This is a genomic window from Streptomyces sp. NPDC102258 (genome assembly GCF_055584685.1).
This window is the reverse complement of the sequence record NZ_JBVJLO010000009.1, coordinates 54,121-109,217: the sequence shown is the minus strand read 5'-3', so window position 1 is coordinate 109,217 and position 55,097 is coordinate 54,121. Positions and strand designations below refer to the sequence as shown.

Genomic DNA, 55,097 nt, shown 5'->3' with positions numbered 1-55,097 from the left:
CCGGTCGTGTCGGGTGTGCCTGACCGGCTCCCGTCCTCCGCCGGAACAGCCGAACCAGACCCGCCCCCGCCCCCCGCCGCGACGGGCGAGCCGGAGCGAACCGGTGCCCCGGTCGTGTCGGGTGTGCCTGACCGGCTCCCGTCCTCCGCCGGAACAGCCGAACCGGGCCGGACCTCTCCCCCGGCCGGGACAACCGGACCGGGCCGGCTCCCGTCCCCCGCGCGGCCGGCCGGACCGGACCGGCCCCCACCCCCCGCCTGGGCGGGCAGGCCCGGACCAGCCGACGCCGCCGCCCCCCGACCCCTCATCGGCCGCGGCCGGGTCGGGGGGCGGGTGGCCGCGAGGAGGGCGTAGTTCTCCGCCACGAACACGCGGCCCGGGCCGCCCGTCGGCGCCGGGACCCGTTGCCCCGTCAGGTCCAGGTACATGGCCCGGACCACGTCCAGCCCGCCGTCGTCGGTGAACAGCCGGAACTGCGCCCCGGGCCGCGGGTTGAAGTCCACCAGCCGGAACGTGCCCCGCTCGTCGCGGCGGAAGTCGAGGTCCAGGATCCCCTGGTAGCCCAGCCGCGCCGCGAGCCGCAGCCCCGCCTCCTCCACCGCCGCGTCCGGCACCCACCGCCCCACCGCCGTCAGCCCCGTCCGCACCGGCCAGGACAGCTCCTTGCGGCCCGACCCGGCGAGCAGCGGACGGCCGCCCGGCCCGAACGCCCCGTGGAAGAACCAGTCGGTGTCCGGCCCGGCGGGCAGGAACCGCTGGAGCAGCAGCCGGCTCCCCGCCTCGGCGGAGCGTTCGTACAGCCGCCGCGCCTCGGCGGCGGTGTGTACGAGCGTGGTGCTGCGCAGCCCCGCGCCGGCCGGCAGCAGCCACGGCCGGCTCCACTTCGCCACCACCGGCAGGCCCAGCCGGCGGGCCGCCTGCGCCGCCTCGGCGCCGCCCGCCGGGATCGCGGTCTCCGGGTGCGGGATGTCCCAGCGCGCGCACAGCCGCGACAGTTCCGCCTTGTCGGCCACCCGCGCGGGCAGGTCGTCCGGCTGATGGGGAATCCGGAAACGGTCCGTCAGCAGCGGGGCCGCGCGCGACACCGCGATGGCGCTGAGGTCGTCCATGGCGATGAGCACGGCCGGCCGCCCGATCCGCTCGGACACCCGGGCCAGGCACGTCCCCAGCACCTCGGGCGCCTCGGGGTCGAGCCCTCCCGCCGGCCCGGGGTGCACGGCCCGCAGGTACCGCGAACGCCGCACGGGACCCCCGCCCGCCTCGACGACGGCATGGACCTCCACGCCGCCCCGCCCAAGGGATCTGACGGCGCCGAGGGTTCCGTGGTGGAACGGATTGCGGTCGAGTCTCAGCAGGACGGCGGGCACATGGCTGGCGAACGCGTGCATCGAAACGGTGTCTTTCACCTAGTCGGACCAAGCGGGGATGATGCGCAGCTGCGAATGGCCTACGCAAAGGCCATCGGGCAGGCCATTAGTCAGATGTGATGTCTAACGTCGTTGGCAAGCACACCGGTTCAGGAAAGCTCGGGAGACGCCATGCCCAGACCAAGCCGCCGACTGGCGAGCACCTGCATCGGTACGGTCACGGCCGGGCTGCTCGCCTCCGGCGCCGCCCTCGCGGCACCGCAGGAGGAACCCAAGGGCTCCGACATCGCCATGGGTGCCTATCTCGACTACGGGCCTTCCGGGGTCGCCCGGATCTCTTCCCTGTCGCGCTGGCTGGGCGGCAGGGAGATCCGGGTCGGGCACACGTATCTGCCCGGTGACCAGTGGGCCGGCATCGAGGGGAACGTGTCGTTCCTCAGGGACTGGGCGCGGTGGCGCCAGGAGCGGCCGGACCGGATGTTCGTCCTCAACGTGCCCATGCAGGCCCGTAACGAGGACCGGCTGCCGGACCGTGAGGTGGCCCGGCTGATCAGGGCGGGCGCGCGCGGCGAGTACGACGAGCACTTCACGCGGCTGGCCGAGCGGCTGGTGTCGCTGGGCGTGCCGGACACGGTGGTCGTACTGGGCTGGGAGATGAACGGCACCACGTACACGCACCGCTGCGGGCCCGACCCGGCGAACTGGAAGGCGTACTGGAAGCGCGCCGTCGCGGCGATGCGGTCGGTGCCCGGGCAGCGGTTCAGCTTCGACTTCGCCCCGAACCGGGGGACCGACGCGATCGGCTGGACCGAGTGCTACCCGGGTGACGACGTCGTCGACGTCATCGGCATGGACTCGTACGACCAGGGCCCGGGCCGGACCTTCGATGACCAGGTCACCCAGCCGTACGGGCTCCGGCAGCATGTCGACTTCGCGAAGGCACACGGCAAGCGGGTCTCGTACCCGGAGTGGGGGCTGTTCCGCAACGGGGACAACCCGGAGTACGTGCGGCGCATGCTGGCGTGGATCGAGCAGCACAGGCCGCTCTACCACACCATCACCGACTACTGTCCGCACGGCGTCTGGCAGTGCAAGCAGAACCCGCGGTCCTCGAAGGTCTTCCGCGACGCGCTGACCCCGCCGCGGGTGCCGGTCGAGCCGACTCCCCCCGTGGCCCCTACCCCGGTGATCCCGACGCCGGTCGTGCCGACCCCGGTGATCCCCACGCCGGTCGTACCCACCCCGGTCGCCCCCACCCCCCAGGTCACGCCCACCCCGCAGGTCACGCCGAGCCCCGAGGCGCCGAGCCCCGAGGCCCCGGCGCCCAGCCCCACCCCCACGCCGACGCCCGAGGTCTCCGAGCCCCCGGTCACACCGACGCCGAAGCCCACCCCCACGCCCGTGCCCACGCCGACCCCCTCCCCCGTCCCCGGCATCACCATCCCGCCGGTGTTCCCGCCGGCCCCGTCCCCCGAGGTCACGGTCCCCGCGCCGGCCAGCCCCGTCGCCCCCACGCCGCTGCCCTCGCCCGTGCCGACGCCCGTGCCGACGCCCCCCGCGCCCCGGCCGCCGAACAACATCAAGCAGTGGTGCGTACCGCTCACCTTCGGCGAGTGGCTCTCCAAGCTCGTCGGCAACCAGGCGGTCTGCATCACGCTCGACTGGGGCAAGAACGGTTTCTGGCCCTTCTAGCTCCGGACGGGTCATCGCACCCGCAGCTCGTTGAGCCGCGCCCGCCAGTCCCGGGCGGCCGGCAGCGCCTCGCGCAGCGCGTCCACCGCCCGCTCGCGCCCCGTGACCTGCGACTCGTACAGCCGCAGCAGGGGCGCGAGCGCGCTGGTGGCCAGCAGGAAACGCTGGTTGACGACCGTCTCGGGCCGCCAGTGGTTCTTGTACGGTTCGCTGCCGCGCAGGAAGCTCACCACCGGCCGGCCCTCGGCGAGCGCCCGCCGGGCCTCGTGGCGCAGCAGCAGCGTCGCCACGTCCACCTTGCGCTCGCGCAGTTCGGGATCGGCGCCGTACAGGTAGCCGCCACTCAGCCCGGCGCAGAGCAGGGTGACGTTGGCGGCGACCACCTTCCCCTCCAGCCGGAACTCCGTCAGCCGGCCCTCCCCCGCGCGCACCATGCGCCGGGTGGCCCGGGTCAGGTGCTCGGCGAAGCGCGGCCGCAGGTGTTCGGGGGTGACCCCGCGGCCGCGCCACTGCTTCTCGTGCAGCCGCAGCAGGGTGCGCACGGCCTGCGGCACCTCGTCCTCGGTGACGTCGTGCTCCTCGATCCCGGCGGCGTCGGTCTTGCGCAGCTTGGCCCGTACCCGCTGGGCGCCGGAGGCGGGCATCCGTTTCACGAGCTCGTCGAAGGGCAGCGCGGGCAGCTCCATGCAGGTGGAGTCCGTCAGCCTGCTGGACACGCCCGGCCAGGCCTCGTACAGGGCCTCGGCGGCCGCGCCCGGCCGGACCTCGCGCAGGTCGACGACGGCGCCGCGGGCGGCCCGGTGCAGTCCGCGGGCCAGGGCGGGCACGACCTCGTCGGCGTGTCCGTCGGCGACGAGCACGTCGAAGTAGTCGGTGATCGGCCCGCCGAGCGGTACCAGCCGCGGCAGCGGCCGGTGTACGAGCATCAGCGCGGCGGCGCCGACCAGTTCCCCGGCGCGCCGCACCAGCAGGAGGCGCAGCCGGCGGTCCTTCCCGTACGACAGCCACCACGAGTGCAGCCAGGCGTGGCTCTGGAAGGGAGTGGCGGTGGGGCAGGCGCGGACGAGCCGGTTCCAGGGCTCCTCCAGCGCGGCGAACTGCCGGGGGTCGCGGCACATCGTCACCGTCAGGGCCCCGGTGGAGCCCTGTGTCATCGCACGGACTCCTTCTCCTTGGTCTCGGTCCCGGCGGCCTCGCCCTGGGCGGGCAGCGACGGGTACTCCTCGACGGCCGGCCGGGACCCGGCCTCCGGCTCGCCCGGCTCGCCCTGCTCCTGGGGGCGGCGCCGGCCGGGCCGGGCCAGCAGCCACAGCCCGCCGAGCAGACCGCCCGCGCACAGTCCGACGGCGCCGCTGACGGGGGCCGAGGGGGAGGCCGGTTCGGTGGGCGCGACGGCCTGGTTGAACAGGAGCAGCTGGACGCCGGTGTTCTTGGCGGCGTGGTTGCTGCTGAGGGAGAGCGCGTCGGCGACGGCGTTGGCGATGTCGGCGGCCTCGGTGGGGCTCTTGGACGTCCCGGTGATGGCGATCATCGGGGAATCGGGGGAGGTCTCGGTACGGACCTGGGTGCGCAGCCGGCCGGCGTCGACGCCGGCCCGGGGCTGGGCGTAGGCGAGGGTGGAGCTGCTGGTGGCGATCCGGCCGTAGGCCTGGGCGAAGCCGAGGGCGGTGGCGGGCTCGGTGGATTCGTTGGGGACGGCGACGACGTAGCTGGTGGCGGCGTACTCGGGGGCCTTGAGGACCCCGTACGCCGTGCCCGCGGCGAGCCCGAGGAGCGCGCAGGCGGGCAGCGGCCACCACGCGGGGGGCGGCAGCAGGCGGCGCCTGCGGCCCGAGCGGTGGGCGGACTTCTTCTGGTCGGCGGTGTCGGCCATGTGCGGTGCTCACTTCCTGGGTGGGGGGGGTCGTCCACCCCCGGCCGTTCCCCGGGCCGGGGGTGCGGGTGCGTAGCGGTGTGGGTGCTCAGCCGTCGGCCGGGGCCGGGGCAGCGACCGGGGCCAGGCCCGGACCGAGGTCGGCGGCCAGGCCTTGGCCCGGGCCGGCGGCCGGGTCGAGGCTCGGGCCGGTTTCGGCTGCCAGGCCGGGGCCCGGCTCCGGGTCGGCGGCCGGCTCCGGGGCCGGGACGGGGGCGGCGGCCCTCTCCGGGCCGACGGCCAGGCCCGAGGCCGGGTCGGCGGGCAGGTCGAGGCCCGGGCTCGGACTCGGACTCGGACTCGGGCCTGGGCCGGCGGCCGCATCCGGGCCCGGGTCGCCGACCGGATCCGGGACCGGGCCGGCGGCCGGGAGTCGCATGCCCGTCGCCCCCGCCGCGGGCAGCGCGAGGGCGTAGACGTCGAGGAGTTGGCGGGCCGTGCGGGTGATGTCGTAGCGGCGTACCACCGGTGGCGGCGGCAGGCGGCGCGCGCCCGCCTCCATCTGCCCGCGCAGGGCGGCGACCAGTTCCTCCGTGCCGGGCCCGATCCGCCGCGCCCCCGGCGCCTGCGCGGCGGGGAGGTCGTCGATGGCGGGGCAGGTCACGTGCAGGACGGGCAGTCCGGCGGCCAGCGCCTCGACGACGGCGAGCCCGAACGCCTCCTCCGTCGAGGGGGACACGAAGACGTCCATGGCGGCCAGCAGGGCGGGGATCCCGGGGGTGCGCCCGTCGGCGCTGTCGCCCAGCGGGTCGCGCTCCCCCAGCAGGTGGATCCGGCCCTGCGCGCCCAGTTCGGCGCCGAGCGCCCGCAGCGCGGCCCGCTCGGGGCCGTCGCCGGCCAGCAGCAGGTGGGCGCCGGGCAGCGCCGCGACGGCCCGCAGGAGTACGTCGAACCGCTTGCCCGGGACCAGGCGCCCGACCCCGCCCACCACGAAGGCCCGTTCGGGCACCCCGGTCCGGGCCCGGGCCGCGCGGCGTACGCCTTCCTCGAAGCGGAACCGGGCGGCCTCGATCCCGTTCGGCACCACGTGCACCCGGGCGGCGGGCACGCCCCAGCCCTCCAGGCGGGCGGCCACGGTGTCGGACACGGCGACGGTGGCCGCGCCGAGCCGTTCGCCGGCCAGGTAGAGGGCCCGCACCCCGCCGGTCAGCGGCCGGCCCTCGATCTCGGCGGCGCCGAGGGAGTGCTCGGTGGCGACGACGGCCCGCACGCCCGCGATCCGGGCCGCGAGGCGCCCGTAGAGGCAGGCCCGGTAGAGGTGGGTGTGGACCAGGTCGTAGCGGCCGCCGCGGATGAACCGCACCAGCTTCGGCAGCGTCCCGAGGTCGCGGTTGCCCCGCATGCCCAGGTGCACGACGCGGACCCCGTCGGCCCGCAGCCCCTCGGCGACCGGCCCGGGGTTGGTCAGGGTCAGCACGTCGCAGGACATCGGCAGGTGCCGCAGCAGCAGCCGCAGTTGCTGCTCGGCGCCGCCGACGCCGAGCCCGGTGATGATGTGCAGGGCCTTCACGGCAGGATCACCCGCCGCAGCTCGCGCAGCCGGTGGCGGAGCCGCTTGATCCGCAGCCGGGCGCCGCCGTCGGCCTGGCTGACGTGCGTGCGCGGCAGGGCGTGCGGGCCGGTGAGCCGGCCGGGGGCGATGGCGCAGGCGTACGCGTAGCCGGCGGCCCGGGTGGCGTCGACGACCCGGGCGTCGAGGTGCCCGTACGGGTAGCAGAAGCCCCGGGGCGGGGTGCCGGTGAGTTCGCGCAGCAGGTCGCGGCTGCCGCGCAGCTCTTGCGCCAGGACGTCGTCGGGGGCGGCGGTGAGGTCCTGGTGCAGCAGTCCGTGCGAGCCGATCTCCTGTCCGGCGGCGGCGGCTTCGCGGATGCCTTCGGCGCTCAGGAGGGGTTTGCGCGGCCCGAGCGGGTCCCACCCGTTGTCGGCGCCGAGCCGGCCGGGCAGCACGAACAGGGTGGCCGTGCAGTCGTGGCGGCGCAGCAGCGGCAGGGCGCGGGTCAGGAAGTCGGTGTAGCCGTCGTCGAAGGTGAGTCCGACGAGTCCGCGGCCGCGCCCGGCGGCGCGCTCCCGCAGCAGTTCGCCGACGGACACCCCGCGCAGCCCGCGGGCGTGCAGCCACAGCAGCTGGGCTTCCAGGGCGGCGGGGGTGACGGTGATCCCGTACGGGTCCTCGGCGGGGTCGGTGAACTCGGCGACCGAGTGGTACATCAGCACCCACGGTGATGCGGACCGGCGGGCGGGGCCCTCCACGGCGGCGGACGCCGTGTCGGTGTCAGCGGACATTGCGGAACCTCTGGGTGAGCCGGGTCAGCCGGTTGGTGAGCTGAGCGGTGAGCTGGGCGGTGAGCTGGGCGGTCTGGGCGGGCAGCGCGGTGACTTCGATGGCCCGCATGGCCATGCCGGTGGCGCCGAACATGGCGGGGACGAGCAGGCAGCCGAGGGCGGCGCTGAGCGTCGGGTCGGGGATCATCGGCCCGGCGAGCCAGCCGGTGGCGCAGGCGGCGACGGCGGCGACGGCGAGCCGGCCGATGCTGACGGCGACCCGGCGGACCTGGATGGCGATGATGCGGGAGCCGAGTCCGGTGAGCAGGAGCACGGCGGTGGTGGTGATGGCGGCGGCGTTGGCGGCGGCGATGCCGTAGATGCCCCACCAGCCGACGGCGAGGGCTCCGGCCACGATGTTGACGAGCAGCCCGGCGCCCATCGCGAGCGCCGGGAACCAGGTGGGCCGGGCGGTCGAGAAGAAGGGCCGGGAGAGCGCCCCGACGAGGCAGTGGCCGAGGAGTCCGAGTCCGTACACGCGCATGACGTCGGCGGTGGCGAGGGTGTCGCGGTGGGTGAAGGCGCCGCGTTCGAAGAGGACCTCGATGATCTGGGGCGCGTAGCCGATGACGAGGGCGCTGCCCAGCAGCACGGCGAGCGAGGCGAGCGCCAGGTCCTGTTCCACGCGCCGGCGGGCCTTCTCGCGTTCTCCGCCGGCCATGGCCTGGGCGACGACGGGGAAGGTGACGGTGCAGATCATCAGGGACAGCACCATCGGCATCTGCGCGACCTTCTGCGCGTAGTTGAGGTGCGAGATGGCGCCGGGGGGCAGGGAGGCGGCGAGGAAGCGTTCGACGAGGACCTGTGACTGGCGGAAGACGGCGAAGAAGACGACGGGGGCGATCAGCCCGAAGGCGATGAGCGTGGGCCGGTCGCGGTCGCGCTGGCTGCGGGGGGCGCCCTTGGCGCGGGCGGGTCCGAAGCCGACGTTGCGGACGAAGGCGGGGAGCTGGACGAGCACCATCAGCAGTCCGCCGGCGGCGACTCCGGCGGCGGCGGCACGTACGCCCCACAGGCCGTGGAGGGCGACCATCACCGTGATGATCCCGACGTTGTACGAGACGTAGATCGCGGCGGGCGGCAGGAAGGAGCGGTGGGCGCGCAGGGCGGCGCTGAAGTATCCGGCGACGCCGAAGGTGAGCACGGTGAGGGCGGTCAGCCGGGTGCACTGAACGGCCAGTTCGGGGTCGGGCAGGCCGGGTGCGAGGACGCCGACGACGAGCGGGGCGGCGACGATCAGTACGGAGGCGACGGCGGCGAGGAGCACGGCGAGGCGCGGCAGGGTCGCCGCCACGAGCAGGCGTACGGGATCGGCGGCGCGGGCCTCCTTGCGGGTGAGCCCGGCCCGGCTGGCGGCCCGGCGGGCGAGGGCCTGGCTGAAGGCGGGCACCATCAGCAGGGCCATGGCGTCCTCGATGAGCAGCGTCGAGGCCATTTCGGGGACGGTCCAGGCGATGAGGAAGGCGTCGCTGTCGTGGCCGGCGCCGAAGAGGTGCGCGATGGTCTGGTCCCGGACGAGGCCGAAGACGGCTCCGGCGGCGGTGAGTCCGGCGGTGACGGCGGCGGCCTTGGCGAGGAACCGCCCGAGCGGCGCCGGCGCCCCACCCCCACCACCCCGAGCCCTCCCCCGCACCCCACCGACACGGGGCCGCCCCACCCGGGCCCCGTCCCCACCCGACGCGGAACCCCGCCCCCCGACCGCAACCCCACCGGCACCCACCCCACCCGAGGCGGAAGCCCGCACACCGGCCGGAACCCCACCGGCACCAACCCCACCCGACGCGGAGGCCCGCCCCCCGGCCGGAACCCCACCGGCGCCGGTCCCACCCGACGCGGAGCCCCGCACACCAGCCGGAACCCCACCGGCGCCGACCCCACCCGAGGCGGAGCCCCGCACACCGGCCCGGGCCCCACCCTCGACGGCCCCGCCGTCTCGGGCCCCACCCACGGCGGCCCCGTCAACTCGGGCCCCACCAACTCCGGCTCCGCCCACGGCGGCCCCACCCACGCCGGACCCGTCCGACCCGGAACCCCGCGCCCCCGCACGAACCCCGCCAACACCGTTACCGCCCACGCCAGTCCCCCCTGATCCCGCCATTCCGGACCCCCGCACCCCCGCCCGGGCCCCGCCGGTGCGTGGTCCGGCGACACCAGCCCCGCCGACACCGGCCCTGCCAACACCGGCCCCACCGGCTACGGACCCACCGGCACCGGCACCACCGACCCCAGACCCCCCGGACCCCGCCTCGGGGCCCCGCCCCGCCGGAACCGGGCGTGCGCCCCGGGCTGCCGGTCCGCCGGAGCCGCCGGAATCCGCCCCGTCGGGGACCCGCCCGCCCGCCCGCGTACCCGGCGTCTCGCCGTGCTCGGGCCCCGACGCCCCGGCGCCGGCACCGGCGGCCGGCTCCGGCTCCGACTCCGGGTGCGGCGGACGGCCCGCGGGCGCGGCGACCTCGGTCGCCGCGGCCGCGGGCCGTCGCCAGGGACTCGTATCGGTCACCGCGCGGCCGGCCCGTCGAGGGCCCGGCGCCCCGGCGCCGCGCCCTCGGGCGAGGGCGAGGGCGAGGGCAGCGCCCACCAGGCGGCCAGTCCGATGATCACCCCGGTGAGCACGGTGGACGGCCCGCCGATGTCCGCGTAAAGGAAGTCGGTCAGCTGCCACACGAACAGCCCGATCCCGATCAGCCCGCAGTCCCGGATCCCCCGCGCGGAGCGGTCGGCGGCGTACCGGCGCAGGCCCGCGACGAGCAGCACCGCCCATCCTCCGGCCAGCGCGAGCAGCCCGACGAGCCCCTGCTCGCCGAGGATGAGGAGGTACATGTTGTGCGGGGACAGCAGGGGCTGCTTGATGAACGCCTGGCCCGCCCCGGCGGTGTCGCTGCCGGAGGACAGCCCCAGCGAGGAGTGCCCGTCCCGGTGCGCCGGGAAGCCCTTGAGCCCCACCCCCACCGCGGGCCGCTCCCGCCACATCGACTCGGCGGCGGCCCACATCGTGTACCGGTCGGTCACGGACTGGTCGGGGGCGCTGGAGACCTGGGTGATCGAGGTCAGCCGCTCGGCGACCATCTCGGAGCCGACGCCGAACCCGCCCACCAGCACCACACCGCCCGCGACCAGCGCCACCAGCACCGTGAGGGCCCGCCGGATCCCGGCCATCCCCATCACCAGCAGCGCGGCGCCGACGGTGGCGATCCAGGCGCCCCGGCTGAAGGACAGCACCAGCGGCACCACCAGCGCCAGCGCGCAGCCCCCGGCGATCCGCCGGACCCGGGCCGGCAGACCGGGCGCGAGCGCGGCGGCGGTCGCGACGATCAGTCCGTACGCGACGACGGTGGCCATGCCCATCACGTCACCGGGCCCGAAGGTGCCCACGGCGCGGATGTCGGCGCCCTGGTACGAGGCCCCCGTATGGGTAACGAACTGCCCGACCCCCACCGCGCCCTGCACCAGCGCCAGTACCACGAAGCACCCGCCGGCCAGCCGGAACTCGCGGGCGTCGCGCACCAGCAGCACCACGGCCGCCGGGACGAGCACGAAGACCTGGAGGTAGCGCACGAAGCCGGGAAGCGCCGCGTACGGGTCCCCGGCGGTCACGGTGGCGACGGCCAGCCCGGCGGCGGGCGCCCCGAGGACGCACACGCCGAGCGGGGTCAGCGCCCGCACCCGCCCCCGCAGCGCCTGGACCGCGCAGACGAGGGCGAGCAGCAGCGACGCCGCGTCGGCGGGCCCGACCTTCCCGGAGGCGGCCGCGTCGCCGGCCGGAAGGGGGGCGAGGAGGAACAGGACGGTCGCGGCGAGCGGCAGCAGCGGCCAGTGGCGGCGCAGCGCGCCGGTCAGGTCGGGGAAGCGGGCGGCGGGCCCGGCGGCGGCGAGGCTGGTCATGGGTCAGCTGCCTCCCAGCCGGAAGCGGAAGAAGGAGGCCGCGGTCCGCGCCAGGATCCACAGGTCCTGCCACAGCGACCAGGTGTCGATGTAGTGGTTGTCGAAGCGGGCCCGGTCCTCGATGGAGGTGTCCCCGCGCAGCCCGTTGATCTGGGCGAGGCCGGTGATCCCGACGGGCATCCGGTGGCGGGCCTCGTAGCCGGGGTGGACGCTGCTGAACTTGGCGACGAAGAAGGGCCGTTCCGGCCGGGGTCCGACCAGGCTCATGTCACCCCGTACGACGTTCCACAGCTGGGGCAGCTCGTCCAGCGAGGACTTGCGCAGGAAGGAGCCGACCGGGCTCATCCTGCGGTCGCCGGCCACCGTCCAGCGGGTGGCGGACTCGTGCGCGTCGGCGCGCAGGGTGCGGAACTTCAGCAGGGTGAAGGGGCGCCCGTACAGGCCGACCCGTTCCTGACGGAAGATCACTCCGGGTCCGTCGGAGAGCCGTACGGCGAGTGCGCAGGCGCCCATGACGGGCGCGGCGGCGAGCAGTGCGAGGGCGGCGAGCAGCCCGTCGAGGGCCCGCTTCGCGCCCCGTTCCACCGGCCGGGCGGGCCGTGGCAGCAGCGGCTGTACGGCGTACCCCCACAGCTGGTCGGCGGGGTGCGCCATCCGCATGCCGGTGACCTTGGCCGTCCCGGCGGGGTCGGCGAGCCAGAGCCGGCAGCCGTGGTCGTGGAAGAGCCGCACCAGGGAGGCGGTGCGCTCGTCGGCCTCGGGGGGCCGGGTGAAGACGGCGTGCCGGACGGAGTTCTGGATGACGGCGCGCCGGATGTCCTCGTGGGTGGCCAGTACGGGGAGCTGCCCGCGTTCCGCGTCGGCGGGGGCGGCGGTGTCGGCGATGCCGACGGGCCGCAGCCCGTACTCGGGGCGCCCGTGGAGCGCGGCGGCGACCGCGCTCGCGCCGCCGCCGGGGCCGACGACGAGTGCGGAGACGGGCCGGCGGACGGCGTGGCGGCGGCGCAGCCGGTGGACGGCTCCGCGTCCGGCGCAGACCAGGGCGCTCTGCAGGCAGACGGCGCCGAGGAGGCTGCTCCAGCCGAGGGCGTGCTCGGGCCGGGCGGCGCCGAGCACGGCGGCGGCCCCGCACCACAGCACGGCGGAGCGCCCGGCGAGCGCGGGCAGTTCGTACAGGGCGGAGGGGCTGAGCCGGGGCCGGTAGAGGCCGCCCTGTGCGTGCAGGGCGACGAGCAGCAGGAGCAGCAGGACGACGCAGGGACCGGCGGCCTGCGGCGGCAGGACGGCCGCGGGCAGGGTGGCCGCGGTGACGACGGCGGCCAGCGCGTCGGCGGCGAGCAGCGGGCCGACGCCGTCGCGGCGGCGGACCCGCTGCGGCCGGACGGCGGTCCTGGCGCGCTCGGCGCGCGGCCCGCGCGGGGGGTGGATCGCGGTGACGGCCCGGCGGGGTTCCCCGGGGGCCGCGGGTGCGAAGGCGCTGCCGCCGGCGGGCCCGGTGCCGCCCTGCCCGGTGTGCCGGGCGGGTGCGCTGTCCATCGTCATCGGCTGATGCGCTCCTGGTTCAAGGGCCGGGGCCTGCCCAGCAGTTCGTGGTACAGGCCGGTGACCGCGTCCGTGGTCCGCCGCACGTCGAACTCGGTCCGGGCGTGCTGCCGGGCCTGCTCCCCCAGTTCGGCGAGCAGCCGCGGTTCGGCGAGCAGCCGGGCCAGGGCCTTGGCCAGGGCCGTCGGATCCTCCGGCGGCACCAGGCACAGCCGTCCCTGGCCGGGGGGCAGGCTCTCCCGGGCCCCGCTGACGTCGCAGACCAGGACCGGGCGGCCGCAGGCCATGGCTTCGAGCGGGGCGAGCGCCATGCCTTCCCACCGCGACGGCAGTACAACGAGATCGGCGGCTCGAAGCCACGGTCGGATGTCGTCGGCGGCGCCCGCGAAGAGCACTCCGGGCGGTGCGGCGCGGCGCAGCCGTTCGGTGTCGGGGCCGTCGCCGACGAGGGCGAGGCGGGCGCCGGGGACGGCGGCCAGCAGTTCCGGCCAGGCGCGCAGCAGGATGTCCTGGCCCTTCTGGGGGCAGAGCCGGCCGACGCAGACGGCGAGCGGTCCGGCCGGTGTGTCTTGGAAGCCGGCGGGCAGCGGGAGCGTGGCCCGGGCCTCGGCGCGGTCGCGGCCGGGGTCGGGGTGGCCGGGGTGGAAGCGGGTGAGGTCGACGCCGTTGCGGATGACGGACCAGCGGGCGGTGATGCCCTCGGCCTGTCCGGCGCGGCGTTCGGATTCGCTGACGCAGAGCACCCGGTCGGCCCAGCGGGCTCCGGCCCGCTCCCAGCGCAGCGCGAGGGCGGCCGTGGCCCCGCCGACGGCGTCGAAGGACCAGGCGTGGGGCTGGAACACGGTCGGTACGGAGCCCCGTACGGCGATCCGCCCGGCCAGCCCGGCCTTGGCGCTGTGCAGGTGGAGGAGGTCGGGGCGGGCGTGGCGGATCAGCCGGGCGGCGCCGAGGAGCTCGGCGGGCAGGGCGGGTCCCGGGGAGCGCCCGGCCCGCCAGGGGAGCACCTCGGCTCCGGCGGCGCGGACGTCGTCGGCGAGGCGTCCGCCGCGCGGGCAGCCGACGAGGACGCGCAGTCCGGCGGCGGCCTGCGCGCGGACGAGGTCGGTGACGACCCGGGCGACGCCGCCGTCGACGGGCTGCACGAGGTGCAGCACGGTGAAGCCGGCGGGGGGGTTTCCGGAAGGGGTGGCTGGGTGGGGCGCCGGATGGGGATCCGGCGGGGATTGTTTCCGCACGTGGAGTGGTCTCCTGCGTTCAGCGGCGCGCGTCTGTACGAACGAAGAACACGCCGAGGAATTGACCCTGGCTTTCACCCGTTCCGAGATTAGTCATATGTTCGTGCTGTCGCACGGGCGAGCGAGCGACGTCTGAATTATGCACGGCATGACCCTGTCTCCATTTTCGACCAGGGGGACAAAACAGGAGTGCACTTTGTCAGAAATCAGGCCGGGAATCACGCCGGACTCGCCCTTACGGCCTTTTGGGCGATGCGACGCACCCTCGAAGCGGGCGGGTCGTTATGGGGTGCGCCGCGCTTCACGCCGAATGGAAAAGAGCGGCGGCTCCATGTGCCCGATCGCCCAGCTCAGCCCCCGTCCGGCGCCCCCCGCGTGAACGCCTGAGCGTCAACCCCGCCACCCGAAACGTCGGCATACGGGTGAAGCCACGCAACCCGGGACCGGCCCACGCCGTTGATCCGGGTGCTCCAGTACCGGGCAATCCTGCAAAAAAGGGACGATAATGATCAAGAAGTTTGTGGCCGGCGCAGCGGTTGCCGCCTCTGTCGTGGGTCTCGGTGCGGCCATGGCCCCCCAGGCGATGGCCATCGGGAACGACAACGGGATCAACACCGTCAACGGCAACAACTCCGCGCAGATCTACGGCAACCAGGCCACCTACGGCAACATGAGCCCGCAGATGGCACTGATCCAGGGCTCCTTCAACAAGCCCTGCATCGCCCTGCCCGCCAAGGCCAACGTGCAGTCGGTGCTGGCCCTGGTCAACGTCGGCGTCCAGGACATCCCGGTCCTGTCCAGCCCGCAGAACCAGCAGTGCACCGAGAACTCCACCCAGGCCAAGGGCGACGAGGCCCTCTCGCACATCCTGGACAACATCCCGATCCTCTCGGGCAACGCCTCGGCCGGCAGCTGACCGCACCCGGCGCCCCGGGCCGGCGAGGCCGTCGCACCTTCGGGTCGCGGCGGCCTCGCCGCATGTGGAAACCGTGAAATTCCACCCCGATAAACCGTGCCCCTAATGAATGCACGAGCGCCCGTCCGGACCATCGGGGTGAATGTCACAGCACCTCCGAAAAACCCGGAAAACCCGGTTTCCTTTCCCGTGGCCGCTCGTTGATGTGAGTGCAGCGGATAGACCTCTGCGGGAAGGATTGAAATCAAATGACGTACAAGAAGGCAGTCGTGCTGGCCGCCGGCATCCTGATGGCCGCCGGTGCCGCCGCCCCCGCCATGGCCGACTCCGCGGCCGAGGGCGTCGCCGCGGGTTCCCCCGGCGTCCTGTCCGGCAACCTCGTCCAGGTTCCGGTGCACATCCCGGTCAACGTCTGCGGCAACACCGTCAACGTGATCGCGCTGCTGAACCCGGCGTTCGGCAACACCTGCGTCAACGGCTGACGAAGCGCCTGCGCCCGCAAGGGCAGACCTCCTCGGGGTGGCCTCGGAGTGCACGGCGGTGCACTCCGAGGCCACCTTCGATTCAGCACCGGCCCGTGCGCCGGTAGACAGGGAAGGACCCATGCGACAGGTACTGAGCCGACAGGTACTCGGCAAGGGGGTGCTCACGGCGGCGGCCGCCTCCAGCCTGCTGTCGATCGCGGCCGGCGCGGCGTACGCGCATCCGGGGGCGATGGCCGAGGCCTCGCATTCGCCGGGTGTGCTCTCCGGCAACAGCGTCTCGGTACCGATCACCTTCGCGCCGAACGTGTGCGGCAACAGCGTGGACGGGGGCGGCGCGCTCAACCCCGCGATGGGAAACACCTGCGTCACCACGACCGGCTCGGACGCCCTCCGCGACCACGACTACGCGCGCTACATGAGCCCCGAACACGCCGAGGCCTTCGAGCGCTACCTCGACGAGCGCGAGGAAGGCGGCGGCCGCGGCCGGCACGCCCTGCCCCCGCAGCGCCAGGAGCAGGCGCGGACGCAGCAACAACAGGAACGACGTTACGAGGAGCCGCGCGGGCACGCTCCCAAGCACGCGGCGCCCCGCCCGGAGCGGAGGCTCCACCAGGACAGCGGCGGCCACGGACGCGACGAGGAGGACGAGCGCGGCCCGCGGGACGAGAAGTGCGACGACCACCCCCCGCACCCGGCGCCCCACGCGGCACACCCGGCCCCGCACTCCGCACCACCGGCCCCCACCCCGCGCCACGCGAAGCCCCACCCGGCGCCCCACCCCGCCCCGCACCCGGCGCCCCACCCGACCCCGGCGGCCCACCACCCGGCTCCCGCCCCGGCTCCGGCCCCCGCACCGCTGCCGCGGCCCGCGCCGGCTCCCCGGCCCCCGGCTCCCGAGCCGCCGGCGGCGCAGACCCCGGCCCCGCCGCCGCACACGCTTCCGGCGCCCGTCCCGGCCCCGGCCCAGGAGGTCCCCCAGCCGCCGCGGCACCCCGCCGAGCAGCCGGTGGACCAGCCGGAGGAGCAGCCCCACACGCTCCCCGCGCCCGTCCCGGCGCCCCCGGCCGAGGAGGCCCCCGCCCCGCGGCCGCCGCACGGCAGCCAGCCGGTGGAGCACCCGGCGCCCGTCCCCGTACCGGCGGCCGCCCACCCGGCCGACCAGCCTCCCGCCGCCCCCGCCGGTGACCTCCCGGTGCACCTGCCCCCGGCGTCGGCTCCCCCGGTGACCACCCTCCCGGCGCCTGCCCCCGCGCCGGTCCCGGCCCCCGCCGTCGTGACGGCGCCGGAGCTGGCCGCGACCGGCGCGGGGCCGGCCGGCGCCGCGGCGGCCCTCGCCACGGCCCTGGTCCTCGGCGGCGCGATCCTCTACCGGCGGTCCCGGGCCGCCTGACCGGCAATACCGCTAATCGGAAGAAATATCGGCCGGAGAATCCCTCGTCGGATTCTCCGGCCGTTGCCGTGTCCGCGTCCGATCGCGTTTCCGCAGCGGCCGGCGATCGTTACCCAGGGCGAAAGCGGCGCGACGGTCGCCGCTGGCACCTCCGCCCTCGAAAAGAATGAGGATTTCGATAATGAAGCTCTCCAAGGTCGCCGCTGTCGTCGTCGGCTCCGTCGCCGCCCTCGGCGCCACGGCCCCCGCCTTCGCCGCCGACGCCCCCGCGGCGATGCCCCCCATGAGCGCGACGGGCGGAGTGACCGAGGTGCTGAACGCGGCCGGTCCCGTCACCGAGTCGCTTCCCCAGACGGTGGGCAACGGGCTGGCCGAGCAGGGCCAGACGGTCGACAAGGCCCTCGGCGCCGTCCAGAAGGTCAACCAGGTCCGCAACAACGCCCCGGGCGAGGTGCTGGGCCTGGCGAACGGCGCCACCCAGGCGTCCCCGCTGCTCGGCGGGGTGAAGCTCAACGGCGGTCAGTGAACCGGGTCCGGACATGACTGTGGGCGCCACCGGCGAGGCCGGGGCGCCCACAGACACGTTGTGCCGACTGCGGCGTACGTCAGTCGTTGACGCAGATGTTGCCGAACGCGGGGTTCAGCAGACCGATGACGTTGATCGAGTTACCGCAGACGTTGACCGGGATGTGGACCGGGACCTGGGCCAGGTTGCCCGAGAGAACACCGGGGGAACCCACGGCCGCGCCCTCGGCCGCGGCGTCGGCGGAGGCCGCGCCCGCGGCACCGGCCACAGCGAGACCAGCGGAGGCGAGGGCCACGGCGGCCTTCTTGGCAGCAGAGTTCATGGGAAGTGCACCTTCTCTTCGATGTCCTGCCCCGATCTCGGGGCTCACACCGAGCGAAACGGTCCATCGTCCCCCGACGACACGGTCCGGCGCCAGATGAGACCTGTTCGGCCCAATAGTCGTAACCATCCGGCGCGTTTCGCGTCCCTTCCCGTCTCCGAGGTGACGGACGGGACTAGCCGGCCGACGGCGCCGCGGGAACGGCCGGAACCGCCGGAACCGCCGGAACCAGGCTGTCCCCCGACGGCACGGCCGGGGTGGTGACGGGCAGCTTGGGCATCTCGACCGCCGGCAGCGTCAGGTCCGGCAGGCCGGGGATCGCCGGCAGGTCGGGCAGCTTCGGCAGCTGGATGGGCGGCAGCGTCACCCCGGCGGGCAGCAGGCCCGAGATGGTCTTGAGGAGGTCTTCGAGGGTCTTGTTGAGCGTGGCGAGGAGGTCGTCGATCGGACCGGCCGCGGCGCGCGCCTCGATGCGCTTCACCTGCTGTTCCACGGCCGCCGCCTTTTCCGTGACCGCCGCACGGGCACCGGCGGCGTCCACGGCGGCCGCGGGTGCGGCCGCGCCGGACAGTATGACGACCGCGAGGGCCGACGGGACGAGGACGCGGAGACGGGACGGCTTGGTGCGGTGCATGGGACTTCCTTCTGTGGTCGCACGAAAGCGGACCCGAGCGATCCGCTTCCTTACCCACCGTGCGAACACCTTCCACGGAGCGCAACAGGAGCGGGAACGGGGGCGCGCGCCCCTGGGGGCTGCGTACGGGCTTCGCGCAGGCGTCCGGGCCGCTCTCACCCGCTCCGGGGAAAAACGCCCCGTCGAAGGGCCGTTTGAGTGAAGCGGCGGAACCAACCCCCCGGAGAACCGGTTGATCAGGGCGCTCCGCTAGCGGGCACTCGTGCGAAAAAAGGATCAATGATGCTGAAGAAGTTCATGACCGCCGCCGCGGTCTCCGCCATTGCCGTCGGTGCGGGCGCGGCGATCGCCACCCCGGCCATGGCCATCGGGAACGACAACGGGGTCAACACCGTCAACGGCAACGGTGCCCAGCAGATCTACGGCAACCAGAAGACCGCCGGTGACCTCAGCCCGCAGCTCAGCCTGGTCCAGGGCAGCCTGAACAAGCCCTGCATCGGCCTGCCGGCCAAGGTCAACGCCCAGTCGCTGGTGGCCCTGGTCAACGTCGGCGTCCAGGACATCAACGTCCTGTCCAACCCGCAGAACCAGCAGTGCACCGAGAACTCCACCCAGGCCAAGGGCGACGAGCCGCTCTCCCACATCCTGGACAACATCCCGGTCCTCTCCGGCAACCTCTCGGCCGGCAGCTGACCTTCCGCTCCTCCCTCCCGGCCGGGGCTTCCGGCGCCCGTGGAGGAAGTGACGCGTGAGGTGTGACGCGGGCCCCGGCAGCCACTGGCCGCCGGGGCCCCCGCATGTCCGCGGGCGGTCGGCTCAGCTCGTCCAGAAGTCCCACCACCGGGTCAGGACCAGCATGCCGATCACGCCCGCGTGCAGGGCGGGCGGAGCCCAGCCGAAGTCGGTGAAGAAGGACCGCAGCGGGGCGGGTGCGGGCAGGGTTCCGGTGCGGACGTTGTGCGCGGTGACGGCCCAGAACATCACCAGCGTCGCCAGCCAGGCCAGGCAGCACCACAGGCACAGGGCGTTGATCTCGTAGAGCGACTGGACCATCAGCCAGGCGCAGAAGCCGGTGCCGAAGAGCGTCCCGGCGTTCAGACCCAGCCAGAACCAACCCCGGTGGCGGGCGCCGGCCAGCAGGCCCGCGCCCACGCACAGCACGACGGCGTAGGCCGCCAGCCCGAGCATGGGGTTGGGGAAGCCGAAGACGGCGGCCTGATCGCTCTTCATGACGCTGCCGCAGGAGACCACGGGGTTCAGGCTGCAGGCGGGCTTGAAGTCCGGATCCTCCAGCAGGAGGAACTTGTCGAGGGTGATCACCCAGGAGGCCAGCAGTCCGGCGGCCCCGGTGACCAGCAGCAGCCACGCCAACCCCCGGGGTGCGGCGGCCGGTTCGTCCCCGGTGGGGGTGCGGGGGCCGCCCTGCTGCCGGGGAAGGCCCACTGTATTCGTTGCCATGCGGCCCATATTCCCCCGCACCGGCACAGACCGGGGTCAATCATGCCCGGAGCGCCCCAGGTTGACCTGAAGGGGTGGCGGGAACCCCGGATACTTCCCGGACGTTTTACCGAACCCCGGACGTGATGTCAGCGCCAGGGGCTACGTTGAGCGTCCGCGAAGTGACTAGCTGCGACGGCCTGGAGACCCACCTTGAGCGATCCGTACGAGACAACCGAGGCGCACCTCGAACGACTCCTGGGCCGCGCCCTCAACTCCTTCGACCTCTCCGACCAGTTGGTGGAGCGCCTCGGTACGGCGCTGGCCCACAGCTCCGCGCTGTACACCACGCACCACAGCCCGTCGGCGGGTCTGTGGCGGGAGACGCACCGGCACACCTACCTGCTGTCCGACGGCTCTTCGGCCTCCCTGTGGGAGCTGGCCTACCGGCTCAGGGGCGACCGGAGCACCCGCAGCGAGGTCTACGCGGGCAAGGCCGAGCTGCGTCTGGCGGTGGCGCGGATCTTCGGTGAGGTGTCGGCGGACGCCGCGCTGGATCCGCTGGACCCCTGGTCGCCGCTGTCGGACGCCGACGGCGGGGGCGGGGTCGAGGAGGAACTGGCGGTGCTCGGGGCCCTGTACAGCGTCCCGGAGCCGGGGCGGCGCCACCGCGAGTACACGGCGGAGCAGTCCGCCGACCACGCCCGGCGGGTGCTGCGCCGCGCGGAGAACGCCGACCGGCCCGGGGAGACGGTGGCGACGCTGCTGCGCTCGGCGCGGGCGCACCAGATCACCCAGGCGTTCGGCGGCCGGCAGTGCCTGGCCGACGGCCGGGACGCCGGTTTCAGCCTGTACGAGCACGCGTTCGTGCTGCTCGACGGGAGCGAGCTCAGCCTGTGGGAGGTCGAGCACACGGCGACGCCGGACGGGCGCCACATGTGCGAGGTCTACGAGAGCGAGGCCGCCGCGCGCGGGGCGGTCGAGCTGCGCACGCGGGTCCGCTGACGCGGATCCGAGAGCGGTTACGGGGACCCGTACGCGTACCGGCGCCGGCGGGCGGGGCGGGTCAGGCCGTGGTCAGGGGTCGGTCCAGCGGCGGGGTGGCGGTGACCCGGACCTCGGCCGGGCGCAGGTCGGCCGGGGTCGGCATGAGGCTGCCGGGCAGCTGGGCGGCGGCCGCGCCGTGGGCCAGGGCGCAGGCGAGGGCGGCGGGGCCGGTGCCGCCCGCGATCAGGAAGCCGGCCAGGGAGGCGTCGCCGGCGCCCACGTCGCTGCGGAGCGCGGTGACGGGGGCGGTGCCGTGGAAGGTGCCCTCGGGGGAGACCAGCAGCTGGCCGTCCGGGCCGAGGGAGGCGAGGACCGCGCCCGCGCCCAGGCCGACCAGTTCCTCGGCGGCCTTGACGGCGTCCCCGAGGGTGGCCAGGGGGCGGCCCACCGCCTGGGCGAGCTCCGCCGCGTTCGGCTTGACGACGTCGGGGCGGGCGGGCAGAGCGGCCAGCAGCGCCGGGCCGGAGGTGTCCAGCGCGATGCGGGCGCCGCCCTGGTGGGCCCGGGTGACGATCTCCGCGTACCACTCGGGCTCCAGGCCGCGCGGGAGGCTGCCGCAGCAGGCGATCCAGGCGGCGGCGCCCGAGCTGGTGCGGACGGTGTCGAGGAGGAGGGCCGACTCGGCGGCGGAGAGTTCCGGCCCGGCGGTGTTGATCTTCGTGAGGGTGCCGCCGGGTTCGGCGACGGAGATGTTGGAGCGGGTCGGCCCGGCGATCGAGACGGCGGTGACGTCGACGCCCTGGGCGACCAGGAGTTCGGCGAGGAGCGTGCCGGCGGGGCCGCCGAGCGGGAGGACGGCGGTGGTGCGCACGCCGGCCGCGGCGACGGCCCGTGAGACGTTGACCCCCTTGCCGCCGGGGTCGACCCGGTCCCCGGTGGCGCGGAGCACCTCGCCGCGGTCCAGCGAGGGGACCTCGTACGTCCGGTCGAGGGAGGGGTTGGGGGTGACGGTCAGGATCATACGAGCACAACTTCCGTACCGGCGGCCTCGATCGCCGCTCTGTGGGCCGGGTCGAGCCCGGTGTCGGTGAGGAGGAGGTCGACGTCCGCGAAGGAGCCGAAGCGGGCGAAGCGTTCCTGGCCGGCCTTGGCCGAGTCGGCGAGCAGCACCACGCGGCGGGCCGCGGCGATCGCGGCGCGTTTGACGGCGGCCTCGGCCAGGTCGGGGGTGGTGAGGCCGGTGTCGGCGGTGAAGCCGTTGGTGGCGAGGAAGAGGACGTCGGCGCGGATCTCGGCGTAGGCGCGCAGGGCCCAGGCGTCGACGGCGGCCCGGGTGCGGTGGCGGACGCGGCCGCCGACGAGGTGGAGGTCGAGGCCGGGGTGGCCGGCGAGTCCGGCGGCGACCGGCAGGGCGTGGGTGACCACGGTGAGGCCGAGGTGTTCCAGGCGGGACATGGCGGCGGCGAGGCGGGCGACGGTGCTGCCCGCGTCGAGGATGACGCTGCCCGAGGCGGGGAGGTGGGCGAGGGCGGCGGCCGCGATGCGGTCCTTCTCGGTGGCGGCGGTGGTCTCGCGGGCGGTGAGGTCGGGCTCGAAGCCGGTCCGGCCGACCGGGATGGCTCCGCCGTGCACCCGGCGCAGCAGCCCGGCGCGGTCGAGGGCGGTCAGGTCGCGGCGTACGGTCTCGGCGGTGACCTGGAAGCGCTCGGCGAGGGAGAGCACGTCGACCCGGCCGGCCTCGCGGGCCAGGCGCAGGATGTCCTGCTGGCGTTCGGGTGCGTACATGTGGTTTTACGTCCGTTCGGTGCCCGGGTCTGTGGACTCCTCCTCACCATAGCCCCACATGCGGGAGAAAACCAACCGAAACGGACATGCCCGCCCCGGGGGAGGGCGGGCATGTCCGGATGCGGACCGAGGGCGAACGGGCTGCCTGCGGCCTAGGCGGCCGGGGCGGGCTCCGGCGCGACGGCCGGGGCCGCGGCGGCGGCGTCGGCGGCGGCGGCCGCGGTGTCGGCCGCGGTGTCGGCCGCGAAAGCCTCCTCGCGTTCGGCCGCCGGGGTCTGCTCGCGCGGCAGCAGGAACATCACCGCGAAGATCAGGACGAGTACCGCCACCACCCACCACAGGGCGCCGCGGAAGGCCTCGACGTACGGCGGGCCGAAGACCATGTCGTCGTCGATCAGCCCGAAGAACACGACGGAGGTCAGTCCGAGGCCGAGGGCGTTGCCCATCTGGCCGGTGGTGTTGATCAGGCCGGAGGCCGATCCGGCGTGCTCGCGCGGCACCTGGGAGAGGATCGTGTCGGTCAGCGGCGCCACGATCAGGCCCATGCCGAGGCCCATGACGACCAGCGGGGCGGCCATCTGCCAGGGGGCGATGCCCATGCCGTAGCGGTCGGACTCCCAGATGTAGAGCAGCAGACCGGCGGCCATGAACAGGGCGCCCGCCTGGAGCACCTTGCGGCCGAAGCGCGGGACGAGCTTCTGCACCGAGATGCCCGCGGCGACCGAGACGGCGAGGGAGAACGGGATGCCGGTGGTGCCGGCGCGCAGGGCGCTCCAGCCGAGGCCCATCTGCATGTACAGCGTCCAGACCAGGAAGAAGATGCCGGTCGCGATGCCGAAGGTCAGCTGGACGGCGATGCCGCCGGCGAAGCTCTTGACCTTGAAGAGGGACAGCTCGACGAGCGGGGAGCCGTCCACGCGGATCTTGTACCGCTCGTAGAGGATGAACGCGGCGAAGACCACGGGCGCCAGGCCCATGCAGACGAAGCCCCACAGCGGCCAGTCGTTCTCCCGGCCGTTGGTGAGCGGGAAGATCAGCATGACGAGGGCGAGGGTGGCGAGCACGACGCCGACCAGGTCGAGGCGCAGGGCCCTGGGGGCCTTGGACTCGGTGATGAACCTGCGGCCCAGCAGGATCGCGGCGATGCCGACGGGCAGGTTGATCAGGAAGATCGGGCGCCATTCGAGACCGAAGAGGTTCCACTCGGTGAGCAGCGCGCCGAGCATCGGGCCCGAGACGGCGCCGAGGCCGACGATCGCGCCGAACATGCCGAAGGCCTTGCCGCGCTCGTGGGGCGGGAAGGTGACGTGGACGATCGCCAGGACCTGCGGGACCATCAGGGCCGCCATGCCGCCCTGGAGGATGCGGGAGGCGACGAGCATGGCCGGGTCGGCGGCGATGCCGCAGAGCAGCGAGGCCGCCGTGAAGCCGGCGACACCGAGGAGGAAGAGACGCTTGCGCCCGTAGATGTCGCCGAGGCGGCCGCCCGTGATGAGACCGGCGGCGAAGGCCAGGGCGTATCCGGCGGTGATCCACTGGATCGCGCTGGTGGAGGCGCCGAGGTCCTGGCGCATGCTGGGTATCGCGATGTTGACGATGGTGACGTCGACCAGGTCCATGAAGGCCGCGGTCATGACGATGGCCAGCGCCAGCCAGCGCCGGCGGTCGGACGGGGTGGCGGCTCCCTCGCCGGGGGTTTCTCGTACGGGCCCGTTCTCTCTTTCGGGCGATGTCTGGGACGTCTCGGTGCTCATGGAGGCAAACGTAGACGGCATGTAGGTCAGATGGTGTCCGCATTGGCTGGCAGGCTGGGACCCATGACCGATACACCGGCCCGGCTCCTGACGCTGCTGTCGCTGCTCCAGACCCCCCGCGAGTGGCCCGGCAGCGAGCTCGCGGCCCGGCTGCGGGTGAGCGCCCGGACGATCCGGCGGGACATCGAGCGGCTGCGCGAGCTGGGATACCCGGTGGAGGCCTCGATGGGGGCGGAGGGCGGATACCGGCTGGTGGCGGGGGCGGCGATGCCGCCGCTGCTGCTGGACGACGAGGAGGCGGTGGCGATCGCGGTGGGGCTGCGGGCGGGGGCCGGCCATGCCATCGAGGGGGTCGAGGAGGCCTCCGTACGGGCCCTCGCGAAGCTGGAACAGGTGCTTCCGTCCCGGCTGCGCCGCCGGGTGGGCGCCCTGCAGTCGGCCACCGTCGCGGTGACGCGGGGCGACGGGCCGAGCGTGGACCCGTACACGCTGACGACGATGGCGGCGGCGGTGGCGGGGCCGGAGCGGCTGCGGTTCGCCTACCGGGCGCGGGACGGGGCGCGGTCGCGGCGGCTGGTGGAGCCGTACCGGCTGGTGAGCACCGGGAGCCGCTGGTACCTGGTGGCCTACGACCTGGAGCGGGAGGACTGGCGCACCTTCCGGGTGGACCGGGTGGGCGAGGCCTTCGCGACGGGGGCCCGGTTCACGCCGCGGGAGCTGCCGATGGAGGCGGCGGAGTTCGTGCGGCGCGGGCTGCGGGGCGGGGAGACGTACCCGGTCGACGTGTTCTTCGCCGCGCCGCCGCCGGAGTTGCCGGGGTGGCTGCGCGAGGCGGCCGTGGCGGAGGGGGACGGGGCGCGGGTGCGCTTCGAGAGCGGGGACGCGCCGGAGTGGCTGGCGGCGCGGCTGGCCATGGCGGGGGTGCCGTTCACGGTGCGCGGGCCGGACTTCCTGGTGCGCGGCGCGCGGGTGCTCGGGGAACGGCTGATGGCGGGGGCGGGGGCTTAGCGGGTGCGGCCGGGTGTGAGGGAGCCCCGGCACCTGGGGGGGATAGGTGCCGGGGCTCGTACGGGGGGGGCTGGACGCGGGCCGGTCAGGCCACGGCGTCGAAGCCGGTGTCGCGGGCCATGCGCTTCAGTTCGAGCAGCGCGTGCTTCTCGATCTGCCGGATCCGCTCGCGGGTCAGGCCGTGCTGCTTGCCGACCTCCGTGAGGGTCCGCTCGCGGCCGTCCTCGATGCCGTAGCGCATCTTGATGATGGACGCGGTGCGCTGGTCCAGCTTGCCGAGCAGGTCCTCCAGCTCCTCGCTGCGCAGCAGCGAGAGGACGGACTGCTCGGGGGAGATCGCGGAGGTGTCTTCCAGCAGGTCGCCGAACTGGGTGTCGCCCTCGTCGTCGACCGACATGTTGAGGCTGACCGGGTCGCGGGCCCAGTCCAGTACGTCGCCGACGCGCTTCTCCGTGGAGTCGAGCTCGGCGGCGATCTCGGCGTGCTCGGGGTCGCGGCCGTTCTCGCGGTTGAACTCGCGCTGCACCCGGCGGATCCGGCCGAGCTCCTCGACCAGGTGCACGGGGAGGCGGATGGTGCGGGACTGGTCGGCGATGGAGCGGGTGATGGCCTGGCGGATCCACCACGTGGCGTACGTGGAGAACTTGAAGCCCTTGGCGTAGTCGAACTTCTCGACCGCGCGGACCAGGCCGGCGTTGCCCTCCTGGATGAGGTCGAGCAGGGGCAGGCCGCTGCGCGGGTAGCGGCGGGCGACGGCGACGACCAGGCGGAGGTTGGAACGGATGAAGACTTCCTTGGCCCGCTCGCCTTCGGCGGCCAGGGCTTCCAGCTCCTCGCGGGCGGGGGACTCCCCGTCGCGCTCTATCGCGCCGTCGAGGATCTGCTGGGCGTAGACGCCCGCCTCGATGATCTGCGAGAGCTCGACCTCCCTGGCGGCGTCGAGCAGCGGGGTACGCGCGATCTCGTCCAGGTACATGCCGACAAGGTCGCGGTCAGCGATCTCCCCGCCCACGGCGCGGGCGCTGCTCGTGGACTGACGACGGGCGACGGCGCGGGTTGCCATGCGTGCTCCCTTGCGATGCGATGAATCGGTCGCGGTACGTCCTCGGACACTCTCCCGAGTGCCCGCTTCCGAAGGAAACAACGACTGGAATCGGGACAGAATTCCCACGTTGCCCCCTCTTCTTCGAGATCTTGCAGTATCCTGCCCCGCCATTCCCCGGATACCGGGTCGGCGGTGCACCGCGAGAGCGCGAAGAGGCGCAGGTCAGGCGGGGGACGGGGGCGGGTGGGCGGATCCTTTCGGAGCCGTACGGCGCCCCGCCCATGAGACCGCCGTCACAGTGTCACGGTCCCTTTCGGCCCCGGACCGTGCTCGCCGTGACCTTGCTCCTACCCCGGAAGACGGGGCTCACCGCCTTCCGGTTGCCCGGAGCGGGGATCGTTCGCATGCCCGAACGGGTGGGGCGCGAGGGGTGCCGGCCGTATGGGCAAGGGCGTCAGCCGAACTGGAGGGAGCGCTTCGAGAGGCCCATCCAGAAGCCGTCCACCGGTGTGCGCGGCGCGGGAAGGTCCGCTCCGGCGGCGCCGAGGGTGACGAAGAGCGGGGCGAAGTGCTCGGTGCGGGGGTGGGCGAGGCGGCCCGCCGGGGACTTGGCCTCGAAGTCGAGCAGGGCGTCGACGTCGGAGGCGGCCAGCGCCTCGCGGCCCCACGCGTCGAACTCCGCGGACCAGCCGGGGACGCCGGGGCCGGTGTGCCGCAGGGCGGCCAGGTTGTGGGTGAAGAAGCCGCTGCCGACGATCAGGACGCCCTCGTCCCGCAGGGGGGCGAGCTTGCGGCCGATGTCCATCAGCCGGGCCGGGTCGAGGGTCGGCAGGGATATCTGCAGCACCGGTACGTCGGCCCCCGGGTACATCTCCACCAGCGGGACGTAGGCGCCGTGGTCCAGGCCGCGGTCCGGGACGTCCTGAACGGGGGTGCCGGGGGCGCGCAGCAGCTTGCGGACCGAGGCGGCGAGCCCGGGGGCGCCGGGGGCTTCGTAGCGGACCGCGTAGTAGTGCTCGGGGAAGCCCCAGAAGTCGTAGACGAGCGGGAGCGTCTCGACGGCGCCGATGGCGAGCGGGGCCTCCTCCCAGTGCGCGGAGACCATCAGGATCGCGCGCGGCCGGGGCAGGTCCGCGGACCAGGCGGCAAGCTCGGCCGGCCAGATCGGGTCGTCGGCCAGGGGCGGGGCGCCGTGGCTGAGGTACAGGGCCGGCATACGGGCGGGGGCGGCGGCCGGGCGGGGGTCGGGGGTGGGGGCGGGGCTCATGGGGGCGCTCCTCGGTCATCGGTACGGGCCGCCGTCGCGGCCGGTCCGCGGCGTGCGCGCGGGGCCACCCCGAAAAAGGACCGACCCCGCCTCGTTCAAATTTGAACGAAGCGGGGTCGTCAGTCATTCCCGTACCGGTGCCCCCGGTGCTCCCGTCAGTGGGCGATCACCGGGATCTTGAACTCGGCGTCCTCGGAGCCGGCGCCCGCGCTCCCGCCGGAGGCCACGGGGCCGCCGGAGCCGGGACGGCCGGTGTTGATCAGCGTGAACGCGATGGTCGAGCTGACCACCAGGATCCCGACGGCCCACCAGATCGCGGCCGAGTAGCCCTCGACCATGGCCTGCGCCTGGATCAGCTTCCCGGCCGGGCCGCCCGCCGCGGCCTGGGCCGCGTGGTCGGTCAGGTACGCGGTGGTCGCCGAGGCGGCGATGGTGTTGAGCAGGGCGGTGCCGATCGCGCCGCCCACCTGCTGCGAGGTGTTGACCATGGCCGAGGCCACGCCGGCGTCGGCCGGGTTCACCCCGTACGTGGCCAGGGACATCGCCGGCATGAAGGCGGTGCCCATACCGAGGCCCAGCAGCAGCTGCGCCGGCAGGATCAGCGCCGGGTAGGAGGAGCCGACCTCCAGCTGGGTCAGCAGCAGCATGCCGGTGGCGGCGAGCAGGAAGCCCGGGCCCATCAGCAGCCGCGGCGGGACGCGGGTCATCAGGCGGGCGCCGATCTGGGTGGAGCCCGTGATCATGCCCGCGATCATCGGCAGGAAGGCGAAGCCTGTCTTGACGGGCGAGAAGCCCTTCACGACCTGGAGGTAGTAGGTGAGGAAGAGGAACAGGCCGAACATCGCGATGACGGCGAGGCCGAGCGAGAGGTACACACCGCCGCGGTTGCGCTCCAGCAGGACGCGCAGCGGCAGCAGCGGGGACTTCACCCTGGCCTCGACGGCCACGAAGGCGATCAGCAGCAGGGCGGCGGCGATGAACAGGCCGATGGTCAGCCCGTCGGTCCAGCCGGCGGACTCGGCGCGGGTGAAGCCGTAGACGAGCGAGACCAGGCCCAGGGTGGAGAGGATCACGCCCGGGATGTCGAGGCGGGCGGCGTTGCGCGAGCCGGCGGGCTCACGGATGACCAGCCAGGCACCCACGGCCGCGACGATCGCGAACGGGATGTTGACGAAGAAGGTCCAGCGCCAGTTGAGGTACTCGGTCAGGAAGCCGCCGAGGATCAGGCCGACGGCGCCGCCGCCGCCCGCGATGGCGCCGTAGATGCCGAACGCCTTGGCGCGCTCCTTGGCGTCGGTGAAGCTGACGGCCAGCAGGGAGAGCGCGGCCGGGGCGAGCAGCGCGCCGAAGGCGCCCTGGAGGGCGCGGGCGCCCAGCATCATCGCCTCGCCGTTCGCCGCGCCGCCCAGCGCGGAGGCCAGGGCGAAGCCGATCAGACCGACGATGAAGGCGTTCTTACGGCCCCACTTGTCGGCGATGCGCCCGCCGAAGAGCAGCAGCCCGCCGAAGGCCAGCGCGTACGCGGTGATGACCCACTGGCGGTTGCCGTCGGAGATGCCGAGGTCGGTCTGGGCGGAGGGGAGCGCGATGTTCACGATGGTCGCGTCGAGGACGACCATCAGCTGGGCCAGGGCTATGAAGACGAGGGCCTTCCAGCGACTGGGATCGGCGGCGGCCGACGCGGGAGCCGCGGCGGTTTTTGACATGGGGGTACCCACTTCACGGTGCGGAATGACTGAAAAGATCAGAAATGGTCGATTGGAGAAACTATGGGGTCCGGGGCGGTCGCGTCACATGGTTTTACGCCTCAGGTCCACGCCTGGAGTCCACGCCCCGGGGCCACGCCTCAGGTCCTGCAAGGTGGCGGCCGTGCCGGGAAGCCGGGAGCGGGCCGGGGCCCGCAGTCCGTCGAGGAAGAGCTGGAGGTGGCGGTGGACGAAGCGGTCCGCGCCCAGGCAGTCCGTCCCCGGCAGGGGGCGGCTGAGCTGGGACAGCGCGACCATCAGGTCGCCCACGCCGATGTCGGTGCGCAGCAGCCCGGCGCGCTGCCCGATGGCGACCAGGCTCTCCACGGCCGCCTCCAGCGCGCCGCGGGCGGCCAGCAGTTCGGGGTGCTCGTGGTCGAAGCCGTCGGAGAGCATGGGGCACAGGGCGCCGATCCGCTCGTCGGCCGCGGCGTGCGTGAAGCGGCAGAGGGCGGCGAAGGCGTCCGGTTCCTCGGCGAGGGAGTCCTCGGCCTGGGCGGTGACCCGGTCCATCACGTAGAGGACCACGTGGTGGACGAGGTCGGCCCGGTCGGGGAAGTGCCGGTAGAGGGTGGCGTTGCCGACGCCGGCCCGGCGGGCGATCTCGTCGAGCGGCGCCTCGGCACCGGACTCCACCAGCATCTCGCGGGCCGCGGCCAGGATCCGCTCCCGGTTGCGCACGGCGTCGGCGCGGGGCTTGGGGACCCGGGTGGGGGCGTCGGGGTCGGCGGCCGTGAGGTCGACGGTCGCCGCGGGGGCGGCCGCCGGGGTGCGGGCGGGGCTCTTCATCCGGGGCCTCCCTGGGGCTGGGACTCGTAACGGCTGATCGGGTCGGGCTGGATCCGTACGACACGTAGGACCAGGACACGTAACGACACGTAACGACACGTACGGCTTACGCGTCCACCAAACGGGGAGCCGGTCCCCGCTTTGCGGGACTCAGGTACAAACGGGGATTGCGTCCCCGGTTATTTCACTCTTCCGTGTGACTCACGTCACACGGGAATATGCGGCGTTATCTCCCGTTTGGACGTCTCCGGCGCGCGGGCGCGCCGCCGCCGTCGGAGGGTGAGCGGACAGAGCGCAGTCCGGACCCGGCCGGCTGCCGCGGACGCGAAGGCGATCTTCATGCCGCAGACCCGCCGCCGGATACGCAGACCCCGTCGCACCAGCGCGTTCATCGGCCTGACCGCGCTGGTCCTGGGCCTCGGCGCCACCGCCAGCACCGGCATATCCGGGCGCGGCCACTCGGCGGCCGGGCCGGTCGCGACCAGCGCGGAATCCGCTCTGGCGCCCTGCCGGATCGCCGGGACCATGGGCGTCCAGATGTCGGAGGGGCTGCCGACGCCGCCCGGGTACGCGCGGTCGACCGGCGAGGTGCGCGCGCTGAACCTGATGATCGACTTCCCGGACGCCAAGGGGGAGGGCTCGGCGCTGGACCGGCTGGCGGAGTTCTTCCCCCAGACCTCCGACTGGTTCCACACCAGCTCGTACGGCCGGCTGACCTACCGGGCCGAGGCGCCGATACGGAACTGGCTGCGGATGCCGATGCCCTTCGCCGCGTACGGGATAGAGCGCGGGTCCTCGTACGAGCCGGGTTACCGCCGGCTCGTCGAACACATCGCGAGGGCCGCCGACCCCGAGGTGGACTTCAGCCGGTACGACCTGATCAACATCCTGGTCACCCCGAACGCCGGGCCGTCCGCCCTGGACACCGTCCTGTCGGTGACCTTCTCCGGCAACGGCGAGGCGCCGGTGGCCGACGGGGTGCCGCTCGCCAACACGTCCTTCGTCTACAGCCGGCAGGACGACGGCTCCGGCTCCTACCGGGAGACCGGCTTCCGGGTGCTCCCGCACGAGAACGGGCACATCTTCGGCCTCCCGGACCTCTACACCTCCGAGGGCGGCGGCGCGGTCGGTCACTGGGACGTCATGAGCGAGGACTGGGGCGCCAACAACGACCTCCTCGGCTGGCACAAGTGGAAGCTGGGCTGGCTCGACGCCTCGCAGATCAGCTGCGCGTCCAAGCGGGGGGTCAGCGACCACGTGCTGTCGCCGCTGGCGGTGAAGGGCGGCACGAAGCTGGCGTTCATCCCGCTGTCGGAGAGCACCGGGTACGCGGTGGAGGTCCGCACCCCGGCCGGGAACGACGAGGCCGTCTGCAAGCCCGGCGTACTGATCTACAAGGTGGACTCGGACGTGGACACCGGGCGCGGGCCGGTGACGGTCTCGGACAGCCTGGGCGGGAGCGGGGGCTGCACCCGGCGGCCCAACGTGCACGCGGAACTGTCCGACGCGCCGTACCGGCCGGGCGAGACGTTCACCGACGAGAAGGCCGGGATCAGCGTGTCGGTGGTGGGCGAGCTCCGCAACGGCGACTACCAGGTGCGGGTCACCCGGCCCTGAGGCGGCCGGCCGGCCCGCGGGGCAGGGACCGGACGACCTCCCTCACCCGGGTGGAGGAGGCCTTTCGGCGGCTTTCGGGGCGTGGGCCGGGCATGGTCGGAGCACTGATCCGCTTCCACTGGAAAGGCCCCGCCGTGACCGTGCACCCCACGAACCCCACCACCCCCGAAGAGCGCCTGGCCGCGGCCGGGCTGACGCTGCCCCCGGCTCCCGCGCCCGTCGCCGTGTACGTACCGGCGGTCATGAGCGGGCATTACGTGTACACCTCCGGCCAGCTGCCCATGGTGGACGGCACGCTGCCGGTGACCGGGAAGGTCGGGGCCGAGGTGAGCGAGGAGCGGGCCAAGGAGCTGGCGCGGCGGTGCGCACTGAACGCGCTGGCGGCCGTGGCGTCGGTGGCGGGGGACCTCTCCGCCGTCAAGCGGGTGGTGAAGGTGGTCGGCTTCGTGGCGAGCGCCCCCGGCTTCACCGGCCAGCCGGGCGTGGTCAACGGCGCGAGCGAACTCCTGGGCACGGCCTTCGGCGACGCGGGCATCCACGCGCGGAGCGCGGTCGGGGTGACGGTGCTCCCGCTGGACGCGCCGGTGGAGGTCGAACTGACGGTGGAACTGCATACGCCGATGGGGGTGTGAGGGGGGTGGCCTGAGCGGGGCCGGGGCCTGCCGGTCGCCGCGTCGCTGCGCTTCCGACTGGTCAGGGCAGGGGCGGTGGCGTGGGCGAGGGCGGGATCGACGGCTGGGCGGAGTACGGCGGCCACGAGTACTCGTACGACTGCTGCGGCCACGGCGTCGGCTTCGGCGGCGCGAAGGGGCCCACGTGGCCGGCCATGAGGGCCATCGCGGTGCCGGTGAAGAGCAGGGTGGCGATGATCAGCCCGAGCCCGACCGGATTGCGCGGGTTGTAGGCGTACCGGTTCGTGCCGTACCGGCTCCGCCGGAAGACCGGCTCGTCGTCCCTCACAGCCCGCCCCCGCCCTTCCGGTGCCTCACGACCGCCCGCCGGCGTCACGGCCGGCCACGGTGGCCGCCACCCGCCCCGGATGCCGTACGGACTCCCCCACCACGGTGCCCGGAGGGTGGCGGCGCCCCCCTGCGGCCCCGATCCTCCCCCGCCGACCCGCACCGCCGCACTGCCGCGCCCCGGCAGTCTTACGCGCCCCTCGATGCCGGTCGGCTCCCCGGGCGCCGGTCAGCCGCCGAGCGGCGCGGTGGTGACCTGGGCGGGCGGGGTGTCGGCGTGGTCGATGCTCACCTGGGACCTCGGGCCGCGCGTCACCTGGAAGAGCGTGAGCGGCAGGCCCTGGTCGGTGAAGGCCTGTTGCAGGCGGGGGTCGTGGGTGAAGACGACGATCTGCCAGTGCCTGCCGATGTCGTGCAGCACCTGGGCGAGTCCGTGCACCTTGGCCGGGTCCATGGACTGCACGGGGTCGTCGATGACGAGGAAGCCGAAGGGGCTGTCCACGGTCGTGGCCCTCGGCAGGAAGAGGGAGAGCGCGAGGGAGTGCAGTTCCCCCTGGCTCATGATGTCGAGCGCCGGAGCGTCCTCGCCGTCCACGGAAGCCGCCATGACCAGCTTGCGGACGGTCGCCCTCTCGCTGCCCTTCAGGCTGACGGCCGTGAGGTCGACGTTGCTCTCCTGCCGCAGCCGCTCCCAGATGGCCTGCGTCGCGTCGGTGAAGCGCTCCATGCGCTCCTCCCGCAGCTCGGTGGAGAGGTCCCTGAGCCACTTCACCGCCTTGCGGAGGTGGCTCAGCAGGACCCTGTCCCGTTCGGTCGCCCGCGCCGTGTCCGCCCACACGGCGAGCCGGATGACCAGCGCGCGCCACTCCTCGCCGCGCTCCTCCAGCTCACGGACCGCGCGCGTGCTGACGGCCGCGCAGGCGTCGGTGAGGGCCGTGGCGGCCGCTTCGGCGTTCCGGGCGAGCTCGACCGGGTCGGTGATCTGCCGGCAGTCGGTCCACGCCTCCCACGGGTCGGCCAGAGCCGGGGGGATCCGCGCGGGGCGCTCGATGATGTGGTGGAGGAGCCGCACGTCCGTCCGTACGGCGGCGCGCGCGTCCTCGGCGGTCTTCGCTTCGCGGCGCAGCTCCGTCACCTGCCGGGAGGCACGCTCGTACCACTCCCGTCCGAGGACGCCTTCCGTCCCGCACGCCGGGCAGACGTCGTCGTCGGGGTGCCGGCCGGCGTGGGCGAGGGCCCTCTCCAGCAGGTCCGCGCGCAACCGGGCGTTCTCGGCGTCGGTACCGCGGACGGCCTCCATGCCGGCGACGGCGCTCCGTAACCGCTGAACGGCCTTCCCTACCGCTGCCAGGTCGGGCCCCTGTGCCCCGGCGTCGGCCTCGGCGTGAAGTTCGGCGAGCCGGCTGTCGTCGGCCGGGGGCAGACCCGCCACGAGGGCGCCGATGGTGTCGAGGTCCGGGGCGCCGGGGGCGTCCAGGGCGGCCAGGGCCCGTACGGCACGGTCGTCGTCCGCCAGCGCGCGGAGGGACTCCCTCAGGCCGGGTACGGCGTCCCTCGTCTCCTTCGCGGTGGCGGCGAGGGCCCTCTCGCGGGCGCTCAGGGTGTTGGCCGCGGTGGAGAGCAGGTCCATGCCGAGGATGGTGGCGATGGCGTCGTAACGCTCGGACGGCTTGCCGGTGAGCATGAGGTCGAGGTCGGTGTACGAGAGGAAGGGCCGGTGGTCGGCGAGGACCGCGTCCCAGCCCGCTTCGTTCAGGGGGACGGTTCCGTGGCCCGGGCGGGTGAAGGTGGCCTCGGAGCCGGCGAAATCCTTGCCCGCCCAGGTACGGGTGAGGGTGCTGTCACCGGTGTCACCCTCGATCGCGAGCGTGAGCTCGATCATGGGGCTGCCGGAGTCGTGGAGGTTGTACCAGTGGCCGCCGCGCGTGGCGTCCTGGCCCGGCCGGTGGGCGCGGGTACCGGTGAAGCCGACCTCGATGGCGTCGGCGAGGCTGGACTTGCCGGAACCGTTGCGGCCCACGACGAGGTTGACACCCGGGCGGGGGCCGAGGCTCAGCCGGGCACGGGGGCCGATGCCGCGAAAGCCGTTGACGGCCAGGGAGTGGAGGTAGACGCGCCCCGGAGGGGCGGTCGACGGGGTGGCGGCGCCGGCGCCGGCGATGGCCTCGCCGAGGGCCTCACGCAGCAATACCTTGACGCGCTCGGGAAGCGCCGCTCCGGCCAGGCGCGCCGCCACCGTCTCGACGAGCGGAAGCGCGGTCCGCTGGTGGTATTCCGTCTCGGTCACGAAGGGCCTCCTGCGCGGTGCGACGGGGATGAGGCGGTGCGGCGTCCCGCACCACCTGCTGACGGGAGGGAGCACTGAGGAGGGACGGACGCTCACCTCGTAACTTACTGAACATCAGCGCGGTCGACTTCCCTATCCGGCCAGCTGCCCGGCAACTGCCCCTGTTTGCACCGCATTTGGCACGACGCCCTGTTGCTGTCGGCAGAGAACGGGAGTAGCGCCGGACAAAGGTCCCGCGGAAGCCGCCGCGGTCTGCTCTTCCTTGGCGCGGCGATAGCCGCGTTACAGGCGGTGATCGGCTCCCGGGAGAGCGTGCCGGCCATGATCGCCGGGGATGAGCTCCACCTGCTGGACGAGACGACCCACCGCGACCTCGCCCGCGTGGCCGGCTACGTGGTCCACCACGGCGTGGCCCAGCTCGACGTCCCGCGCTATGCGCGGCAGCTGCTCGCTGAGGGGCTGCTGGAAGGCGACACCCCTCGACCCGGTCCCTGTGGCAATCCATGCAACCGCTCGCAGGACGATCCGCTAGGCTGTCAGCGGTCAGTCGGCTACCAGGCGCGTGCCGGGAAAAATGTCCGCGAGGACATCTCCACCCGGGTGGGCGCACGTTGCCTGACCAGCAGTCGAAGCGGCGCTGGTGATCCCTCCGGGTTCCCAGCAACGTTTCCGACAGGCCCCGCCTTCGTAGCTCAGGGGATAGAGCACCGCTCTCCTAAAGCGGGTGTCGCAGGTTCGAATCCTGCCGGGGGCACAAGGAAGACGGCCCGGAGCGATCACGCTCCGGGCCGTTTCGCGTCACCTCTGACGACAACGGGGTCGCACATTCGGTCGTCGGTGGCCTGACCTTCGGGCAGCGGTGCGTCCGCTGCTCGGAGTGTTTGAAGGAGACCCGGCAGGAGAGGCACACGTACGCGAAGCGGTGGGGCATCCGGCCACTGTCCACCGTCGAGATGGTGCGTCGCCATGGGTTTTCCGCTCGCGTCCACCAGACATCCCATCCCGTGGGGGTGTCGCGTGGGGAGACCCCCGGCCGGGGGTGGCTGGGGGTCTTCGGCGTGCGGGGGTTAGCTGAGGCCTCGGGTGCGTTCGCCTATGCGGTCGCCCTGGGGGGTGCCGGAGCGCTTGAGGGCGGCCTTGGTGTGGGCTCCGCCCTTCACCTTGCTGCGCAGCGGGCCGTCGAAGCCGTGGCCCTGCGGGGACGGCGGCCGGAGCGGGTCCGTGGCCTTCGCGATCGCCGCCTGGACGTCGTGCTTCTGCTCTTTGCTCATCCCGTCGTCAACTCCCTCGGGAAGCACCCAATCGGACTACTGGGATCGTAAGCAGATATAGCGGACAACGCACCCGGACGGCGGGCAAAGAATCCCGGAGCGCTCCGGGATCAAGGGCGCGCCGGAGCGGGCCCTTCCCGGGTGCCGCGGTCCGCGCGGACCAGTTCCTCCGGGCAGGGCGTACCCCGCGGGAGCTGGTATTTCGCCGCCACGCGGTACTCGCCGGGGGTCGGGGCCAGCAGTTCCGTCCAGACGTCCCCGGCGGCGTCGGGGGCCGCCTTGAAGAGGCAGCCGGAGGTGTTGGCGTACTCCTTGGGGCTCGCCGGGGTCGCCGCGCCGCGGGCCTTCGAGGCGGGGGTCTCCTGCGGGGGCTCGACGGCCTTGCCCTCGGCGTCGACCAGGCCCAGCCAGGGCGAGTGCGGGATCCGCACCAGCACCCGGCCCGGCGTCTTGACGTCGATGACCAGCCGGTCGGCGCCCGCGACCACCACGCTCGCCGGGCCGGCCACCAGGCCGGTCGGGTCGACGACCCGGAACAGCCGCCAGTTCGCGTCGCCCCACACCTCACTGAGGTACGGGAGCCCGGCGCCCACCAGCTTCGCCTCGGCCTCGCCCCCCGAGTCGGGCGTGTCGGCGGGCAGGACGACGTAGTGCACGGCCCAGCGTTCCAGCCAGGCGCGGTAGCCGTCGGCGGTGAGGGTGCCGTCGTAGAAGAGCGGGTTGCGCTCCAGGTCGGCCTGGCGGTTCCAGCCGCGCGCGAGGTTCACGTACGCCGGGAAGGCGGAGGACTCGCGGTGGCTGCTGGCGGGGACCACCTCGACCCGGCCCCGGTCGGCGCCCGCCTTCTGGAGCTGGTCGACCAGCGGGGCCAGCTCCCGGTTCCAGGCGGCCACCGGGGTGGTGCGGACGATGTCGGTGACGCTGTTGGTGGTGATCCAGGCGGTCAGCCCGACGCAGGCGAGCAGCACGGCGTACCAGTGCCGCGAGCGCGGGACGGCGTACGGGAGGGCGGCGAGCAGCACGGCGCCGCCGAACAGCATGACGAGGCGGGTGACGTTCGAGCCGACCTGGGAGTCGATCGCCCAGGTCAGGAACACCCCGAGGGTGTAGACGGCGGAGGCGATCCGGACCGTCTTCCACCCCTTGGGCACCAGGAAGACGATGGCCAGCCCGAACACGAACGGCAGCCAGGCCGAGCCCACCTTCATCGGCTGCGTCCCCGAGAAGGGGAACAGCCACGCCGAGAGCCCGACGACGGCCACCGGCGCCAGTCCGAGGGCGTACGCGCCCGGCCGCCGGCGGCTCAGGAACAGTGCGGCGGCGATCACCCCGAGGAAGAGCCCCGCCACCGGACTGGCGGCGGTGGCCAGCCCGGCCAGCGGTGCGGCGGCGGCGGCCTTGGCCCAGCGCCGCCGGGCCCATTTGCGGGGCCAGCAGAAGACGGCGGCGACGGCCCCGAGCGCGAACAGCACGCCGAGTCCGAAGGTGACGCGGCCCGACAGCGCGTTGCACAGCAGCCCGTACACCCCGGCGAGGGCGGGCCACAGGGGTCGCCGGACGGCGCCGCGGCAGCGGGTCAGGATCAGGGCGAGGAGTCCGGCCGAGCAGGTCCCGGCGATCATCATCGTCGTCCGGACGCCGATCATGTGCATGACGTACGGGGACACGACGCTGTACGAGACCGGGTGCATGCCCCCGTACCAGGCGAGGTTGTACGCGGTGTCGGGATGCCGGCCGACGAACTCCGCCCACGCGTCCTGCGCGGCCAGGTCGCCGCCGCTGTTGGCGAAGCTGAAGAACCAGACGACGTGCAGGACGGCCGCCACGGCCATGGCGACGGGGACGGGGTGCCGGTGCGCCCACGCGAGCGCCCGCGCCGGGGCGCCGGCCGTCGGAGCGGGGGGCGCCGGGGCGGAGGGCGCGTCCGGGGGGCGGCCCGCCGCGGGGCGCGCCGCCGCCGGGCGTTGTCCCTGCTCATCCCGCTCAGCGGTGGTCACAACCGATGCTCTCTCCCGACCCGGACCGACACGGGCCGCCGCGCGCGTCCCACTCGGCACCCTAGACGTGCCGCGGCGCCCCGGGGTTGCCCGGGGCGCCGCGGCGCACGGACGACGGATCAGCCGATACGGGTCAGCTTGCTGCCCGCACCCGGCGCGACCAGCTCGCGCTGGAGCGCCACGGGCACCTTCACCTGGCTGGCGCCCTCGCCCACGGTCAGCACCCCGACCTTGGTTCCGGCCTTGGCCGTCTGCGGGATCTTGGTGCCGCCGTCGCCGAGCTTGAGGGCGACGGTCAGCGAGGACCAGCCGACCGCCTGGACGTCGGCGGTGGCGACGACCGGCGTGTGGCCGCCGAGGCCGTCGTCCACGTAACCGACGACGTCGCCCTTCTTCACGACGGGCGCGCCCTCGATGGACTTCTGGGTGGCGATCAGCAGCGTGCGGCTCGCGGCGACGACGCTGTCGATGATCGGCGGCTTGTGCTGGCCGAGGACGGCGCCGACGATCAGCTGGTTGGTGTCGCCGACCTTCTTCTGGGCGGCGAAGAGGAGGTTGCCGCCGGCCTTGGTCGTCGTACCGGTCTTGATGCCGAGCGAGTCGTTGAGCGGGACCAGGCGGTTCCAGTTCGGCCAGGTCTTGCCGCTGGGGTCGACCCAGCTGGGCATCCGGGTGATGTCCACCAGCGCGGGGATCTCGACGATCTTGAGGCCCAGCTTCACCTGGTCCTCGGCGGTGCTGACCGTGGTCGCGTCCAGCCCGGAGGGGTCGGTGTAGGTGGTGTTCGTCATGCCGAGTTCCTTGGCGGTGTCGTTCATCTTCTTGACGAACGCCTCCTGGGAACCGGAATCCCAGCGCGCGAGCAGCCGCGCGATGTTGTTGGCCGACGGGATCATGAGGGCGGCGATCGCGTCGTACTCGGTGATCTTGTCGCCCTCCTTGACCGTGTTGAGGGTGGACTCGTTGTCCGACTTGTCCTTCTGACCCTCGGTCTCGGCGGTCTTGTCGATGTCGATCATCGCGCCCTTCTCCCCCTTCTTGAAGGGGTGGTCGCGCAGGATGATGTACGCCGTCATCGACTTGGTGACGCTCGCGATCGGCACCGGCTTCTGCTCACCGGACGAGCCGATGGTGCCGAGGCCGGCGGCGGCCATCGAGGCCTGCCCCTCGGTGGGCCAGGGCAGCTCGGGCTTGCCGCCGGGGAAGGCGTACGTGGCCTTCGCGGTCATCGCCAGCTTCGGCGCGGGCAGCGGGCGCACCAGCTGCACGACGGCGAGCACGATCGCGAGGAGCAGCACGATCGGCGCGTAGATCTTGAAACGCCGGACCGCGGTGCGCAGGGGGCTGGGCGGCGGGGGCGGGTTGTTGGTGAGGTCCGCCAGCATGTCCAGCGGCGGCCTGGGGGGCAGCGGCTGCTGCGTGGTGCGCTCGCTGGAGTCCAGCCGGGCGGCGGCGGGCGGGGGCGGCGGGGTCGCTGCCGCGGGCTTGGGGGCGGGGGCGGGCGCGGGCGCGGGCCGGGGGGTGGCGGGCTTCGGCGGGGCCGCCGGCGCGCCGTCGCGCAGCGGCACGAAGGTGCTGGACCGGCGCGCGTCGTCCGTCCCGGCGTCGGCCGGCTTCTTCTCCGGCGCGGCGGGGGCGGAGCCCGGCTTCACGGCCCGGAAGACGGCCGTGCGCTCGCTGTCCGCCGACTCCGAAGGCTTGTCGGCCTTGTCGGCCGGCTCCGCCTTGGACGTCGTCTCCGCGTCGGCGGGCTTGCCCGAACGGGGATCCCGCGCGGGGGCGGAGCCCGGCTTCACGGCGCGGAAGACGGCCGTGCGCTCGCTGTCCGCCGGCTCCGAGCGCTTCTCGGCCTTGTCGGCCGGCTCCGCCTCGGGCGTCTTCTCCGCGTCGGCGGGCTTGCCCGTACGGGGATCCCGCGCGGGCGCGGAGCCCGGCTTCACGGCCCGGAAGACGGCAGTCCGCTCGCTGTCCGCCGACTCGGGGCGCTGGTCGGCCTCAGGCGAAGCGGAATCCGGAACGACGACCCCGAACGCGGTCGTACGCACGTCACCCGACGGCTTCTTCGGCGCGTCCGAACCCGGCTTCACCGCACGGAAGACGGCGGTCCGCTCACTGTCGGCCGACTCCGGCTTGGCGGCCTTCTCAGCCTTCTCGGCCTTCTCCGCTGGAGCGGAGTCCGGGACGACGACGCCGAACGCGGTCGTACGGGCATCACCGGACGGCTTCTTCGGGGTGTCCGGGGCAGCCGGCTCCGGCTTGGCGGCCGGCTCCTCCGAAGGGGTACGCGGGTCCCGGGCCGGTGGCTTCCGCTGCGCCGAAGCGGAATCCGTCGCGGGCTTCGCGTCGGGCTTCGCTTCGGGCTTCTCCGAGTCCGCCGTCCGGCCCTCCTCCGGGGAGGCCTGGCGGCCCGCTCCGGACGCGGCGGGCTTCGCACCGTCCACCCGACCGGAGGACGGCTCGGGCGCGGCGTCGACGCCGGACACCCCGCCGTCGGCACCCGAAGCACCGGAGGCGCGGGAAGCACGGGAAGCACCCGAGGCCCCGGAATCAGCCGACGCGGGCGTGGCACCGGAAGCGTCCGGCAGCTTCGAAGCACGCGAGGCGCTGGAATCAGCCACCGCACCGGAGGCACCCGCCGCCCGGGAGCCGGCCGACGCACCCGACGCACCGGAGCCGCCCGAGGCGCCGGACGCACCCGACGCATCGGAATCGGCGCCCGCATCCGCCTCCGGATCCGCCTCCGCTTCCCGCTCCGGATCCGCGTCCCCGGAGGGCTCCGCCGTCCGGTCGGGCTCCGTGGTGGCGACCCAGGCCGCCACCGCCTCCTTCAGCGGATCGCGCCGCGCCGGCGGCTGGAACACCGAGAGCCTCGGGTCCCGGTCCCCGGAGGACTCCGCCGCCCCCGACGCTCCTTCATCTACCGACTTGTCGGGGGACTCGCCCGCCACCGTTCCTCCTCGATCGCCGTCCGGTCACTGTCCGAACCGTCTAACAGTGTCCCGTCTAGGGGGCATCGCCCCCGTGCTAGACGAGAACGACATAGCTGCAGGTTCCCCCGCAAAGCGGCCAGGCGCTCTCGACAGATGAATGTGAGAGGCGTCACCCTGTCACTCATCCACGCGGGGAGGCATGGATGGGCAGGAGCCGCAGAACAATTCCAGAGGAGCTTCTGCTGCTCGCCTTGGACCCGGCCACGGGAACCACGGCGCAGCCGCAGTCGCTCGACCTCGGCCTGGCCGGGGCACAGCTAGTGGAGCTGGCTCTGGCAGGACGGATAGCCCCTGACGGGGATCGTATCGCCGTGGTGATGCCACGGCCGACAGGAGATCCGACTTTGGACTCCGCACTGGAACTGCTGCGCAGGCGCGGCAGCCCGGTACGGGCCGTCCACTGGATCGGCGGACCCCGGCTGGGGCTCCGCCAGATTTACCTCGCCCACCTGGAGCGCTGCGGCATGGTCCATGCCGTCGCGGGACAGATGTGCGGGGTGCTGCCGACGACTCGCTACCAGGCGACCGACACGGCGATCAGCCGGGAGATCCGTGCCCGGCTCGACAGTGCGATCCGCACCGGCGTACCGCCGGACCCGCGGACCGCGGCGCTCGCCGCACTGGCCCACGCGGTCGGACTCGGCAAGCACCTGTACCCCGGCAACGAGGGGCGCTCGTCCAGATCCCGGCTGCGGGACCTGATCCGGCACGACCCGATGGGCGGTCTCGTGGCGCACGCCGTGATGGACGTCCAGAACGGTGTGGCCGCCCAGCCGCGCCGGGACCGGGCCCCGGCCCCGGCGCCCGTCCGGGCCACGGCGGGCGGCGCGGTACCGCTGCAGCCGCGCCGGACGGGTGCGATGGCCCGCGCGGCCGCGCACTGACCGGCGGCACCCGCACCACCCGTAAGACACGCACCACCCGTACGACGCGCACACCAGCACCACCCGCACCACCCGCACGACACGCACCGCCCGCACGCGGGGTGGTGGGACCGGTGAGCCGGTTCCGCCACCCCGCGTGCCGCGTTTTCCGGGAGATCGCCGTCGATCCACGGCGTTCCCCAGCGCCGTCGCACCCTTCGGTGGCAGTCTGCTGAACAGCAGACACGCAGAGAGACAGCGACAGAAGAAGGCGGAGGTGCCGTCCCCGTGGCGTCCAATGTCAATCCCACCGTCCGACGCCGCCGACTGGGCATGGAGTTGCGCAAGCTCCGCGAGGACAAGGGCATGACGGCCGAGCAGGTCGCCGAACGCCTCCTCGTCTCCCAGTCGAAGATCAGCCGGCTGGAGAACGGCCGCAGGTCCATCAGCCAGCGCGACGTACGCGACCTGTGCGAGGTGTACGAGGTGGAGGACCCCCGGCTCGTCGACTCGCTCATGCAGATGGCCAAGGACTCGCGCCAGCAGGGCTGGTGGCACGCCTTCGGGGACATCCCGTACAGCGTCTACATCGGGCTCGAAACCGACGCCGCCAGCCTGCGTACGTACGAGCCCCAGATGGTCCCCGGCCTGCTCCAGACCCCGGAGTACGCCCAGGCCCTCATCCGCGGCGCGCTGCCGGAGACGGCTCCGGCCGACGTGGACAAGCGCGTCCAGGTCCGCATGCACCGCCAGAAGCGGCTTTCGGAGACGGACAACAACAACCCGGACGTCGGACCGCTGCGCCTGTGGGCGGTGATCGACGAGGCGGCGCTGCGCCGGCACGTGGGCGACCCGCAGTTGATGATCCGGCAGCTGGAATTCCTGATAGAGCAATCGCAGCAGCCGTACATCACGGTGCAGGTGATGCCCTTCACGATGGGCGCGCATCCGGGGGTGAACGGGCAGTACGCGATCCTCGAATTCCCGGACGCCTCGGACTCGACGGTCGTGTACATCGAGGGCGTCACGAGCGACCTGTACCTGGAGAAGGCGAACGACGTCCAGAAGTACAGCGTGATGTACGAGCACTTGCGGGCCCAGGCCCTCAACGTCGACCAGACCAGGCGGTTCATCTCGGAGATCATCGACCATTACGCCGGCAAAACGTCCAAGTGACGGCCGGGGGGCCGATACGGTACACCGTCGGTCCCCGGCCACAGAAGGCCTGAACTGAATATGCCACCCGGTCGAGTGAATGCCTCCTTCAGCCCTCGGGAGGTGCCGGTAGCGTCGATCACGTCGGTCAGGGAATGGACCGGCACGAAACCGGAACTACTCGCTGAACCGGAGAAAAACATGGCTATTCGTCAGGGCGCCACGGAAATCTGGACCAAGTCCTCCTACTCCGGCGGAAACGGCGCGTGCGTCGAGGTCAAGTCCCCCGTCATGGAGGCCATCGCGGTCCGCGACTCCAAGGTGCAGGACGGCCCCTCCCTCAGCTTCGCGCCGGCGTCGTGGACCTCCTTCGTCGCCGACGTCACCGAGGGCCGGTCGGGGCGCCTCGCCTGAACGTTTCGGCCCCCCACCCGACAGCCCTTCCCGTACCACTGACTGAAGCCCTCTCGACCGGTCCGCCGTCCTGGCCGAGGGGGCTCGGTCATGTCCGGACGGTACGGCGCCCCCCCGGCGGACAGGGTGTCCCTCAGCGCAGCCGGTCCACGTACCGGTCGGTCCCCGGCACCGTCGGGACGAACGGCGCGACCAGCTCCACCCGGCCCGGCCCCGACTCCGCGACCTCGGCGTCGAGCCCCTGGAAGCGGTCCCAGCACGTACGCGGATCGGCCTCCAGGAACCACAGCAGGGTGAGCCGGGTGTCGACCCCCTCGACCTGTTTGACGTAGGTCATCCGATCGCCGGGCAGCGGCGTCGGCCGGAAGACGGTGACCATCGCCGCCGGTGAGCCGGCCAGCCGCCGCGGCAGGATCCGCGAGCGCAGCCGTTCCAGCAGCTCGGCCCGCTGCGCGGGGCCCTCGGCGTCGACGACCTGGAGGACGAGCCCGGCGTACGGGTGGTCCAGCGCGTGGAAGTCCCGCGGTCCGGCGGCCCCGTCGCGGTAGACGGTCGCCTCGTGGTCCTGGAAGGCCGTGAAGACGTGCGTCCGGTCCTGGTAGACGCGGCCGTCGCGGTTGAGCCGCTTGTTGACGGCGACCGTCCACTTCATGTGCTCGTCGTAGCGGCCCTCGGTCACCCAGTACGTGGACAGGTAGCAGCCCGCGGTGACGGGCTGGGCGACCGCCGACTTCTCCGGGTAGCGCAGTTCCCGGAGGTCGCGGGTGGCGACCCAGCGGCGGCCGGCGTACATCCAGGGCATGGCCATGGCGCCCGCGTAGTAGTGGTCGTCCTCGTACCAGCGGTTGTACGCGTACTCGTGGCCCGGGTGCGGTTCCACCATCGTGATCAGGGCGTGGCCGGGGCGGACCCCGTACGGGCCGACGGCCGCCAGCTCCGCGTAGTCCCCGGCCCGGGTGTCCGGCGGGGTGTCGTTCGCGTCTGTGGTCATGGCACCGGTCTATCTGATGCAGCGTCAGTTGTGGAGGGGGCGGACGGGCCGCGTTCCCCGGCCGCCGCCCACTCCGTGGACAGTAGGTGCCGTCTACATCTTCTCGCCGTTAGGCTGCGCCGCACCCGCCCCCCGAAGGAGTCCCCGTGCCGATCGCCGCCCCGCCGCCCTTCGCCGCCCGCGCGACCTCGGTGGGCGGCTCGCCCGTACGGGAGATCCTCGCGCTGACCGAACGCCCCGGGGTGATCTCGTTCGCCGGGGGCCTGCCCGCCCCCGAACTCTTCGACACCGCCGGACTGCGCGCCGCCTACGACGCCGTCCTCGGCGGGCCCGGCGCCGCCCGCGCGCTCCAGTACTCCACCACCGAGGGCGCCCCCGAGCTGCGCGAGGCGGTCGCCGACCGGCTGCGCGCCCGGGGGCTGGCCACCGACGCCGGGGACGTCCTGATCACCACCGGCTCCCAGCAGGGCCTCACCCTGCTCGCCGCCACCCTGCTGGAACCCGGCGACACCGTGCTCGTCGAGAACCCCACCTACCTGGCGGCCCTCCAGTGCTTCGGCCTGGCCGGAGCCCGGGTCGTGCCCGTCCCCTGCGACGGGGAGGGGCTGCTGCCCGACGCCCTCGCCGAGATCACCGCCCGGGAGCGGCCGAAGCTGCTCTACACCGTCCCCACCTTCCAGAACCCGACCGGCCGCACCCTGCCGGGAGAACGCCGGGCGGAGGTGGCCCGGACCGCGGCGCGGCTCGGCCTGTGGCTGGTGGAGGACGACCCGTACGGGGAACTGCGCTACGAGGGCTCCCCCCGGCGCTGGCTCGCCGCGCACCCGGGCGCCGAGGACCGCACCGCCCTGCTCGGCAGCTTCTCCAAGGTGCTGGCCCCCGGGCTGCGCCTGGGCTGGCTGCGCGCCCCGGCGGCGCTGCGCCGGGCGGCGGTGGTCGCCAAGCAGGCGGCCGACCTGCACACCTCGACGGTGGACCAGCTGGCCGCCGCCCACTACCTCGGCGCCGCCGACCTCGACGCCCACGTCGCCCGGGTCCGGGAGGCCTACCGGGCCCGGCGCGACGCACTGCTGGCGGGACTGGGCGGGGCGCTCCCGGCGGGCTCGGAGTGGAACCGCCCCGAGGGCGGCATGTTCGTCTGGACCCGGCTCCCGGCCGGGCACGACGCGTCGGCCCTGCTGAAGGCGGCCGTCGCGCACGACGTGGCGTTCGTGCCGGGGGCGCCGTTCTTCACCGGCGCCCCCGACCCGCGCACGCTGCGCCTGTCGTTCACCACCCACACCCCGGCGGAGATCACCGAGGGTCTCGGGCGGCTGCGCCGGGCCTGGGCCTAGGCGGCGCCCCCGTCCCCGCCCCCGTCCTCGTACAGGGCGTCGATCTCGGCGGCGTACCGCTCGGCGACGGCGCGGCGGCGGAGCTTCAGGGTGGGGGTCAGCGTCCCGGCGGCGATGGAGAACTCCTCGTCCAGGACCCGGAAGGCGCGGATCCGGGCCGGCCGGGAGACGGTGGCGTTGGCGGTGGCCACGGCCGCGGCGGCCAGGGCCCGTACGGCCGGGTGGGAGCCGGGGGCGGCCCCCAGGTCGAGGGACTCCCGGGCGGCCCAGGCGGCGACCTCGGCGGCGTCCAGGGTGATCAGGGCCACCGGGTGGGGCCGCCGGTCGCCGATGAGGACGGCCCGCGAGATACAGGGGGAGGCGGCCTGGACGGCGAACTCCACCTCGGTCGGGGTGATGTTCTTGCCGGCCGAGGTGATGATCAGCTCCTTCTTGCGGCCGGTGAGGGAGAGGAAGCCGTCGGCGTCGAGCGCGCCGAGGTCCCCGGTGTGCAGCCAGCCGTCGGGGTCGAGCGCCTCGGCGGTCGCGGCGGGGTTCGCGTGGTAGCCGGGGAAGACCATCGGGCCCCGGGCGAGCACCTCCCCGTCGGCGGCGATGCGGACCTCGCAGCCCGCGACGGGGCGGCCGACGGTGCCGGGGCGGACGGCGCCGGGGTGGTTGAGGCTGATGACCCCGCCGGACTCGGTCATTCCGTAGCCCTCGAAGACGCTGATGCCGCAGGCGCGCAGGAAGTCCAGGGTGGCGGGGGCGATGGGGGCGCCGCCGGTCAGGGCCCATTGCAGCCGGCCCCCGAAGGCGGCGCGGACGGGCCCGTAGAGGGACTCCCGCGCCGCCTCGTACGCGGCCCGGTCCGCCTCCGGAAGCCGGCCGTCCGCCGCCAGCAGGCCCAGCCGTACGGCCTCCTCGAACCGCTCCGGGCCGCCCTCGGTCCCCGCCGCGAGGGCCTGCACCACCGCGTGCACCTTCTCGAACAGGCGGGGTACGGAGGGCAGGTGCGTGGGCCGCGCCTCGGCCAGCTCTCCGACCACGTCCTCGACGCGGCCGCCGAAGTAGCAGAGCTCCCCGCCCTGGAGGAGGGTGGTGAACTGGATCAGCTGCGCCAGCAGGTGTGCGAGGGGCAGGTACAGGTACGTGGAGTTCCCCGGTCCGCCCCGGGTCAGCGGGAGCGTGGCGTCCTGGACGGCCCCGAAGTTGCCGTGGGTGAGCCGGCACCCCTTGGGCAGGCCGGTGGTGCCGGAGGTGTAGACGATGGCGGCGTCGTCACCGGGGCCCACGGCCGCGGCCAGGCCGGCGAGCAGGGCGTTCCCGGCGGCGAAACACCCGGCGTCGGGGCGTGCGTCAGCCGAGTGCCCGGCGGCCGGCTGCCCGGCGGCCGGCTGCCCGGCGGCGGGCTGCCCGGCGGCCGGTTCCGCCCACGTCGCCTCGTCCATGCGCAGGACCTCCCGCAGCGCCGGCAGCTTCGGCCGCAGGGCCTCGACGCGGGCCGCCTGGGCGGCGTCCTCGCAGACGGCGAGGACCGCCTCGGAGTCCGAGAGGACCCAGGCCAGTTCCTCCTCCCCCGCCGTCGGGTACACCGGCACGAGCACCGCGCCCACCGCGAGGATCCCGAAGTGGGCGTACGTCCACTCGGGCCGGGTCTCCGCGAGCACCGCGACCCGTTCCCCGGGCAGGACCCCCAGTTCGAGCAGCTCCCGGCCCACCCGCCGTACGGACGCGGCGAGTTCCGCGTGGCTGCGCGTGCGCCACCCGCCCTCCGGCGTACGGAAGCGGAGCGCGGGCGCGGGCCCGTACCGTTCCCCGGTCCACCGCGTGAACTCCGCCAGCGTGCCCGGCCGACCGTCCAAGGCCTCCATCGCGTGCCCTCCCGAGAAAGGTGGTCCCCGTCCCCCGACGCTAGGCACCCGCCGGCCCGCTGCGGCATGACCGGAAGCGTCACCACCGCTGACCGCAGCGCTCATTGCGGCTACCGTCGAAGCCATGGGGAGGCGGACGATCACCGTGCACCACGTGCGCGCCGTGCTCGCGGGGGCGCGGCGCGGCGGTTTCGACCTGGTGCCCCTGCTCCAGGAGGCGCAGATCCCGCCGCTGCTGCTGGGCGACGGCCGGGCGCGGGTCACGCCCGCGCAGTTCGCGCGCCTCTTCCGGGCGCTGTACCGGGCCACGCAGGACGAGTTCCTCGGGCTGTCCGCCGTGCCGAGCCGGCCGGGCACCTTCGCGATGATGGGCCACGCCTGTCTGGGCTGCCGCGACCTGGGGGCGGCCGTGGAGCGGGCCGCGGCCTTCTACGGGCTGTTCCCGGGCGGGCCGGAGCTGGCGCTGGACGTCACCGGGGACGGCCGGGCCCGGTTCACCGTGCGCAATGCCTTCGACGGGGACGAGGAACGTTTCCTCAGCGAGTGCGTCCTCGCCATCTGGCACCGGCTGAGCAGCTGGCTGATCGGCCGCCGCATCCCGCTGCTCCAGGCCTCCTTCGCCTATCCCCCGCCGCCGCACGCCGACGAGTACGCCACCCTCTTCGCCTGCCCCCTCGGCTTCGGCGCGGACCTGACCGGGGCGGTCTTCGACGCGCACTGGCTGGGCGCGCCGCTGGTACGGGACGAGGCGGAGCTCGACGCGATGCTCCGCCGGGCCCCCTTCGACCTGCTCTCGCGCCCCGAGTACGGGACCACGGTCGAGGAACAGGTCCGCCGGAGCCTGACCCAGCGGCTGCGGGAGTCGCCCCGGCTGCCGGAGCTGGGGGAGGTCGCGGCGCGCCTGGCCGTCTCCCCGGCGACGCTGCGGCGCCGGCTGCGCGCGGACGGCACGTCCTTCCAGCAGCTGAAGGACCACGTACGGCGGGACGCGGCGATCGCGGGGCTGGCCGAGAGCCGGGAGCCGATCGCCGAACTCGCCGCCCGCCTCGGCTTCTCGGAGGACACCGCCTTCCACCGCGCCTTCCGCCGCTGGACGGGCACCACCCCGGGCGCGTACCGCATCGCCTCCGGCGGCTGACCCGCCGCCATCCGCCCACGCCCCGGCCCAGGACGGCTCCGTGGGAGGCCGGGTCAGGAAAGGTGAGCTGCCCGGTCAGCCACATCCCGACTGGTCGGTCACTACCTTCGCTTCACCCACCCCCACTCGGACCCCCGGGAGAGCCGCCCATGCGCATCCGAAGCACCGGCACCGCCCTGGCCGCCGTGGCCGCCCTGGCCGTCTCGGCCTGGATCCCCGCGACCACCGCCCGCGCGGCCGACGGCGCGGCCGCCGCCCGGCCCGGCGACCTCGTCGCCAGCGCCCCCTCCGCCTTCCACCCGCTGCCGGGTCAGCCCACCAACACCCGGGCGTGGAAGGTCCAGTACCGCTCGACCACCGCGGACGGCGCCCCGAACGTCGTCTCCGGCACCGTCATCGTCCCGCAGGACGGCCGCACCGGCCCGCGCCCGCTCATCACGTACGCCGTCGGCACCGTCGGCATGGGCGACTCCTGCGCCCCGAGCAACAACCTCCCGTACGGCACCGCCATGGAGGCCAACCTCATCCAGCAGTACACGCTGCGCGGCTGGGCCGTCGTCGTCACCGATTACGAGGGCCTCGGCACTCCGGGCGTCCACACGTACACCGTCGGCCCCTCGGCGGGCCACGCCATGCTCGACGCCGCCCGCGCCGCGATCCGGCTGCCCGGGACGGGGCTGGGGCCGGACACCCCGGTCGGGATCATGGGCTACTCGCAGGGCGGCCAGGCCAGCAGCTGGGCGGCCGAGCTGCAGGGCTCGTACGCGCCGGAGCTGAAGGTGAAGGGCACGGCGACCGGCGGGGTCCCGGCGGACCTGCTGAAGGTGGCCGCCGCCAACGACGGCTCGTACGGCTCCGGGCTCATCTTCATGGCGGCGGCCGGGCAGGACGCGGCCTTCCCGGAGCTGGGGCTCGACGGGTACCTGAACCCGGCGGGCAAGGCCCTCGTCTCCGGGATGCGGGAGAACTGCGTCGCCATCGACGCCATCGCGGGGTCCTTCAAGCGGATCTCCGACCTGACCACGCGCGACCCGCTCGCGCAGCCGGACTGGCAGGCCCGGCTGAACCAGAGCCGGCTCGGCGGGACGGCCCCGGCCGCGCCGGTGTACCAGTACCACGCGCTGGGCGACGAGCTCATTCCGTACGCGGTGGGGCGGCAGTTGCGCGCCGAGTGGTGCGCGAAGGGCGCGGACGTGCAGTGGGACACCGTCTGGGTGGGTGAGCACGTCAGCGGGGTGATCACCCACGCGGTGGAGGTCGGGAACTGGATGGCGGACCGCTTCGCGGGGCGCCCCTCCCACCCGAACTGCTAGCCCGCCGCCACCGCCTCCGGCGGCCCGTCACCGCCCCCGCGGGGCAGGTGCGGGCCGCCGGGGGGGTCCCGCGAGGGGTCCGGCGCCGCGCGTCAGTGCTCGCGCGGCCGGTACAGGCGCTCGATCTCCCGTGCGTGGTCCCGGGCGACCGCGCCGCGCCGCAGCTTCATCGACGGCGTCAGGTGGCCCCGCGCCTCGGTGAACTCCCCGGGCAGAACCGCGAAGCGGCGTATCGACTCCGCCCGCGAGACCAGCGCGTTCGCCTCGTCCACCGCCCGCTGGAGCTCCGCCAGCAGGGCCTCGTCCGTGATCAGCTCGCGGATCGGGACGCCCTGGCGCTTGTTCATCTGCCGCCAGTGGGCCAGCCCGTCCGGGTCGAGGGTGATGAGGGCGGTGACGTACGGCCGGTTGTCGCCGATCACCATGCACTGGCCGACGAGGGGATGGGCGCGCAGCCAGTCCTCCAGGGGCGCCGGGGCGACGTTCTTGCCGCCGGAGGTGATGATCATGTCCTTCTTGCGGCCGGTGATGGTGAGGTACCCGTCGGCGTCGAGCTCGCCGATGTCCCCGGTGGGCAGCCAGGCGCCGGGCGGCTGCGCGGCGACGTTCCAGTACCCCGCGAAGACGTGCGCCCCGCGCAGCAGCACCTCCCCGTCGTCGGCGATGCGCACCGCCGTGCCCGGCAGCGGCCAGCCGACCGTGCCGAGCCGGGGGCGCAGCGGCGGGGTGACGGTCGAGGCGGCGGTCGTCTCGGTGAGCCCGTAGCCCTCGAAGACCTCGATGCCGGCGCCGGTGTAGAAGGCGGCGAGGCGCCGGCCGAGCGGGGAGCCGCCGCTCAGCACGTAGCGCACGCGCCCGCCGAGCGCCGCCCGGATGCGCCGGTAGACCAGCGGGTCGTACAGCGCGTGCGCGGCCCGCAGGGCCATCGACGGCCGCCGGCCCCGGCTGCGCTCCTCGCCGACGCTCTGCGCGATGCGGGCGGCCCGGTCGAAGGAGGCGGCCCGTCCCATCTTCTCGGCGGTGGCGCGGGCGGTGTTGTGCACCTTCTCCAGGACGTAGGGGATGGCCAGCAGGAACGTCGGCCGGAAGCCGGCGAGGTCGGCGAGCAGGTCGTCCGTGGCGATGCTCGGCGCGTGGCCGAGCTTGACGCGGGCGCGCATGCAGCCGACGGCGACCATGCGGCCGAAGACGTGCGACAGCGGCAGGAAGAGGAGGGTGGAGGCGGGGTCGTCGGTGACCGACTTGAACACCGGGTGCAGGAGTTCCACCGCGTTGTCGACCTCGGCGTAGAAGTTGCCGTGGGTCAGGACGCAGCCCTTGGGCTGTCCGGTGGTGCCGGAGGTGTAGACGAGCGTGGCCACGGACTGCGGGGTACGGGTGGACCTGCGCGCGTGCACGATCGCGTCGGGCAGGTGCTCGCCGGCCTTGACGAGCCGGGCGACGGCGCCGGTGTCGAACTCCCACAGGTGCGCGAGCCCGGGCAGGTTGCCGCGTTCGGCGCTGATCAGGCGCGCCTGCACGGTGTCCTCGACGGCGCAGGCCACGGCCCCGGAGTCGTGCAGGATCCAGCGCGCCTGGTGGACGGAGGAGGTGGGGTAGACCGGTACGGTGACCAGCCCGGCGGCCCAGCCGGCGAAGTCCAGCAGCGTCCACTCGTAGGTGGTCCGGGCCATGATGGCGAGCCGGTCGCCCTCCTGGAGCCCTTCGGCGATGAGCCCCTTGGCGACGGCGAGCACCTCGCGGGCGAACTCGGCGGCGGTGACGTCCCGCCAGCTGCCGTCCCGCTCCTTGCGGGCGAGCACCGGCTCGTGCGGGGCCTCGCGGGCGTTCTCGAAGGGGAGGTCCCCGAGCGAGCCGCTCGCGGGCACCCCGGCGAGGGCGGGCACCGCCACCTCGCGCACCACCCCGGCGATGGTCGTCTTGACGGGCTCGACCGGTCTCGGCTCGGCTTCCACGGCTGCTCTCCTCGGTCGCTACGGAGTTACCGCCGGTAATCTACGCACGGGTAACCGCCCCCGACCACCCCCCGACCAGCTTCTTCACCCACCTCCCACCCCGAGCCCACACCCCCGCCCACCCCTCCGCACGGCCGGGATCCGCCTCCGCCGCCGCCCGCGCCGTGCGACGCGCACGCCACCACACGGTCACCGCACGGCAACAGCGGGGCGGAACGGCTGCGTCAGGGTGGGGGCGGCGGGGAGAATCCCTCGCGGGGGCCGGTCGGACGGCTTCCGTACTTCCGTCCACCGTGAGGAGCGTCCGGTGCCGTCACAGGAAATACAGTGGGAGCTCACCCCGCAGCAGGCCGCCGAGGGCGCCGTCGTCACCGTCTCCCTGCCCAACGGGACCGCCCGCGTACGGATTCCGCCCTCGCGGGACGGCGACCTCGTCCGGGCCCGCTTCGGCGACAACGAGGTCCTGATCCGCGTCCGGGTCACCGCCACCGGGGCGGCGCCCGTGACGCCCGCCGCGCCGCCCAGGAAGAAGGCGGGGGCACTGGGCTGCCTCCTGGCCCTCGGGGCCGCCGCGGCCGTGATCGTCGCCGTGGTCGTGACCAACCACGACAGCGGCGACGACTCCCACAACTCGGCCTCCTCGACCCCGACCTACTCCAGCCCGGCAACCACCCCGTACGAGACCCCCACGTACACGTACGAGCCGACCAGGCCGGCACAGCCGGCGTTACCGGCCCAGCCGACGCTCCCCGCCCTCCCGGCCCCCGCCCCCACCACCGCCGAGCCGACCCCCTTCGACAAGGGCACCTGCCTCAACGGACGGCTCCCGGACTCGGAGACGGCCCAGAAGGTCGACAACGTGGACGAGGTGTCCTGTTCGGCCTCCGACGCGCACTACAAGGTGATCGAGAGGTTCCCCTTCTCCTCCGACATGGAGCAGTGCAAGAGCAATCCGGACACGGAGTACGCGTTCTCGTACCGCTACACCCTCAACGGCAGCGTCATCAACCAGTACGTCTACTGCCTGATCGGTCTCGGCTCCTACTCCCGCTCCTGACCCCGCCGCGCGACAAGGGCGTTCAGGAGCGCCGCGCCGCGCTCCGCGTCGGGTACGGACACCGCGAAGTCGCGGCCCCGCGCCCGGACCACGAGGCACGTGCCGCCGCGCAGCATCACCGTCGCGCCCAGGCCGTTGAGGCGGTAGCCCCAGCCGCCGGCCTGGGCCGGGGTGCGGTGTTCGGCCCGGGCCGACTCGATGGACCCGGCCGGCCAGCGGCGCACCGGCAGCCCCAGCGGCCCGAAGGCCACCTCCAGCCCCCGCCCCGTCACCCGGGCCAGGACCGTGGAACAGGCCAGCACCGCCAGGGCGGCACACCCGCACGGCCCGGCGACGGCCCACCCCGCCCCGGTCAGCCCGCCCAGCCCGGCCAGCGCCCCGGCCAGCGCCATCAGCCCCAGGACGGCCCCGGTCAGCCGGAGCCAGGGATTGGTCTCGCGGGAGAGCCACACGAGCCGCTCCCCGTCCGGTATCTCCAGCCGTGCCCCGGCGGCCACCGGTGCCGACTCCGGCTCCGGCCCCGGCCCCCCGCCGGCCCGCCGCCCCGCCCACGCCCCGACGAGCGCGGCCAGGACGGCCGCCCCCGCGATCCCCGCGGCCCACCACGTCACCGGCCCGGCCTGCCGCCAGTCCGCCCGGTCGAGGTTGGCCCGTACGATCGCGGCCTGCGCCCCCGTCAGCCCCACCCCGGCCCCGGCCAGCGTCCCCGCGGCCCAGCCGCCCGCCCCCGCGAACCGCCGCCCGAGGACGACGCCCCCGGCCACCAGCGCCCACACCCCCGCCGGGACCAGCGCCGCCCCCCACAGCGGCATCGACCCGTCCGGGCCCCCGGACCCCGCCGGCCAGTGGGTGGCCACCCGCTCCGGCAGCCGCCCGCTCGCCGCCCACGGCAGGCCCACCAGTAACAGCAGGACTCCGGCCACGCCCCACCCCGTACGGTTCCTCACGGCAACTCCCTGATCAGCTCGATGAGATCGGCCTTGCTGTACCCGAGCCGCGCACCGTCCGCCACCAGCCCCCGTACGCGCTCCAGCACCCCGGCCCGCCCGTCCGCCCCCGCGGCGACGGTCACCCCGCGCCCGCGCCGGAACTCCAGCAGCCCTTCGTCGCGCAGCGCGCGCAGCGCCCGCAGCACGGTGTTGGCGTTGACCCCCAGCGCCCCCGCGAGGTCCCGCGCGGGCGGGATCCGGTCCCCGGGCACGCACGCGCCCTCGGCGATGGCGCGCCGGACCGCGCTCGCGACCTGCTCGTGCAGCGGACGCTGGTCCGCGGTGTTCAGCCTCAGCAACATGGTGCTGCTGAACGTAGCACCATCACCACCACCCCACCAGAGCGGTCCCGCCGCCCGAAACCGCTGGACGGCGGCGCGGCGGCGGCCGATCATGCCGTGCATGGCCTCTCTCGTGCGACACGTGACCTTCGACTGTTCCGACGCCTACGCCCTGGCGGGATTCTGGGCCGCGGCCCTGGACGGACGGCTCTCCGACGACGACCACCCGGGCGACCCGGAAGCCCTGGTGACCTCCGCCGGCGCCGCCCTCCTCTTCATCGCCGTCCCCGACGCGAAAGCGGTAAAGAACCGCGTCCACCTGGACCTCCAGCCTCAGGACCGCACCCGCGACGAGGAGGTCGAGCGCCTCGTCGCCCTCGGCGCCACCGTCGTCGGCGACCACCGCAACCCCGACGGCACCGGCTGGGTGACGATGACGGACCCGGAGGGAAACGAGTTCTGCGTCGAACGCGCCGCCGCCGAACGGGCTTCGTCCTGACCGGAGGCGCGCTGGAGGGTGGTTCGAGCCGCGCCGCGCACCCCTTGCCCTCAACCGCACTTGATCCCGGGCCCGGCAGGCCGAAAAGGGAT

General features: G+C 74.1%; 47 protein-coding genes, 1 tRNA gene and 1 pseudogene (1 of these 49 running past the window's edge). 20 read left to right on the top strand and 29 right to left on the bottom strand.

Features of this window, described 5'->3' with window-relative positions; genetic code table 11:
- Window positions 1–1,388: carboxylate--amine ligase (locus ACZ6ZT_RS17315; protein ID WP_469720007.1), on the bottom strand; the 1,388-nt coding region annotated here is incomplete at its 3' end.
- A gap of 150 nt (window positions 1,389–1,538) precedes the next feature.
- Here ACZ6ZT_RS17315 and ACZ6ZT_RS17310 point away from each other — a divergent pair.
- On the top strand, window positions 1,539–3,059 hold the full coding sequence (locus ACZ6ZT_RS17310) for a glycoside hydrolase family 26 protein (RefSeq protein ID WP_469720006.1): 1,521 nt from the start codon (window positions 1,539–1,541) through the stop codon (window positions 3,057–3,059).
- Between the two features lie 11 nt (window positions 3,060–3,070).
- Here the strand turns inward: ACZ6ZT_RS17310 and ACZ6ZT_RS17305 are convergent, their stop codons facing one another.
- The 8 genes from ACZ6ZT_RS17305 to ACZ6ZT_RS17270 form a co-directional block, all read right to left on the bottom strand.
- Window positions 3,071–4,213 carry a GNAT family N-acetyltransferase gene (locus ACZ6ZT_RS17305; protein WP_469720005.1) on the bottom strand — a complete coding sequence of 381 codons (1,143 nt, stop codon included), beginning with the start codon at window positions 4,211–4,213 and terminating at the stop codon, window positions 3,071–3,073.
- Window positions 4,210–4,932: a YveK family protein gene (locus tag ACZ6ZT_RS17300; RefSeq protein ID WP_469720004.1), complete on the bottom strand. Its 723-nt coding sequence runs from the start codon at window positions 4,930–4,932 to the stop codon at window positions 4,210–4,212. Before ACZ6ZT_RS17300 ends, ACZ6ZT_RS17305 begins: the two co-directional genes overlap by 4 nt.
- Window positions 4,933–5,020: 88 nt before the next feature.
- Window positions 5,021–6,481, bottom strand: coding sequence for a glycosyltransferase (locus ACZ6ZT_RS17295; protein ID WP_469720003.1), 1,461 nt, complete (start codon window positions 6,479–6,481; stop codon window positions 5,021–5,023).
- Complete coding sequence (locus tag ACZ6ZT_RS17290) at window positions 6,478–7,254, bottom strand: polysaccharide deacetylase family protein (protein ID WP_469720002.1); 777 nt, start codon at window positions 7,252–7,254, stop codon at window positions 6,478–6,480. Before ACZ6ZT_RS17290 ends, ACZ6ZT_RS17295 begins: the two co-directional genes overlap by 4 nt.
- Window positions 7,244–8,926: a murein biosynthesis integral membrane protein MurJ gene (murJ, locus tag ACZ6ZT_RS17285; protein WP_469720001.1), complete on the bottom strand. Its 1,683-nt coding sequence runs from the start codon at window positions 8,924–8,926 to the stop codon at window positions 7,244–7,246. Before murJ ends, ACZ6ZT_RS17290 begins: the two co-directional genes overlap by 11 nt.
- 863 nt (window positions 8,927–9,789) lie before the next feature.
- Window positions 9,790–11,175 (bottom strand): O-antigen ligase family protein, encoded by a 1,386-nt coding sequence (locus tag ACZ6ZT_RS17280; protein ID WP_469720000.1) that lies wholly within the window; start codon window positions 11,173–11,175, stop codon window positions 9,790–9,792.
- Window positions 11,176–11,178: 3 nt separating this feature from the next.
- Window positions 11,179–12,717, bottom strand: a complete 1,539-nt coding sequence (locus ACZ6ZT_RS17275) for an exopolysaccharide biosynthesis polyprenyl glycosylphosphotransferase (protein WP_469719999.1) — start codon at window positions 12,715–12,717, stop codon at window positions 11,179–11,181.
- Window positions 12,714–13,871, bottom strand: a complete 1,158-nt coding sequence (locus tag ACZ6ZT_RS17270; RefSeq protein ID WP_469719998.1) for a glycosyltransferase — start codon at window positions 13,869–13,871, stop codon at window positions 12,714–12,716. Before ACZ6ZT_RS17270 ends, ACZ6ZT_RS17275 begins: the two co-directional genes overlap by 4 nt.
- 586 nt (window positions 13,872–14,457) lie before the next feature.
- On the opposite strand from ACZ6ZT_RS17270, the gene ACZ6ZT_RS17265 reads away from it, so the two are divergent.
- The 4 genes from ACZ6ZT_RS17265 (at window position 14,458) to ACZ6ZT_RS17250 (ending at window position 17,269) form a co-directional block, all read left to right on the top strand.
- Window positions 14,458–14,868 carry a rodlin gene (locus tag ACZ6ZT_RS17265; protein ID WP_356213712.1) on the top strand — a complete coding sequence of 137 codons (411 nt, stop codon included), beginning with the start codon at window positions 14,458–14,460 and terminating at the stop codon, window positions 14,866–14,868.
- 248 nt (window positions 14,869–15,116) lie between these two features.
- Window positions 15,117–15,350 carry a chaplin gene (locus ACZ6ZT_RS17260; RefSeq protein ID WP_469719997.1) on the top strand — a complete coding sequence of 78 codons (234 nt, stop codon included), beginning with the start codon at window positions 15,117–15,119 and terminating at the stop codon, window positions 15,348–15,350.
- Window positions 15,351–15,471: 121 nt separating this feature from the next.
- Window positions 15,472–16,743 (top strand): chaplin, encoded by a 1,272-nt coding sequence (locus ACZ6ZT_RS17255; protein ID WP_469719996.1) that lies wholly within the window; start codon window positions 15,472–15,474, stop codon window positions 16,741–16,743.
- A 181-nt stretch (window positions 16,744–16,924) separates the two neighbouring features.
- Window positions 16,925–17,269: a hypothetical protein gene (locus ACZ6ZT_RS17250; RefSeq protein ID WP_469719995.1), complete on the top strand. Its 345-nt coding sequence runs from the start codon at window positions 16,925–16,927 to the stop codon at window positions 17,267–17,269.
- Between the two features lie 79 nt (window positions 17,270–17,348).
- On the opposite strand, the gene ACZ6ZT_RS17245 is transcribed toward ACZ6ZT_RS17250, so the two are convergent.
- Together ACZ6ZT_RS17245 and ACZ6ZT_RS17240 are read right to left on the bottom strand one after the other, a co-directional pair.
- On the bottom strand, window positions 17,349–17,591 hold the full coding sequence (locus tag ACZ6ZT_RS17245) for a chaplin (RefSeq protein ID WP_469719994.1): 243 nt from the start codon (window positions 17,589–17,591) through the stop codon (window positions 17,349–17,351).
- Window positions 17,592–17,766: 175 nt separating this feature from the next.
- Window positions 17,767–18,225, bottom strand: a complete 459-nt coding sequence (locus tag ACZ6ZT_RS17240; protein WP_469719993.1) for a hypothetical protein — start codon at window positions 18,223–18,225, stop codon at window positions 17,767–17,769.
- A gap of 282 nt (window positions 18,226–18,507) precedes the next feature.
- Here ACZ6ZT_RS17240 and ACZ6ZT_RS17235 point away from each other — a divergent pair, with 282 nt between their 5' ends.
- The gene (locus ACZ6ZT_RS17235; protein WP_469719992.1) at window positions 18,508–18,918 is read left to right on the top strand and encodes a rodlin; all 411 of its coding nucleotides are present in this window, start codon (window positions 18,508–18,510) and stop codon (window positions 18,916–18,918) included.
- A 123-nt stretch (window positions 18,919–19,041) separates the two neighbouring features.
- On the opposite strand, the gene ACZ6ZT_RS17230 is transcribed toward ACZ6ZT_RS17235, so the two are convergent.
- Window positions 19,042–19,683, bottom strand: coding sequence for a vitamin K epoxide reductase family protein (locus ACZ6ZT_RS17230; protein ID WP_469719991.1), 642 nt, complete (start codon window positions 19,681–19,683; stop codon window positions 19,042–19,044).
- Between the two features lie 192 nt (window positions 19,684–19,875).
- Between ACZ6ZT_RS17230 and ACZ6ZT_RS17225 the strand changes: the two genes are divergently transcribed.
- The gene (locus ACZ6ZT_RS17225; RefSeq protein WP_469719990.1) at window positions 19,876–20,667 is read left to right on the top strand and encodes a DUF6227 family protein; all 792 of its coding nucleotides are present in this window, start codon (window positions 19,876–19,878) and stop codon (window positions 20,665–20,667) included.
- A gap of 61 nt (window positions 20,668–20,728) precedes the next feature.
- Here the strand turns inward: ACZ6ZT_RS17225 and pfkB are convergent, their stop codons facing one another.
- From pfkB to ACZ6ZT_RS17210, 3 genes are all read right to left on the bottom strand, one after another.
- Entirely contained in the window at window positions 20,729–21,670 is a 942-nt protein-coding gene (pfkB, locus tag ACZ6ZT_RS17220; protein ID WP_469719989.1) for a 1-phosphofructokinase, read from the bottom strand.
- Window positions 21,667–22,434: a DeoR/GlpR family DNA-binding transcription regulator gene (locus ACZ6ZT_RS17215; RefSeq protein WP_469719988.1), complete on the bottom strand. Its 768-nt coding sequence runs from the start codon at window positions 22,432–22,434 to the stop codon at window positions 21,667–21,669. The genes pfkB and ACZ6ZT_RS17215 overlap by 4 nt, the downstream gene beginning before the upstream one ends.
- Before the next feature lie 152 nt (window positions 22,435–22,586).
- Window positions 22,587–24,188: an MFS transporter gene (locus ACZ6ZT_RS17210; RefSeq protein WP_469719987.1), complete on the bottom strand. Its 1,602-nt coding sequence runs from the start codon at window positions 24,186–24,188 to the stop codon at window positions 22,587–22,589.
- Between the two features lie 63 nt (window positions 24,189–24,251).
- Here ACZ6ZT_RS17210 and ACZ6ZT_RS17205 point away from each other — a divergent pair, with 63 nt between their 5' ends.
- Window positions 24,252–25,196 (top strand): helix-turn-helix transcriptional regulator, encoded by a 945-nt coding sequence (locus ACZ6ZT_RS17205; protein ID WP_469719986.1) that lies wholly within the window; start codon window positions 24,252–24,254, stop codon window positions 25,194–25,196.
- A gap of 85 nt (window positions 25,197–25,281) precedes the next feature.
- Here the strand turns inward: ACZ6ZT_RS17205 and ACZ6ZT_RS17200 are convergent, their stop codons facing one another.
- From ACZ6ZT_RS17200 to ACZ6ZT_RS17185, 4 genes are all read right to left on the bottom strand, one after another.
- Window positions 25,282–26,259 (bottom strand): sigma-70 family RNA polymerase sigma factor, encoded by a 978-nt coding sequence (locus ACZ6ZT_RS17200; RefSeq protein ID WP_469719985.1) that lies wholly within the window; start codon window positions 26,257–26,259, stop codon window positions 25,282–25,284.
- A gap of 436 nt (window positions 26,260–26,695) precedes the next feature.
- Window positions 26,696–27,508 carry a dioxygenase family protein gene (locus ACZ6ZT_RS17195; RefSeq protein ID WP_469719984.1) on the bottom strand — a complete coding sequence of 271 codons (813 nt, stop codon included), beginning with the start codon at window positions 27,506–27,508 and terminating at the stop codon, window positions 26,696–26,698.
- 155 nt (window positions 27,509–27,663) lie between these two features.
- Window positions 27,664–29,214, bottom strand: coding sequence for an MFS transporter (locus ACZ6ZT_RS17190; protein ID WP_469719983.1), 1,551 nt, complete (start codon window positions 29,212–29,214; stop codon window positions 27,664–27,666).
- A gap of 84 nt (window positions 29,215–29,298) precedes the next feature.
- The gene (locus ACZ6ZT_RS17185) at window positions 29,299–30,042 is read right to left on the bottom strand and encodes a TetR/AcrR family transcriptional regulator (protein ID WP_469719982.1); all 744 of its coding nucleotides are present in this window, start codon (window positions 30,040–30,042) and stop codon (window positions 29,299–29,301) included.
- A gap of 339 nt (window positions 30,043–30,381) precedes the next feature.
- On the opposite strand from ACZ6ZT_RS17185, the gene ACZ6ZT_RS17180 reads away from it, so the two are divergent.
- Both ACZ6ZT_RS17180 and ACZ6ZT_RS17175 read left to right on the top strand, forming a co-directional pair.
- Window positions 30,382–31,659, top strand: coding sequence for a M6 family metalloprotease domain-containing protein (locus ACZ6ZT_RS17180; RefSeq protein WP_469719981.1), 1,278 nt, complete (start codon window positions 30,382–30,384; stop codon window positions 31,657–31,659).
- 92 nt (window positions 31,660–31,751) lie between these two features.
- On the top strand, window positions 31,752–32,291 hold the full coding sequence (locus ACZ6ZT_RS17175; RefSeq protein ID WP_469719980.1) for a RidA family protein: 540 nt from the start codon (window positions 31,752–31,754) through the stop codon (window positions 32,289–32,291).
- Window positions 32,292–32,352: 61 nt separating this feature from the next.
- Here ACZ6ZT_RS17175 and ACZ6ZT_RS17170 read toward each other — a convergent pair whose 3' ends face one another.
- Together ACZ6ZT_RS17170 and ACZ6ZT_RS17165 are read right to left on the bottom strand one after the other, a co-directional pair.
- Window positions 32,353–32,619 carry a hypothetical protein gene (locus ACZ6ZT_RS17170; RefSeq protein WP_469719979.1) on the bottom strand — a complete coding sequence of 89 codons (267 nt, stop codon included), beginning with the start codon at window positions 32,617–32,619 and terminating at the stop codon, window positions 32,353–32,355.
- A gap of 228 nt (window positions 32,620–32,847) precedes the next feature.
- Window positions 32,848–34,905, bottom strand: coding sequence for an AAA family ATPase (locus tag ACZ6ZT_RS17165; protein ID WP_469719978.1), 2,058 nt, complete (start codon window positions 34,903–34,905; stop codon window positions 32,848–32,850).
- A 681-nt stretch (window positions 34,906–35,586) separates the two neighbouring features.
- On the opposite strand from ACZ6ZT_RS17165, the gene ACZ6ZT_RS17160 reads away from it, so the two are divergent.
- A tRNA-Arg gene (locus ACZ6ZT_RS17160) sits at window positions 35,587–35,659 on the top strand.
- A gap of 313 nt (window positions 35,660–35,972) precedes the next feature.
- Here ACZ6ZT_RS17160 and ACZ6ZT_RS17155 read toward each other — a convergent pair.
- The 3 genes from ACZ6ZT_RS17155 to ACZ6ZT_RS17145 all read right to left on the bottom strand — a co-directional run bounded on the left by ACZ6ZT_RS17155 (window position 35,973) and on the right by ACZ6ZT_RS17145 (window position 41,121).
- Window positions 35,973–36,176 (bottom strand): hypothetical protein, encoded by a 204-nt coding sequence (locus tag ACZ6ZT_RS17155; RefSeq protein WP_469719977.1) that lies wholly within the window; start codon window positions 36,174–36,176, stop codon window positions 35,973–35,975.
- Between the two features lie 110 nt (window positions 36,177–36,286).
- The gene (locus ACZ6ZT_RS17150) at window positions 36,287–38,233 is read right to left on the bottom strand and encodes an MFS transporter (protein WP_469719976.1); all 1,947 of its coding nucleotides are present in this window, start codon (window positions 38,231–38,233) and stop codon (window positions 36,287–36,289) included.
- A 59-nt stretch (window positions 38,234–38,292) separates the two neighbouring features.
- Window positions 38,293–41,121 carry a D-alanyl-D-alanine carboxypeptidase family protein gene (locus tag ACZ6ZT_RS17145; RefSeq protein WP_469719975.1) on the bottom strand — a complete coding sequence of 943 codons (2,829 nt, stop codon included), beginning with the start codon at window positions 41,119–41,121 and terminating at the stop codon, window positions 38,293–38,295.
- A gap of 185 nt (window positions 41,122–41,306) precedes the next feature.
- Here ACZ6ZT_RS17145 and ACZ6ZT_RS17140 point away from each other — a divergent pair, with 185 nt between their 5' ends.
- The 3 genes from ACZ6ZT_RS17140 to ACZ6ZT_RS17130 all read left to right on the top strand — a co-directional run bounded on the left by ACZ6ZT_RS17140 (window position 41,307) and on the right by ACZ6ZT_RS17130 (window position 43,595).
- Window positions 41,307–42,047 (top strand): GOLPH3/VPS74 family protein, encoded by a 741-nt coding sequence (locus tag ACZ6ZT_RS17140; RefSeq protein ID WP_469719974.1) that lies wholly within the window; start codon window positions 41,307–41,309, stop codon window positions 42,045–42,047.
- Between the two features lie 267 nt (window positions 42,048–42,314).
- Window positions 42,315–43,202: a helix-turn-helix domain-containing protein gene (locus ACZ6ZT_RS17135; protein ID WP_469719973.1), complete on the top strand. Its 888-nt coding sequence runs from the start codon at window positions 42,315–42,317 to the stop codon at window positions 43,200–43,202.
- A gap of 180 nt (window positions 43,203–43,382) precedes the next feature.
- Entirely contained in the window at window positions 43,383–43,595 is a 213-nt protein-coding gene (locus ACZ6ZT_RS17130; protein ID WP_469719972.1) for a DUF397 domain-containing protein, read from the top strand.
- 133 nt (window positions 43,596–43,728) lie between these two features.
- Here ACZ6ZT_RS17130 and ACZ6ZT_RS17125 read toward each other — a convergent pair whose 3' ends face one another.
- Complete coding sequence (locus ACZ6ZT_RS17125; protein ID WP_469719971.1) at window positions 43,729–44,586, bottom strand: hypothetical protein; 858 nt, start codon at window positions 44,584–44,586, stop codon at window positions 43,729–43,731.
- 146 nt (window positions 44,587–44,732) lie between these two features.
- Between ACZ6ZT_RS17125 and ACZ6ZT_RS17120 the strand changes: the two genes are divergently transcribed.
- Window positions 44,733–45,920 (top strand): aminotransferase-like domain-containing protein, encoded by a 1,188-nt coding sequence (locus ACZ6ZT_RS17120; protein ID WP_469719970.1) that lies wholly within the window; start codon window positions 44,733–44,735, stop codon window positions 45,918–45,920.
- Here the strand turns inward: ACZ6ZT_RS17120 and ACZ6ZT_RS17115 are convergent.
- Window positions 45,917–47,773 (bottom strand): AMP-dependent synthetase/ligase, encoded by a 1,857-nt coding sequence (locus ACZ6ZT_RS17115; protein WP_469719969.1) that lies wholly within the window; start codon window positions 47,771–47,773, stop codon window positions 45,917–45,919. The two genes, ACZ6ZT_RS17120 and ACZ6ZT_RS17115, sit on opposite strands and share 4 nt — an antisense overlap.
- A 124-nt stretch (window positions 47,774–47,897) precedes the next feature.
- On the opposite strand from ACZ6ZT_RS17115, the gene ACZ6ZT_RS17110 reads away from it, so the two are divergent.
- Together ACZ6ZT_RS17110 and ACZ6ZT_RS17105 are read left to right on the top strand one after the other, a co-directional pair.
- Window positions 47,898–48,911 carry an AraC family transcriptional regulator ligand-binding domain-containing protein gene (locus ACZ6ZT_RS17110; protein WP_469719968.1) on the top strand — a complete coding sequence of 338 codons (1,014 nt, stop codon included), beginning with the start codon at window positions 47,898–47,900 and terminating at the stop codon, window positions 48,909–48,911.
- 149 nt (window positions 48,912–49,060) lie between these two features.
- A complete protein-coding gene (locus ACZ6ZT_RS17105; RefSeq protein WP_469719967.1) occupies window positions 49,061–50,224 on the top strand; it encodes a lipase family protein in 1,164 nt (387 codons plus the stop codon).
- Between the two features lie 92 nt (window positions 50,225–50,316).
- Here ACZ6ZT_RS17105 and ACZ6ZT_RS17100 read toward each other — a convergent pair whose 3' ends face one another.
- Complete coding sequence (locus ACZ6ZT_RS17100) at window positions 50,317–52,179, bottom strand: AMP-dependent synthetase/ligase (protein WP_469719966.1); 1,863 nt, start codon at window positions 52,177–52,179, stop codon at window positions 50,317–50,319.
- Between the two features lie 307 nt (window positions 52,180–52,486).
- Between ACZ6ZT_RS17100 and ACZ6ZT_RS17095 the strand changes: the two genes are divergently transcribed.
- Window positions 52,487–53,236, top strand: coding sequence for an LppU/SCO3897 family protein (locus ACZ6ZT_RS17095; RefSeq protein ID WP_469719965.1), 750 nt, complete (start codon window positions 52,487–52,489; stop codon window positions 53,234–53,236).
- Here ACZ6ZT_RS17095 and ACZ6ZT_RS17090 read toward each other — a convergent pair.
- Window positions 53,221–54,183 (bottom strand): DUF1648 domain-containing protein, encoded by a 963-nt coding sequence (locus tag ACZ6ZT_RS17090; protein WP_469719964.1) that lies wholly within the window; start codon window positions 54,181–54,183, stop codon window positions 53,221–53,223. The genes ACZ6ZT_RS17095 and ACZ6ZT_RS17090 overlap by 16 nt on opposite strands.
- Entirely contained in the window at window positions 54,180–54,527 is a 348-nt protein-coding gene (locus tag ACZ6ZT_RS17085; protein WP_469719963.1) for a GntR family transcriptional regulator, read from the bottom strand. Before ACZ6ZT_RS17085 ends, ACZ6ZT_RS17090 begins: the two co-directional genes overlap by 4 nt.
- A 100-nt stretch (window positions 54,528–54,627) precedes the next feature.
- Between ACZ6ZT_RS17085 and ACZ6ZT_RS17080 the strand changes: the two genes are divergently transcribed.
- Both ACZ6ZT_RS17080 and ACZ6ZT_RS17075 read left to right on the top strand, forming a co-directional pair.
- The gene (locus ACZ6ZT_RS17080; RefSeq protein WP_469719962.1) at window positions 54,628–55,005 is read left to right on the top strand and encodes a VOC family protein; all 378 of its coding nucleotides are present in this window, start codon (window positions 54,628–54,630) and stop codon (window positions 55,003–55,005) included.
- Between the two features lie 64 nt (window positions 55,006–55,069).
- Window positions 55,070–55,097: pseudogene (locus ACZ6ZT_RS17075) on the top strand (MarR family transcriptional regulator) (its annotated part continues 350 nt past the right edge of the window); the annotation flags it as partial.

What these genes read in the sequence shown, in the direction of transcription:
- ACZ6ZT_RS17175 (WP_469719980.1), top strand. Translation starts at nt 31,752, where the DNA reads ATGGTCGGAGCACTGATCCGCTTCCACTGGAAAGGCCCCGCCGTGACC.
- ACZ6ZT_RS17080 (WP_469719962.1), top strand. Translation starts at nt 54,628, where the DNA reads ATGGCCTCTCTCGTGCGACACGTGACCTTCGACTGTTCCGACGCCTAC.
- ACZ6ZT_RS17085 (WP_469719963.1), bottom strand. Translation starts at nt 54,527, where the DNA reads ATGTTGCTGAGGCTGAACACCGCGGACCAGCGTCCGCTGCACGAGCAG.
- ACZ6ZT_RS17210 (WP_469719987.1), bottom strand. Translation starts at nt 24,188, where the DNA reads ATGAGCACCGAGACGTCCCAGACATCGCCCGAAAGAGAGAACGGGCCC.
- ACZ6ZT_RS17235 (WP_469719992.1), top strand. Translation starts at nt 18,508, where the DNA reads ATGCTGAAGAAGTTCATGACCGCCGCCGCGGTCTCCGCCATTGCCGTC.
- ACZ6ZT_RS17275 (WP_469719999.1), bottom strand. Translation starts at nt 12,717, where the DNA reads ATGACGATGGACAGCGCACCCGCCCGGCACACCGGGCAGGGCGGCACC.
- ACZ6ZT_RS17290 (WP_469720002.1), bottom strand. Translation starts at nt 7,254, where the DNA reads ATGTCCGCTGACACCGACACGGCGTCCGCCGCCGTGGAGGGCCCCGCC.
- ACZ6ZT_RS17205 (WP_469719986.1), top strand. Translation starts at nt 24,252, where the DNA reads ATGACCGATACACCGGCCCGGCTCCTGACGCTGCTGTCGCTGCTCCAG.
- ACZ6ZT_RS17105 (WP_469719967.1), top strand. Translation starts at nt 49,061, where the DNA reads ATGCGCATCCGAAGCACCGGCACCGCCCTGGCCGCCGTGGCCGCCCTG.
- ACZ6ZT_RS17155 (WP_469719977.1), bottom strand. Translation starts at nt 36,176, where the DNA reads ATGAGCAAAGAGCAGAAGCACGACGTCCAGGCGGCGATCGCGAAGGCC.
- ACZ6ZT_RS17265 (WP_356213712.1), top strand. Translation starts at nt 14,458, where the DNA reads ATGATCAAGAAGTTTGTGGCCGGCGCAGCGGTTGCCGCCTCTGTCGTG.
- ACZ6ZT_RS17260 (WP_469719997.1), top strand. Translation starts at nt 15,117, where the DNA reads ATGACGTACAAGAAGGCAGTCGTGCTGGCCGCCGGCATCCTGATGGCC.
- ACZ6ZT_RS17240 (WP_469719993.1), bottom strand. Translation starts at nt 18,225, where the DNA reads ATGCACCGCACCAAGCCGTCCCGTCTCCGCGTCCTCGTCCCGTCGGCC.
- ACZ6ZT_RS17215 (WP_469719988.1), bottom strand. Translation starts at nt 22,434, where the DNA reads ATGTACGCACCCGAACGCCAGCAGGACATCCTGCGCCTGGCCCGCGAG.
- ACZ6ZT_RS17250 (WP_469719995.1), top strand. Translation starts at nt 16,925, where the DNA reads ATGAAGCTCTCCAAGGTCGCCGCTGTCGTCGTCGGCTCCGTCGCCGCC.
- ACZ6ZT_RS17280 (WP_469720000.1), bottom strand. Translation starts at nt 11,175, where the DNA reads ATGACCAGCCTCGCCGCCGCCGGGCCCGCCGCCCGCTTCCCCGACCTG.
- ACZ6ZT_RS17185 (WP_469719982.1), bottom strand. Translation starts at nt 30,042, where the DNA reads ATGAAGAGCCCCGCCCGCACCCCGGCGGCCGCCCCCGCGGCGACCGTC.
- ACZ6ZT_RS17230 (WP_469719991.1), bottom strand. Translation starts at nt 19,683, where the DNA reads ATGGCAACGAATACAGTGGGCCTTCCCCGGCAGCAGGGCGGCCCCCGC.
- ACZ6ZT_RS17255 (WP_469719996.1), top strand. Translation starts at nt 15,472, where the DNA reads ATGCGACAGGTACTGAGCCGACAGGTACTCGGCAAGGGGGTGCTCACG.
- ACZ6ZT_RS17110 (WP_469719968.1), top strand. Translation starts at nt 47,898, where the DNA reads ATGGGGAGGCGGACGATCACCGTGCACCACGTGCGCGCCGTGCTCGCG.
- ACZ6ZT_RS17115 (WP_469719969.1), bottom strand. Translation starts at nt 47,773, where the DNA reads ATGGAGGCCTTGGACGGTCGGCCGGGCACGCTGGCGGAGTTCACGCGG.
- ACZ6ZT_RS17130 (WP_469719972.1), top strand. Translation starts at nt 43,383, where the DNA reads ATGGCTATTCGTCAGGGCGCCACGGAAATCTGGACCAAGTCCTCCTAC.
- ACZ6ZT_RS17195 (WP_469719984.1), bottom strand. Translation starts at nt 27,508, where the DNA reads ATGAGCCCCGCCCCCACCCCCGACCCCCGCCCGGCCGCCGCCCCCGCC.
- ACZ6ZT_RS17180 (WP_469719981.1), top strand. Translation starts at nt 30,382, where the DNA reads ATGCCGCAGACCCGCCGCCGGATACGCAGACCCCGTCGCACCAGCGCG.
- ACZ6ZT_RS17305 (WP_469720005.1), bottom strand. Translation starts at nt 4,213, where the DNA reads ATGACACAGGGCTCCACCGGGGCCCTGACGGTGACGATGTGCCGCGAC.
- ACZ6ZT_RS17190 (WP_469719983.1), bottom strand. Translation starts at nt 29,214, where the DNA reads ATGTCAAAAACCGCCGCGGCTCCCGCGTCGGCCGCCGCCGATCCCAGT.
- ACZ6ZT_RS17245 (WP_469719994.1), bottom strand. Translation starts at nt 17,591, where the DNA reads ATGAACTCTGCTGCCAAGAAGGCCGCCGTGGCCCTCGCCTCCGCTGGT.
- pfkB (WP_469719989.1), bottom strand. Translation starts at nt 21,670, where the DNA reads ATGATCCTGACCGTCACCCCCAACCCCTCCCTCGACCGGACGTACGAG.
- ACZ6ZT_RS17125 (WP_469719971.1), bottom strand. Translation starts at nt 44,586, where the DNA reads ATGACCACAGACGCGAACGACACCCCGCCGGACACCCGGGCCGGGGAC.
- ACZ6ZT_RS17310 (WP_469720006.1), top strand. Translation starts at nt 1,539, where the DNA reads ATGCCCAGACCAAGCCGCCGACTGGCGAGCACCTGCATCGGTACGGTC.
- ACZ6ZT_RS17300 (WP_469720004.1), bottom strand. Translation starts at nt 4,932, where the DNA reads ATGGCCGACACCGCCGACCAGAAGAAGTCCGCCCACCGCTCGGGCCGC.
- ACZ6ZT_RS17200 (WP_469719985.1), bottom strand. Translation starts at nt 26,259, where the DNA reads ATGGCAACCCGCGCCGTCGCCCGTCGTCAGTCCACGAGCAGCGCCCGC.
- ACZ6ZT_RS17140 (WP_469719974.1), top strand. Translation starts at nt 41,307, where the DNA reads ATGGGCAGGAGCCGCAGAACAATTCCAGAGGAGCTTCTGCTGCTCGCC.